Origin of the sequence: Actinomadura rubrobrunea NBRC 15275, assembly GCF_001552235.1 — a bacterium.
In the GTDB taxonomy this organism is placed as follows: domain Bacteria; phylum Actinomycetota; class Actinomycetes; order Streptosporangiales; family Streptosporangiaceae; genus Spirillospora; species Spirillospora viridilutea.
Genome location: NZ_BCQU01000030.1, coordinates 1 through 57135, shown reverse-complemented (window position 1 = coordinate 57135; position 57135 = coordinate 1). Strand labels below are relative to the sequence as shown.

Sequence of the window (57135 nt, the reverse complement as noted above, 5' to 3'; positions counted from 1 at the left end):
ACGTCAGCCGCACCATGGTGAAGCTCGGCGCGCGCGACCGCGCCCAGCTCGTCGTGCTCGCCTACGAATCGGGACTTGTCAAACCCGGCTGGCTGCCCTAGAAATTCTCAATCTGTGCCGATTTCATGTCCGACGCGAGCTGTCCGAACGGCGTACGGACATGACAGGGTTGGACGCGATCGTCCCGCCGGGTTGAGGGAGTCAGGTGACGCACGCCACGAAAATCCTGGCCGTCGACGACCGCGAGGAGAACCTGGTCGCCCTCGCGGCGGTGCTCGACGCGCTGCCGGTCGAGGTGGTGCCGGTCTCGTCCGGTCAGGCCGCCCTCAAGGAGCTGCTGAACGACGATTTCGCGTTGATCCTGCTCGATGTCGTCATGCCGGACATGGACGGGTTCGAGACGGCCGCGCACATCAAGTCCCGGCCCCGCACCCGCGACATCCCGATCATCTTCCTGACCGCGGCGGGCTCGGCCGAGGAGCAGGTGTACCGCGGCTACCAGCTCGGCGCCGTCGACTACGTGACCAAGCCGTTCGACCCGTGGCTGCTGCGCGCCAAGGTGCAGGTCTTCGTCGAGCTGCACCGCCGCCACATGGGGCTGCGCCGGCAGGCCGAGCTGCTGCGCCGGGCCGTGGCCGGCGGCGATCCCGCGACCGGTGAGGGCGACCGGCTGCTGCGGTCGCTGGGCGAGCGGCTGGCCCGCGTGGAGGAGGACGTGGCGCGGCTGCGCTCCCGCCGCGGCGGCGCCGCGGTCGAGGACGAGGACCTCGACCGCCTGGACGGCCACGTCGCCGATCTGCGCGAGGCCCTCGACGCCCTCTTCCCCTCCGACCAGCCGCCGCCTTGACTTCCGGCAGCGACGCGCCGTCCCGACGCCCTGTCCCGTGGTCGGGCCCGACGCCGGGTCCCGGCGCGGTTCTAGCCGCCGGTGAGCTCGCCCTGCAGGAGGTACGCCCCGACCAGCACGGCGGCGACCACCACGAGCACCACTGTGACGAACACCGCCGTGCGCAGCCGTTCGCGTCCGCCGTCACGTCCCGGACCGGAGGACGGCTGCCAGCGCGGGTAGCTGTCGCCGGGCCGCTCCCACGGCTCCGGCGTCACGGGCGGCCGCCGCGGCCGGACCCAGTCGCCGTCCAGCACCGTGCGCACACCCGGGTCCCCGCCGCCGGACGGCCGGGAGGCGCCGGACGGGCGCCCCGCGTCCGCCGGGCGCGCCGCGCCCGGGCCGTACGGCGCCGAGTCGGTGTCGGGACGGGTCGGCACCTCGATCCCGGCCGAGTCGAGCACCGTCTCCTCGGCGCCGTGCCGCGCCGGAGCCGGAACCGACGCGGCGCCGAACCGTTTCACCGGCTCGTCGACGATCGTCTCGTCGACCACCGTCTCGTCGGCGCGCCGCGCCGCGGACGCGCGGGGGGACGCATGCGGAGACGCGGGCGGAGGCACGGGCGGGGACGCGGGCCGGGGGGCGGGCACCCGCGGCGCCGGCCGGGTCGAGGCGACCCTGGTGAGCAGCGGTATCGCCTGCTCCGCGGTCATCCGCTGCGCCGGTTCGCGGGCCAGCAGCCCGTCCAGCACCGGCGCGAGCGGCCCCGCGTTGCGCGGCGGCGGCACCGGCTCGCTCAACGCGGCGGCCAGCGACGACATCGCGCCCGACCGCTCGAAGGGAGAGTGCCCCTCCACCGCCGCGTACAGCGTGGCGCCCAGCGACCACAGGTCCGAGGCGGGCACGGCGCGCTCGCCGCGCGCCCGCTCCGGCGGGATGTACGCGGGCGAGCCCATGACCAGCCCGGTCTGGGTGAGGGCGGAGTCGCCCTCGGCCTGCGCGATGCCGAAGTCGGTCAGCACGACCCGGCCGGAGTCGGTGATCAGCACGTTGCTGGGCTTGACGTCGCGGTGCAGGATGCCCTTCTCGTGCGCGGCGCGCAGCGCCGACAGCGTCTGCAGGCCGATCTCGGCGACCCGGTACGGCGGCAGCGGCCCCTGTTCGATGAGGTCCTGCAGGGAGCGGGCGCGCACCAGCTCCATCACGATCCACGGCCGCCCGGACTCCTGCACCACGTCGTGCACGGTGACCACGCACGGATGGTTGAGCCGGGCCGACGCCCGCGCCTCCCGGAACGTCCGCTCGTACAGCACGTCGCGCTCGGCCGCGGTCAACCCGGGCGGCAGCACCACTTCCTTGATCGCGACGTCGCGGTCCAGCATGACGTCATGGGCCCGCCATACCGTGCCCATGCCGCCCCGGCCCACCACCTCCTCGAGCCGGTAGCGGTCGGCCAGCAGTTGACCCTCTCCCATGACCTCATGGTCCCCCGTCGCGCCGCACGCCGCATCGGGCCCGCACCCGACGCGCACGTCGCGGACATGTGTGGTTCCGGGACGCCTCAGGTCGTCCCGACGTTCATCGCACCCCCGTCGGGCGGAACGTGTCGAGGACATTGTTCACGGTTCCCCGGTATTCGTTCCACCGCGAAGCCGGAACCGCGACGAACACCGCGTACGCCCGCCCGCCGGCGTTCACGCCGCGGTCCACCCCGCGCATGCGGCCGCCCGCGTCGAAGACGAACTCCAGATCGGCCGCCGGGTGCCCGGCCACGGCGGTGCGGCGCAGGGCGATGCGGCGGTATCCGGGCGGGCTGTTCTTGGCGATGACCTCCTTCTCCCACTGCTCCCAGTGGGCAACCGGGTCGCCCGGCCACGGGGTGCGGTCCACCTGGACGTACGCGCCGGTCGCCGGGTCGTTCCAGTACGTGCTCGCGCCGCGCTCTGTGCGCGTCCACCCGACCGGGACGGCGAGCGTGTAGCCGGGGCCGCTCACCGTGCGGAACCCCGGCGGAGGCTCGGGCGGCGTCGAATCCGGCGCGGACCCGGTCGCGTCGGTCGCGGACGGGGTCGCGGAGGGCGTCTGCGGGCCGGGCGAGTTCACCATCGGGTTCGCGGAGGGCCGGGCGAGCGGGCCGCTCGCGGCGCCGGTCGGGCGGTCCGGAGGCGTGTCGGCGCTTCCGCCGTCGGGCCACAGGACGACCGCGACGGCGACCGCGGCGGCCGCCACCGCGACCACGGCCCCGGCGACCAGCGGCACCAGCCGCCGACCGCGCTTCGGCGCCCCGGCGCCCGGGGACGCGGCGTCCTGCGGCGACCACGCCTGGCCGCCGTCGGCGAACCGCGCGGTGGCGTCCGCGGCCGGGACCGTCGCGGACACGGCGGTGCCCGCCGGCGCGGTCGCGACGGGGTCGACGACCGTCGCGCCGGCCGCCACCTGCGCCAGCAGCGGCTCGGCCTGTTCGGCGGTCATCCGCGCGGCCGGGTCGCGTTCCAGCAGGCCCCGCAGCACCGGCGCCAGCGGCCCGGCGTTGCGCGGCGGGGGCGGCTCCTCGGTCATGATGGCCGCCAGGACGGCCATGGCGTCGGGACGCTGGTGCGGCGGCCGGCCCTCGCACGCCGCGTACAGGGTGGCGCCCAGCGACCACAGGTCCGACGCGGGCGTGGCGCGCTCGCCGCGCACCCGCTCGGGCGCCATGTACGCGGGCGAGCCCACCAGCAGGCCGGTCTTGGTGAGCGTGGCGTCGCCCACCACCTGCGCGATGCCGAAGTCGGTCAGCACCGCCCGGCCGTCGTCGGCGACCAGCACGTTGGCGGGCTTGATGTCGCGGTGCAGGATGCCCGCGCCGTGCGCGGCCCGCAGCGCGGACACGATCTGCCGTCCGACCTCCGCCGCCCGCTCCGGCGGCAGCGGGCCGTCCTCGTCGACCAGGTCCTGCAGGGACCGCGCGCGCAGCAGCTCCATGACGATCCACGGGCGGTCGTCCTCGTCCACGACGTCGTGGACGGTCACCACGCCGGGGTGGTTGAGCCGGGCCGACGCGCGCGCCTCGCGCAGCGTCCGGACGTGCCGCTCGCGCCGCTCCTCCTCGCTCACCGCGGCGTGCAGCACGACCTCCTTCACCGCGACGTCGCGGTCGAGCGTCTCGTCACGGGCCCGCCAGACGGTGCCCATGCCGCCGTGCCCGACCGCCGACAGCAACCGGTAGCGTCCGGCCAGCAGTCGGGCTCCGCCCGATCCCGTGTTGTCCCCCTGCGACATGTGTGGCGACACTACCGATCTTTGTTGACGAATCCGCTCGAATCGCTGGAATCTCGAATCGCTGGAATCGAATCGCTGGAGTACGGCCGTAAGCGGGCGCGCAGCCCGTTGGAGCGATCCGAGCGGTCCGGGCGGTCAGTCGTCGGACTCGAACTTCTCGTAGACGGGGGCGAGCTCGGCGAACGTGCGGGCCCACGCGTCGTCCGGCGCCACGAGCAGGATCGCGAAGCCCATGCCGTCCATGACGAACCCGCGGTTCAGCGCGTGCATGCGCCCCGACTTGCCGTCGTAGGTCCACTCCCAGTCGGCGGCGTCGGCGCCCGACGGGTCGCTGACCGGCTCCCCGTCCGCCACCGGCGCGATCTTGATCTCCCGGTAGCCGGGGAACCGGCCGCGCGCCTGCGGCGCGAACCGCCGCCAGTCCTCCAGCGCGCTCTCGTTCGGGTCGGAGGTCTGGTCGATCTGGATGTAGCCCTCGCCGCTCGGCGGGGTGAAGAACACGCTGCTGGGCGACGAGCTGCGCCGTTCGGGCCCCTTCCAGTCCGCGGGGATCGCGGTGGAGAAGTTCTTGCCGCGGTACAGCCGGAACCCGGCCGGAACGCCGGACTCGGCCGTCGGCGCGGCCGGCGACGAGGAGGTCGGGGCGGACGTCGCGGCGGACGTCCCCGGCGCCGACTTGACCTGCACGGAGGCGGACGGCGCCGGCGGCTGCGTGGTCCCGCTCTTCGTGGCGCGCCGGTTGTCGTCGCCGGCCTTGGCCAGGGCGTATCCGGCGATGCCGACCAGCACGATGACCACCAGGATGAGCGCGATCAGCACGCCGCGGCCGACCGTCGGCGGACGGCGCGCGGCCGCGGTCGGCGGGGCGCCGTCCGCGGTCAGCGTCCCGGACGCCGGACCCGCCGACGCGGGGTGCGCGCCCGCCTCGTCGAGGGCGGGGCCCAGCCGGGTCGGCGCCGCGCCCTCCGCCGACCTCGGGTCGGTCGCCGGGGCGCCCTGGTTCCACGCGTGCGGCCGGGTCTCCAGCGCCGACGGCTCGCCGGGGTCGCCCTCGCCGGACGGCTCGGCGCCGCGCGGCGGTTCGTCGTACAGGTCGCCGTAGGGGTCCGAAGAAGAGTCGGCGTACGGCCGTCCCGTGCCGTACGCCTCGTCCACCGCGGTGCCGGCCGGGTCGTCCGCGGCCGGTCCGGCCCCGTCTCCGGGCGGCCGGTTCCGCCCGAGCGTCTCGCCCAGCGGAACCTCGACCGCGACGGTGCGCTGGGCGTCGACGGTCTCCTGGCGGACGATGTCGTCCAGCAGCGCGCCCGCCTCGATGGCGTCCATGCGCTGCTCGGGGTTCTTGCGCAGCAGCCCCTCGATCACCGGGGCCAGCGGGCCGGCGTTCGCGGGCGGCTCGGGGTCCTCGGAGATGACGGCCACCAGCGCGGCCATCGGCTCTTGGCGTTCGAACGGCGACTTGCCGTCCAGCATCGCGTAGAGCGTGACGCCGAGCGACCACAGGTCGGAGGCGGGCCCGGCGCGGCGGCCACGCGCCCGCTCCGGGGCGATGTAGGCGGGCGAGCCCATGACGAGCCCGGTCTGGGTGAGGGTGGCGTCGCCGGCCGCGGTGGCGATGCCGAAGTCGGTGAGCACGGCGCGGTCGCCGCGGCTGACCAGCACGTTGGACGGCTTGACGTCGCGGTGCAGCACCCCGGCCTCGTGCGCGGTGTGCAGCGCGGCCAGCATCTGGCGGCCCAGCTCGGCGGCGCGGCGGGGCTCCAGCGGCCCCTCGGTCTTGATGATCTGGTCGAGCGACGGCGCCCGGAGCAGCTCCATGATGATCCAGGGCCGGTCGTCCTCTTCGACCACGTCGTAGACGGTGATGACCCCGGGATGCCCCAGTCGGGCCGCGGTGCGCGCCTCACGGAACGTGCGCTTGTGCTGGAGGGCGCGTTCCTCGTCGGTGAGACCATGCGGGAGGATGACCTCCTTCACCGCCACGTCACGCCCGAGGACCTCATCGTGCGCATGCCAGACCGTGCCCATGCCGCCGCGGCCAACCGGGGTCACCAGTCGGTAACGGCGGGCGAGCAACCGCTCCCCGGTGGTCTCATTCGGCATATCGGCGACCATATCGACTTTTGCGGACAACCTTGGACCCGACGCGGCGGCCGGACCCCCACGAGGTAGGACGTCCGCCGCGCCCGCGAAGTTCGCAGCGATCACGGGTGGATCTGCTGACATGCGGCCGCGGGCGTGTCGCGGCGCGCGACACAGACACACGGACGCAGACGCACGGACGCAGACGCAGGGACGCAGGCGCACGGACGCAGACGCACGGACGCAGCCACACGGACAGAGACGCACGAACACACTCGCAGAGGACAGAGTCCCAACCCACAGAGGCGCAACGCGCGGCGGACAGGCGTGAAGGCGTCGCAGCCGGTACAAAAGAAGGCGCTGCATGGTCGGCAGCATGGTCGCGATGGGAGCAGCATGACGGACAAGGGCCTGCCCGGTGCGTGGCGGAGCCTGATCGAGTCGGTGCCCACGGTGTTCTTCTGGTACACCCGGCTGTCGGGCATCTTGTCGATCGTCTCGTGGCTCTCGTCCGACCTCATCCTGCGGATCGCCGACATCTGGGCGCTGCGCTGGATCTACTACCTCGGGCTGTCGCCCAGCCTGCCGCTCGGCCTGCTCTACATCCTGCTGTCGATGGGGATCCGGCGGCGCAAGAAGGCCGCCTGGCGGATCCTCATGGTGCTGTTCGGGCTGTACGCGGCGTACACGGTGCTGATCCTCATCGCCGTGGTGCTCGACCCGGCCGAGCCGACCGCCGGCGGCGAGATCGTCACCGCGGCGGCGTACTGCGCCGTGCTCGGCCTGCTCGTCGCGGCGCGCGGGCAGTTCACCACGCTGCCCGACCGGGCCAACCGGCGCCTGGCCGCGATCGTGTTCTCCGGGTGGCTGGCGGTCAGCGGCGGCATCGGCGCGCTGCTGGTCACCGTCACCGACCGGGACGCGGCCGGCGGCTGGTGGACCCACCCGGTCTACGTGGTGCTGCAGACGGTGCTCGGCGCGGGCCTGACCGGCGGCGACCTGGACGTGGACGTGCCCGGCTGGGTCGACACCATCATCGGCGTGCTCGGCACCGGCCTGCTCATCATCACGTTCTGGGCGATGTTCCGGCCGGGACGGCGCGATCCGGTGCTCAGCGCCGAGGAGGAGCTGGCCGCGCGCAGGCTGCTGGCCGAGTACGGCGACCAGGACTCGCTCGGCTACTTCGCGCTCCGCCGGGACAAGGACGTCATCGTGGCGCCCAACGGCAAGGCCGCCATCGCCTACCGGGTGGAGGGCGCGGTGTCGCTGGCCAGCGGCGACCCGCTGGGCGATCCCGAGTCCTGGGACCAGGCGATCGAGGCGTGGCTGCGCGAGTGCCGGGCGCACGCGTGGATCCCCGGCGCGGTCAGCGTGGGCGAGCGCGCCGCGCACGCCTACCGGCGGCACGGCTTCACCGCGCTGGAGCTCGGCGACGAGGCCATCATCGACCTGACCGAGTTCAACCTCGACGGCCGCGAGATGCGGCAGGTCCGGCAGGCCGTGCGGCGGGTGGAGCGGGCCGGGTACACGGTGCGGATCCGCCGGCACTCGCAGATCCCCGACGCGGAGATGGCCGACCTGATCCGCAGCGCCGACGCCTGGCGCGGCGAGGAGACCGAGCGCGGGTTCTCCATGGCGCTGGGGCGCCTCGGCGACCCGACCGACGGCCGCTGCGTGATGGTGGAGGCGTTCGACGCCGAGGGGAGGCTGCGCGGCCTGCTCAGCTTCGTCCCGTGGGGCCGCACCGGCCTGTCGCTGGACCTGATGCGCCGCGACCGCACCGCCGAGAACGGGCTGAACGAGTACATGGTCGCCAAGCTGGCCGAGAAGGTGGCCTCGCTCGGCGCCCAGCACCTGTCGCTGAACTTCGCGATGCTGCGGTCGGCGTTCGAACGCGGGTCGCAGATCGGCGCCGGACCCGTGGCGCGGCTGTACTACCGGTTCCTGTCGTTCGCGTCGAAGTTCTGGCAGCTGGAATCGCTGTACCTGGCCAACGCCAAGTACATGCCGGAGTGGCGGCCGCGGTTCATCTGCTACGAGCAGAACCGCGACCTGGTGCGGCTCGGGCTGGCGTACGCGCGCGCCGAGGGGTTCCTGCCGAACCTCAACCGGCCCAAGCTGGAGCGCGCCGCCCGCACCGTGCCGCCGCCGGACGTCGTCGCCAAGATCCAGGAGATCGAGGAGGCGGCGCAGACGCCCCGCCCGCCGCAGCGCCGGCTGTCGGAGCAGGAGCGGGTGCGGCACGCCAAGCTCGACCTCATCCGCGCCGAGGGCATGGACCCCTACCCGCTCGGGTTCGCGCGCACCGACCACGCGGCCGAGATCCGCGCCCGCTTCCCGGACCTGCCGCCGGACGCGCGCACCGGCGAGCGGGTCGCCGTCGCCGGACGGGTGGTGCTGGCCCGCGAGCACGGCCGCCTGGTGTTCGTGACGCTGCGCGACGAGACCGGCGACCTGCAGGTCATGCTGGCCGAGGACGCGGTCGGCGCCGAGGCGCTGCGGCGCTGGAAGTCCCTGGTGGACCTCGGCGACCTGGTCGGGGTGACCGGCGAGGTCGTCACCTCCCGCACCGGGGAGCTGTCGGTGCTGGCCGCGTCGTGGACCATGACCGCCAAGTGCCTGCGGCCGCTGCCCAACAAGCGCACCGGCCTGGCCGACCCCGAGGCGCGGGTCCGGCAGCGGTACGTCGACTTCATCGTCAACGACGAGGCCCGCCGGATGCTGCGGATGCGCGGCGACGCGGTGGCCGCCGTCCGCGACGCGCTGCGCGAGCGCGGCTTCCTGGAAGTCGAGACGCCGATGCTGCAGCCCATCCACGGCGGCGCGGCGGCCCGCCCGTTCACCACCCGCATCAACGCCTACAACATGCAGCTGTACCTGCGGATCGCGCCGGAGCTGTACCTCAAGCGGCTGCTGGTCGGCGGGGTCGGCAAGGTCTTCGAGCTGAACCGCAACTTCCGCAACGAGGGCGTGTCCAACAAGCACAACCCCGAGTTCACGATGCTGGAGGCGTACGAGCCGTACGGCGACTACGACTCCATGGCGGTGCTGACGCGGGAGCTGGTGCTGGCGGCGGCCAAGGCCGCGCTCGGCACGACGACGGTGGTGCGCGACGGCGTCGAGTGCGACCTGGCCGAGCCGTGGCGGGAGATCACCGTGTACGGGTCGGTGTCGCGGGCGCTCGGCGAGGAGATCACCCCGGACACCCCGCGGCGGGCCGTGCGCGACCTCGCCGAGAAGGCGGGCGTCAGCGTCGACCCCGGCTGGGGCCAGGGCAAGATCGTGCAGGAGCTGTTCGAGGCGCTGGTGGAGGAGACGCTGGACGCGCCCACGTTCGTCCGCGACTACCCGGCCGAGACCTCGCCGCTGACCCGGCCGCACCGCGACGACCCGCGGCTGGCCGAGAAGTGGGACCTCATCGTGTTCGGCCTGGAGCTGGGCACGGCGTACTCGGAGCTCATCGACCCGATCCTGCAGCGGCGGCGGCTCACCGAGCAGTCGCTGCAGGCCGCGGGCGGCGACCCGGAGGCCATGGAGCTGGACGAGGACTTCCTGCGCGCCCTGGAGTACGCGATGCCGCCCGCCGGGGGCATGGGCATGGGCATCGACCGGCTGCTCATCACGTTGACCGGCAAGAGCATCCGGGAGACGATCCCGTTCCCGCTCGTCCGGCCGGGGTCGTAGCGGCCGTCGCGGGCCCCTCGGGCCGGGGTCACAGGGTTCGCGGACCGGGACGGTAGCCGCGTTCGGCCAGCCACCGGCGGGCCCGTCCGCGCCGGGCCTCCTCGCCGCGGTCGCCGCCGGGCTCCCCCCACAACGCCAGCCACCGTTCGGGCTCGTACTCCAGGCTCTCGGTGAACGACGGGCCGGCCTCCTCGGCGGGAAGGACGTCGCCGGTGCGCAGGTCCACCGCGTACGGCGCGTCGTCGTCCAGGGCCGCGGCCAGCGCGCCGAGGTCGACCGGCGCCTCGGCGAGCTCCGGGCCGCGCGGCGCGCCGAGCGCGGCCGACAGCCGGTCGGCCAGTTCGGCGTCGCCGGGCAGGCCGCGCCCGTCCAGCTCCTCCAGGCACTTGCGGGACAGCGCCTCGGCGCCGGGGACGCCCTGCTCGAGGGCGGCGATCAGGACGTCGCCGGCGTACTGGAGCACCCGGCCGAGCGGCCGGGAGCGCAGCGCCTCCACGCCCGCCTCGCCGTCCCACCGGTACGCCGCCGCGCGCAGCCGCGCCAGCGACGTCTCGTCCCATCCCGTCACACGTCCGTTTCTACAGAAACGGCGGCGCCCTGTACCCGAAACGCGATTTCTGCGCGTCTAGCATGACGATCATGACTTTGAAGATCGCCGGTCCGGACCGGTTTGGCACGATCGAGCTTCCCGACGGACGCGCGCTCGGCTGGGCCGAGCGGGGCCCGTCCGACGGCGTGCCCGTGCTGCTGTGCGGCGGCGCCGGGTGGAGCAGGTGGCTGGGGTTCGACGCGCCGGGCGTGCGGCTGGTGACGGTGGACCGGCCGGGGCTGGGCGCGTCCAGTCCGCAGCCCGGCCGCACGCTGCTGGACTGGGCGGACGACGTCGCGCACCTGGTGGCCGAGCTCGGGCTGGACGCCCCGCGCGTGGTCGGCTTCTCCCAGGGCGCGCCGTTCGCGCTGGCGTGCGCCGCCCGCGGGATCGCGTCGGCGGCGGCGGTGGTGTCGGGCGGCGACGAGCTGGCGCATCCGGCGTTCGCCGAGTGCCTGCCGCCGGACATCCGCGGGCTGGTCGACCTGGTGGCGTCCGACCCGGCCGCCGCGGAGGCGGAGTTCGCCGCCTTCGGCGACCCGGACACCATGTGGCGGCTGAGCGTCGAGGGCAGTCCCGCCGTCGACCGCGCCGTCTACCTGCGACCGGACTTCGAGGCGGCGTTCCGGCGGGCGCTGAGCGAGGGGTTCGCGCAGGGCGCGGGCGGCTACGCGCGCGACACGGTGCTGCACCTGTCGCGCTGGCCGTTCGCCGTCGAGGACATCGCCGTCCCCGTCGACCTGTGGTACGGCGGCCAGGACACCAACCCCACGCACTCACCGGACTTCGGCGCGACGCTGGCCGGTCGCATCCCCGGGGCGCGCCGCCACTTCCTCCCCGAGGCGGGCGGCGCGCTGCTGTGGACGCACGCCGAGCAGATCGTGCAAGTCGACGCGTAGGCGAGACGTCCCGGCGGGCCCGGCGCGGGAACCGCCGGGACGTCGCAGCTCTCCGAGATCGCGGTGAGCACAGTGCAACGAGCAGTGCAAAGGGCAGAGCAAAGGACAGAGCAAAGGGCAGAGCAAAGGGCACGGACCCCCGCCTGGATTTCGGACTGATCGTCGGCGACGGACAACCGTCCCAATCGTCAATCATTGGTTGACGCCCCCTGCGCGTCAACCTATGGTTGACGCATGGAACACCTCCCCGTACGACTCGACGACCTGATCGAGGTCGTCGTCGCGGCCTCCCCCGAGGACGCCGGGCCGCTGGAGCACCTGGCCACGGCCATGCTGCTCTCCGAGCGGCTCGGCGAGCTCGCCGACCATCTCATCGGACACTTCGTCGACCAGGCCCGTCGGTCCGGCGCGTCCTGGACGGAGATCGGCCGCAGCATGGGCGTCAGCAAGCAGGCCGCCCAGAAGCGCTTCGTGCCGCGGGCCGACGGGCCCGACCCGCTGGAATCCGGCATGAGCTCGCGGCTCACCCAGCGGACCCGCCGCGTGCTGGAGCAGGCGCAGGAGGAAGCGCGCGGCGCCGGGCACGGACAGGTGGAGGGCGTGCACCTCGTGCTCGGCCTGCTGCACGAGCCGGAGGCGCTGGCCGCCAAGGCGATCGAGGCGCAGGGCGTGTCGCTGGACGCGGTGCGGACGGCCGCCCGCGAGGCGCTGCCGCCGTCCGCCGGCGCCACGGTGACCGGCCACGTGCCGTTCGGCGTCGAGGCCAAGCGGTTGGGCAACCTGACCGTCCGGGAGGCGCTGCGGCTCGGCCACAACTACCTCGGCACCGAACACCTCCTGCTGGCCCTGCTCAGCGACGAGGGGTCCGGCGGGCGCGTCCTCGCCGACCTGGGCGTCACCAAGGCCGCCGCCGAGCAGTGGATCACCGAGGCGCTCGCCGAGATCGTGCGCCGGCGCGACGAGAGCGCCTGAGCCCGCGCACCGCCCCCAGGTGGCCGCCCGTCATCCGTGTGAACTCCAGACGCGGCGAGACCGCACCGTGCGGTCTCGCCGCGTTTCGCCCCCAGCGGCGGATGCCGGACGACGGCCCTCCGGCGGAGCGCAGGCGGGCTTTTCGCGATATCCCGATCACCGGGGCGGACGGGCGCGCCGGACGCCGGCGGCGAAAATGACCTCGAGATCAGCTCAAATGATCAGGAGAAAATAACGGGAAATCGAGATCGCGGCGGTCTCGGCCCTGCTAGAAACTCGTACCGATCCCGGTCGCGGCACGTTTCACGGGGGATCGTCACGGGGGATCGGAAACCGGGGGAACGCGACGCGGGGTCTCGGGCCGGGCGGCGGCCATGGCTGGGGGGAACTCGGTGTCCGGCCGCGCGGGCTCTGGGCGGCACCGACGGGGGCGTCGCCGGGGCGCGCCGCGGGCCGGGGGTTCAGGCTCCATGGCCGCCGCCGCGCGCCCGCCGTGGCTCAGCGGGTGCGGGCGGCGTACTTGTCCTCGCTGGGCAGCATCACCCACAGGATGAGATAGACGACGAACTGCGGTCCGGGCAGCAGGCAGGACAGCACCGCCAACAGCCGGACCGTCCCCGCGCTCACGCCGAAGCGGCGCGCCAAGCCGGCGCACACCCCGGCGATCATTCGCCCGTCGCGAGGGCGGTAAAGGCCTTCCATTTGCTTTCGTCTCCCCGAGGGAACCGGGCCTGTCGGCCGGGCGCCCCGCCGTTTGCGGGTCGCGTACACCACGCTACGAACGGGGCGTGCCGGCCGAATCACCCGAACGGCCTGTTCTGGCCCCCTACCCACGGACTAGGGGATGACCCTTACGGGACGACGCCGCCCGTCGGGGAGACCGCCCGGCCGTCATTGTGCGCGGCGACGAGTTCGGGGAGCGCGGTGAGGTCGTCCAGGACGAACTGGCAGCGCCGCAGCGCCTCGTCGTCGTTGTGGATGTGACCCCACGGGCCGCGCCGCAGGAACGCGACCCGCATGCCGTAGGCGAGGGCGGGCCGCACGTCGTTGTCGATCCGGTCCCCCACGTACAGCACGTGGGCGGGCGGCACGCCGGCGTGCTCCGCGCACCGGGCGAAGAACTCCCGGGCGGGCTTCTCCACCCCCCACAGCGCGGAGATGCCGACCACGTCCGCCTCCAGCCCCAAGGTGGCGAAGTGCTCCGCGGCCTCGGCGGGCTGGTTGCCCGCGACGCCCACGTACAGCCCCTGCGCGCGCAGCGCGGACAGGCACGGGCGCGCGTCCGGGTAGAGGTCCTCGGGACCGAACCCGTTCGGCACGCCCGCCTCGGCGCGCTTCTTCTCTTCCGCGGCCAGGTCGAACCCGGGACGGAAGTAGGCGAACAGGTCGTTGTGGTCGCCGCCCGCGGCCAGCACCGCGCCGAGTTTGGCCAGGAACGTGTGCCGGGGCACGCCCAGCCAGTCGGCCCAGCGGCCGTAAATCTCGCCCTCGTTGACGAGGGTCTCCCCGATGTCGAAGAAGACCGCCTGGATGGGCTTCACGACGAGCCGAGTTCCACCGACTCGCCCGGCTCGAGGCGCCGGAAGTCCTTGCCGGCCTCCTTGCCCGCGTTGGTGACGTGGTTGACCATCACCTTCAGGCCGTTCTCGTTGAGCAGCCCGTCGTGCACCACGAACGCCCGTTCGGGCCGCACCTCGCGGACGTAGGCGTACATCTCCGGGACCTTCATCCAGGGCGCGTTGCCGGGCAGGCACAGGGTCGGCACCGGCTCGCTGGGCACGGTCAGCGCGTCCCCCGGGTGGAAGACCTCGCCGTCGATGAGGAACCCGACGTTGGGGATCGGCGGGACGTCCGGGTGCAGGATCTCGTGCTCCTCCCCGTAGACGTGGACCTCGAAGCCCGCCACCGTCACCGCGTCGCCGTGCCCCACCTGGTGCACGCGGCCGCCGAGATCGGCCAGGCTCTCGGCGACGGCCCGGGACGTCCACACCTCCAGGGACGGGTCGTCGTTCATGGCCTTGCGCAGCCGGTCGGCGTCGAAGTGGTCGAAGTGCTCATGCGTGATGAGGACCGCGTCGGCGCCCGCCAGGGCGTCGGCCTCCGGGGTGAACGCCCCCGGGTCGATGACGATGGTCCGGTCGTCCTTCTGGATCCGCACGCAGGCGTGTCCGAGCTTCGTGAGACGCATTCCACCAGTGTTTCATCTCAGCGCGGCGGCGAACGCGCCGATCGCCAGCGCGAACGCGATCGCCGTGAGCAGGAAGAAGCCCGCGACCACCGCGCAGGCCAGGCCGCGCGGCTGGTCGCGCCACGAGGACCCCACCCGGCCAGTGTCCCAGAAAAGAGCGCGCCGGGACGCCGGTCCGGCCGCGGCCGGATCGGCGTCCCGGCGCGTCCACCGCCGTCCTGATCGAGCGCCGTCCTGATCGAGCGCCGTCCTGATCGAGCGGGGTGACCAGGCGCGCGCCGCCGCGCCCGCGGCGGCCTCGGCGGGTCCTCGGACGGAGCGGTCAGGCGGTGGCCTGGGCGAGCGTGAACGCCACCTCGCCCTGCGCGTCCACCTGCGCGTCCAAGGTCTTGTCGGACAGCAGCTGGGCCACCTGCGGCTCCAGGTACACCCTGGCGCCCTGCTCCTCTACGATCTCGTCGCCTTCTTCGGGGGCGGACGCCACCGACAGGCGCAGAGCGTCCGAGCCGTCGACGCCGGATTCGATGCGGATTCCGGTCTCCGGCGGCAGTTCGGGGTCGGCGGTCACGGTCCGGATGACCTGGACGGCCCCGCTGGTCAGCGTGAGCACGATGGGCTCCTCACGTCTCGGTTGCTTGCCAGGCCGGCGCGAGGGCAGGCCTGCGGTCTGTCCGACCCACCCTCCCCGGTCATCGGCAGCCGTAAACGTCGACCCGCCGAAATCTCCGTTCGGGCCCTCCGGACCTCGGCGGTCAGGCGCCGGGCGCCAGGGCGCGCACCGCCTCGGCGGGCGACAGCCCGCCGCCGGGCATGACCGCGAGGATCGGCGTGGTCAGCCCGCTGTCGACGTACTCGCGGACGCGCTCGCGGCACTTGTCGGGCGGGCCGTGCACGAGCAGGTCGTCGACCACCTCGTCGGGGATCAGCTCCAGCGCCTTCTTGCGGTCGCCCGCGGCCCAGGCCTCGTTCATGGGCGCGAGGGCCTCGCCGCGCCCCAGCCACTCGTGGAACGCCCGGTAGACGGGGACGGTCAGGTACGCGGCGATCATCCAGCGGCCGACCGCGCGGGCCTCCTCGGGGTCGGCGGTCGGGCACACGAACAGCCGGGCGATCAGCTCGGGCTCGTCGCCGAGCACGGCGCGCACCTTCGGCACGTCCGCGGGCGCCAGCCAGTTGGTGATCGCGCCGTCGGCCTCGCGGGCGGCCAGCCGCAGCATGCCGGGGCGCAGCGCCGCCAGCACGATCGGCGGCGGGACGTCCGGGGCCTTGTCCAGCTTGAAGCCCTTCACCGAGAAGGTGTCGTACTCCTCGGTGACCTTCTCGCCCGCCAGCGCGCGGCGCAGGAAGCGCAGCGTGTCCCGCGCGCGCTTGTACGGCTCGTCGAACGCGATGCCGTTCCAGCCTCGGACGATCGTCTCCGACGAGGTGCCGATGCCCAGCACGAAGCGTCCGGGCGCCAGGTCGGCGAGGGTGGCGGCGTGCTGGGCCAGCAGCGCGGGGCCGCGCGTGTAGACCGGCACGATCGCCGGGCCGAGGCGCAGGTCCGGCGCCCACTGCGAGGCGAGCGCCAGCGGGGTGAACGCGTCGGCCCCGTTGGTCTCGGCGGTCCAGACGTCGGTGTAGCCGAGGTCGGCGAGCCCGGCGACGATCTCGCGGTGCTCGGCCAGCGGCACCCGCGCCATCGGGATGGTCATCCCCCAGCGGGACATGCGCTCTCCTTTCCGGATCCGCGGTCGCCCGGGGTCAGGCGATCGACGGGCGGATGCTGGATCCGCCGTCCACGACGATGGTCTGGCCGGTCATCCAGGACGCGGCGTCGCTCGCGAGGAACACCGCGGCGCCGGCGATGTCCTCCGGCTCGCCGATCCGGCCGAGCGGCATGTACTTGCTGATCTGCTCCTCGTTGTTCTCCCACAGCGCGCGGGCCAGATGCGTCTTGACCAGGCCCGGGGCGATGCAGTTGACCCGCACCTTCGGCGCCAGCTCCATGGCGAACTGGCGGCTGAGGTGGATCACGGCGGCCTTGGTGGCGTTGTAGTAGCCGATGCCGTGCTCGGTGGCCAGTCCGCCGACCGAGGCGATGTTGACGATCGCGCCGCCGCGCTCGCTCATCGACTTCTTCCACGCCAGGCTCGTCCACTGGACGATCGCGAACTGGTTGACCTGCACGGTCTTGTCGGCGCGGGCCCGGTCGATGTCGACCATGGGGCCGAAGTAGGGGTTGGTGCCGGCGTTGTTGACCAGCACGTCCAGGCCGCCGAACTCGGCGACGGCGGCGTCCACGCAGGCGGCGGCCTGGTCGGCGTCGCCCACGTGCGCGGCCTTGGCCAGCACGCCCACGCCGGGATGCGCGGCGCGGATCTCCTCGGCCACGGCGTCCAGCGCGTCCTGCTTGCGCGAGGACAGCACGACGTTGGCGCCCTCGGCGGCCAGGGCCATCGCGATGGCCTTGCCGATGCCCCGGGACGCCCCGGTGACCAGCGCGGTCTTCCCCTCCAGTCCGGTCCGCATGCGCACTCCTCCTGCTCTGGGCGGGCGGCCGCCGTACCGGCCGAATGCGACTCGGTTTCCTGCCACTGTAGCGAAGTGACTGACGAGTCAGTTAGACCCCGGACCGTCCAGGACGAACCGGCGGAAGCGTTCGACGACGGGTGGGCGCGTGCGCCCCGCCGCCCAGATCAGCCCGATCGTCCGCGTCGCCCCCTCGTCGGCCAGCGGGACGTGCCGCGTTCCGGGCGGACCGTCCGCGGGCGGGACGATCGCGACGCCGAGCCCGGCCGCGACCAGGCCCCGCACCGTCCCCAGCTCCTCCGCCTCCACCGCGATCCGCGGGCGGACGCCCGCCGCGGCGAACAGCTCCTCGGAGATCGCCCGCAGGCCCGCGCCGCGCCGCAGGGCGACCAGCGACTCGTCCTCGATGTCGGCGACCCGCGCCCGGCGCCGCCGGGCCAGCCGGTGCGCCGCCGGCACCGCCAGATGCAGGCGCTCGGTCACCAGGGGATGCCATTCGAGGTCCGGGTCGTCGGGACGGGGGCCGGTGATGCCCAGGTCGGCGCGCCCGTCCCGGACGGCCGCCGTGACGATCCCGGCCCGGTCCTGGTGCAGCCGGAACGACACCCCGGGGTGCCGCTCGCGGAACCGGCGGATCAGGTCCGGGACGAACGACGGCCCCTGGGTGTGCAGGAACGCCAGCGCCACCTCGCCCCGATCCGGATCGGCCGCCTGCGCGAGCGCGCGCCGCGCGGCCTCCTCCTCGGCCACCAGCCGCCGCGCGTGCTCGGCGAACACCTCGCCGTACCGGCTCAGCACGAGGGCGCGGCCCACGCGGTCGAACAGCGGGACGCGCAGCTCGCGCTCCAGGCGGGCGATAGCCCGCGACAGCCCCGGCTGGGAGACCCGCAGTTCGGCGGCGGCGTTGGTCATGTGCCCGCGGTCGGCGACGGCGAGGAACCAGCGCACGGTCGTCAGATCCACGACTCATGCATATCGCGCATCGGTTTCCCAACGAAGTCTCATTGGACGCATCACCGTCGGCGGTCCGACCCTGGACACGATGTCCGTCTTCGAGTCGGCCTCCGACGCGTCCGCCTCCGATGCCGCCCCCGCCGCCGAACGACACCGGCTGGGCTCGCCCGGCCTGCGCCGCGTCAACCTCGCGCTGTTCGCCGCGGGGCTGTCGACGTTCATGTCGCTGTACTGCGTGCAGGCGCTGCTCCCGGAGATGTCACGCGACTTCGGCGTCTCCCCGACCCGGGCCAGCCTCCTGGTGTCGCTGGCCACGGGCGCGGTCGCGGTGGCGGTGATCCCGGTCAGCTCCCTGTCGGAGCGTTTCGGCCGCACCCGGGTGATGCTGGTGTCGTCCGCGGTCGCGACCGCGGTGGGCCTGCTGCTGCCGCTGTGCCCCACGTTCGGCGCGCTGGCCGCCGTGCGGACCGTGCAGGGCGTCGCGCTGGCGGGCGTCCCGGCCGTCGCCATGGCCTACCTCGCCGACGAGGTGGACCCGGGGTCGCTGGGCGGCGCGATGGGCCGGTACATCGCCGGGACGTCGCTCGGCGGGCTGCTCGGCCGCGTCCTGCCCGGCACGCTCACCGACGCGGTGGGCTGGCGGTGGGCGGTGGCGTCCTCGGCGCTGGCCGTCCTCGCGTCCACCGTGCTGTTCTGGGCGCTGCTGCCGCCGTCGCGGTTCTTCCGGCCGTCCCGCATCGAGCACCGCGCCCTGCTCCGCCACCTGGCCGACCCGAATCTGCGCCGCCTCTACCTGATCGCGCTCGTGCTGATGGCCGGCATGGTGACGGTCTACAACTTCCTGCCCTACCGCCTGCTGGCCGCCCCGTTCCACCTGCCGCAGGCGGTCGTCGGGATGATCGCGGTCATGTACCTCGGCGGGTCGGTCGGGTCGGCCCGGGCGGGCGGGCTCGCCGACCGGGCGGGCCGCCGTCCCGTGCTGCTCGGCGCGCTGGCGCTGACGGCGGCCGGGCTGGCGCTGACGCTGCCGCCGTCCGTGCCGCTGATCGGCCTCGGGCTGCTGGTGTTCACCGTCGGGTTCTTCGCCGCGCACTCGGTGGCCAGCGGAGGCGTCGGCGCGCACGCCGCGACGGCCAAGTCCCAGGCGTCCGCCCTGTACCTGTCCGCGTACTACCTGGGCAGCAGCGTCGGCGGGACGGCGGGCGGGCTGGCCTACGAGCACGCCGGGTGGACGGGCACCGGGCTGTACGTCCTGGCGCTGCTGGCCGTGGCCACGGCCGCCGCCCTTGATTTGAGCGGTCGCTTGCTTGTTAAGCTGCGTCGGTGAGCACCACCAAGCAACGGCGTCCCGCCGTCGAGGGCTGGTTCGCGGTGCGGGACGGCGCCGTCCGCCTGCTCGGCACCCGGTGCACCGTCTGCGGCACCCCCTACTTCCCCCGCAACGACCTGGCCTGCCGCAACCCCCGCTGCGCCGCCCCCAAGGACGGCTCGGAGCTGGAGGAGCACGCGCTGTCGCCCCGCGGGCGCATCTGGTCCTACACCGACGCCCGCTACCGACCCCCGCCCCCGTACGTCGCGGCCGACCCGTTCCGCCCGTTCGCCATCGCCGCCGTGGAGTTGGAGGCCGAGCGGATGGTCGTGCTCGGCCAGGTCGTTCCGGACGTGACGGCGGACGACCTGGCGGTCGGCATGGAGGTCGAGCTGACCGAGGGCGTCCTGTACGAGGACGAGGAGGCGCAGTACACGGTCTGGATGTGGCGGCCGGGCGCGCGGGCGGAGGAGGACGCATGACCGACGCCGTCGCCGTCCTCGGGGCGGGCATGCACCCCTGGGGCAAGTGGGGCCGCCCCTTCGTCGAGTACGGCCTGGCCGCGGCGCGCGCGGCGCTGGCCGACGCCGGGGTGGCCTGGCCGGAGATCCAGTTCGTGGCCGGCGCCGCGACGATCCGCAACGGCTACCCCGGCTTCGTCGCGGGCGCCGCGTTCGCCCAGGCGCTCGGCTGGTCGGGCGCCCGCGTGTGCAGCGCCTACGCGGCGTGCGCGTCCGGCGCCCAGGCGATCGACGCCGCCCGCGCCCAGATCCTCGCCGGGCGGTGCGACGTGGCGCTCGTCGTCGGGGCCGACGCCGCCCCCAAGGGCTTCTTCCGGCCGGTCGGCGGCGACCGGCCGGACGACCCGGACTGGCTGCGCTTCCGGCTGCTCGGCGCGTCCAACCCCGTGTACTTCGCGCTGTACGCGCGGCGGCGGATGGCCGTGCACGGCGCCACGCTCGACGACTTCGCCGCCGTCAAGGTCAAGAACGCCCGGCACGGACGCGCCAACCCCAACGCCCGCTACCGCAAGGAGGTGACCGCCGAGGAGGTGGCCGACTCCCCGGTCGTCGCCGACCCGCTGCGCCTGCTGGACATCTGCGCCACCAGCGACGGCGGCGCCGCCCTGGTGCTGTCGTCGATGGAGTTCGCGCGCTCGCGCGGCGTCCGGTCCCCCGTCCGGATCACCGGGCTGTCGACGGTCACGCCCGCGTTCCCCAAGACGGTGCTCGACCTGCCCGACTTCGCCACCGACTCGGCGCTGGCCGCGGCGCCGCCGGAGCGGCCCTTCCGGTCGTCCATCGCCCACGCCGCCTACGCGGAGGCGGGCATCGGCCCCGAGGACCTGTCGCTCGCCGAGGTGTACGACCTGTCCACGGCCTTGGAGCTGGACTGGTACGAGGACATCGGGCTGTGCGAGCCGGGCGGCGCCGAGGACTTGCTGCGCTCGGGCGCCACGGCGCTGGGCGGCCGCGTGCCCGTCAACCCGTCCGGCGGGCTGGCGTGCTTCGGCGAGGCCGTCCCGGCGCAGGCCATCGCGCAGGTGTGCGAGCTGACCTGGCAGCTGCGCGGCCGGGCCGAGGGCCGCCAGGTGCCGGACGCCCGCGTGGGACTGGCCGTCAACCAGGGCCTGTTCGGGCACGGCTCGGCCGTCGTCGCCGTCCGCTGAGTCCGCGGTGGAGAAGGCGGCGTCCTGTGCCCGACCCCTGCGACCGCGCCCGGCGCTCGGGGACGATGAAGTTCGTCCTCTTCCGGCATGCCCCGTCCCGCGCCGGGCGTGAGAAGATCCCCGGGAAGGACACAGCCGCGGGTCGGGGCGTCCAGGGAAGTGATGAGCGAGGCAGACGCAGGCGCCGCAGGGGCGCGGAACGTGGCCAAGCTGCCCTCCGGGCGGCACAGCCTGTCTCGCGACTTCGTCGCCAGACACCAGATCTCGCGCATCATCGCGGCCGTCATCGAGGTCACCGGAACGGCCGGATACGCGCACCTGACCGTCGATTCCATCATCGCCCGCGCCGGCGTTTCCCGGGCCACTTTCTACGTCCATTTCAAGAACAAGGAGGACGCTTTTCTCCGGGCGTACGACGTGACCATCCAGCGATTGATGGAACACGTCACCCGCGCCTATCAGGGGGAGGCGGACGCGCCCGGCAGGCTGCGCGCCGGGCTCGCCGCGTTCCTGGAGTTCCTGGCCGCCGAGCCGCTGACGGCGCGCACCTTCATCGTGGAATGCCTGGCCGCCGGCCCCGCCGCGGCGGCCCGCCGGGACGCCGCCAAGCAGGAGTTCGCCCAGGTCGTGGTGGACAACATGCGGGAGCTGTTCCCCCACTATCCCGAGCCGGAGCTGATGGCCGAGACGATCGTCGGCGGCATCTACGAGGTGGCCTACACCCGCATCCGCCGCGGCGAGACCGCCGAACTGCCGAACCTGCTCACCGGTCTGCTCGCCGCGTTCGCCGTCCCCGACCCCGACCGCTGGGGCCCCGACGCGACCCCGGACGAGTAAAACGGGCCACGCGTCGATTTAGGACGCCCGCCCAAATTCCTCACCTGCCCTGACGTTCCGGGCGGTTTCGCGTCACCTTCAAGACGTCGATGCCGAGTTCCCCGCGTTCAGCGACGCGTGTGCCGGGTCCAATCCACCACCGCGCAAGTCCGCGCGACTGGCTCCCGTGACGAGCGCGTCGGCGGCCGGTGGCACGTCGTCGGGTTCGCGTCTGCGCGCGTGCAGGTCCGTCATCGTCCGGTCCGGTGAGCGCTCGGTGACGCACAGGAGGCGCGGGCGGCGGTGATGCGGCGGCCACGCAGCCGGCCCCGTGACGAACCGAAGGGCGCAGCGCACGCATACGGGCGGCCCACGCGCCGGGCGTCATACCGCGAGCGGCGCCGCGGAGGAGGCCGGATCAGCGGGTGGCCGTTTGCGGCCACGTTCCCGATCCCCAGGCACGACCGTCGGGCCGCGGACGGGGACGTGACGCGAGCCACAGCAGCCTGCGCACACCTACGCAACGTGGCACGGCTCACACCGCACCGTCACCGATATCGCTCGGCCACGAACCCGGTTTTACGCCCGCACAAATGGCCCCGCCGACCTTACCGGCGGGTAGACGGCGCTTGATAAACACCATCATTCATGATTCTGTCCCCATTGCCCCGATCACCGGGACGGCCGGGGCCCAGACCGTTCCGGCGATCATCTCCCTCTCCCCCCATTCCGTCGGCCGAAGTGAGGCAGGAATGAAGAAGTTCGGCAGACTCGCTCTCCCCACCCTGGGCGCCTCGGCGCTCGTGATCGCGTCCGCCACCGCCGCGCTCGCCTCCGCGACGATCACCACCGTCGACGGCACCCCGTACACCGGCGAGGTCCGCGCCACCAACATCGGCAACGTGACCCTGACCGGTGTCAGCTCGCTGGGGCCGATCATCACCACCTGCACCAACGCCACCCTCGACGCCTACATCGAGTCGGACGGCACCGGCGGCGAGCTGCGCGACGTCGTCCTGAGCGGCTGCACCAACAACCGCGGCGGCACCACCACGATCACCGCGATCGACCTGCCGTACTCCGGCGGGCAGGTGGACTACGCGCCCGTCGCGGGCGGCCGCGACTCGAAGCTGACGATCTTCGCGCCCAACCCCAAGGCCCACGTCCAGGCCGTGCTCACCCTGCCCGCTCTGGGCATCCCGTCGCTGACCTGCCACTACGGCCTGACCACGTCCACCCCGCTGGTGCTGGACCTGTTCGCCTATGACAACGCGAACAAGCCGGTGCCGAGCAACCCGCACGGCCAGGGCCAGCTGCTGGGGCAGTCGCTGCAGCGGCTGCCCGACCCGACGCCCGACAGCCGCTGCCCCACCTCGGTCTCCGCCAACGGCAGCTTCCAGGTCGTCGCGCATCCGAGCGGCCAGGACCTGGTGGTCGGGCCCTGACGCCGCGCACCCCCGGGACGGACGCGGTCCCGTACGCCGCGTTCCCGGGCCGACGGGTCCGCCTCGGTGAGGCGTCCCGTGACGGACGGGTCGCCTCGCCGAAGGCGGCCCGTCCCTCTTCCCTCCCTTCCCTCACCGCCTCCGCCACCCCGAGTCCCGTGGAGGACGCATGAGATCATCCCTGCGGCGCCTGCTGGCCACGGCGTCCGGCCTGGCCCTCGGCGCCGGGCTGCTGGGCGGTGTCCTCGCCCCGCCCGCCTCGGCCGAGGACCTGCCCGACTTCAGCTTCGCCGACTGCCCCGAGCTGCCCGAGGGCGCCGACCCGAACTTCTGGCTGTGCAACGTGGCCGTCACCTACGGCGGCACGTTCAAGCTCGGCAACCTCGACCAGAAGATCACCGAGCCGATCACGCTGACGTACGCCAACGGCTTCGACCCGGTCACCCTGGAGGAGAAGGTCGTCTTCGGCGGGTTCAAGGCCGACCGGATGCTGGTGCAGCCGGGCCTCTTCGGCGACCCCATCTTCACCGCCGTCTACGCCCGGCCCCGCTACGCCGGATCGGTCGGGCTCAAGGACGGCAACCTGCAGCTCGCCCTCAAGCTCAGCGTGATCAACCCGCTGCTCGGCAGCAACTGCTCGATCGGCACGGACGCCGACCCGATCAAGCTGGACCTCACCGTGGGCACGACGAACCCGCCGCCGCCGAACAAGCCGATCTCCGGCTCCCCGCCCGAGGTCGTCCAGAACGACCCGCCCGTGCTGAAGACCACCGTGGTGGACAACGCCTTCCGGGTGCCGGGGGCCAGCCGGTGCGGGGCGGGCGGCTCGCTGAACTGGGCGGTCAACCTGTACGCGGGGCTGCCCTCGGCGGCCGGTCGCAACACGGCGGTCTTCAACCAGTACGTCAGCTTCAAGACGTACACCGAGCTGCAGCGCTGACGCCCGAGCTTCCCCGCTGATCCCCGCTGCAACGCACAGGAACGGGCGCGGTCCGCCCGCGCCTTGCGGCCCGCGGCCCCGGCCCGCCGGGGCCGCGGGCCACGACCCCTTTTGGAGCACCTATGAGAAGACCGTTCAACCGGCGGTGGGCGGCGGCCGCCGCGGCGGCCGCGCTCACCGCGTCGGCGCTGGTGGCGACGGCTCCCCCCGCGAGCGCGCGGGACGCCGCGCCGATCCCGCCGGAGGTGAACCTGAACGACTGCCCCACGCTGAGCGAGCTGCCGAAGGGCGCCGACCCGAACTTCTGGCTGTGCACCGTCGTGGTGATCACCGGCGGCCGGCTCCAGTTCGGCACCATCGACCAGAAGATCGACAAGCCGATCGCGCTCACCTACGCCAACGGCTTCGACCCGGTGACGCTGGAGCAGTCGTTCGTCTTCCGGCCGCTCAAGGGCGAGCCGCTGAAGGTGGCGGGCGGGGTGCTGGGCATCCCCGGCACCGACGTGCTGCCGTTCCTGGAGCTGTACGCGCAGGCGCAGCTGGCCAGGGACCCCGAGGTCAGCCCGGTGGACGACCCGAACGTCGCCTACCGGATGCACATGAAGATCAAGAACATCAATCCGCTGCTCGGCGACACCTGCTACGTCGGCTCGGACAGCGACCCGATCACGCTGAACCTGACGTTCGGGACGACCAACCCGCCCCCGCCCAACAAGCCCATCACCGGCCGGGGCATCGAACCGCACCCGGACGACCCGACCGTGTTCACCTCCACGGTCGTCGACAACGCCTTCAGCGTGCCGAAGTCGACGGGCTGCGGCCCGTGGGGGCTGCTCAACGGCATCGCCGACTTCCGCGCGGGCCTGCCCGCCAAGGCGGGGACGAACACCGCCGTGTTCGAGACGATGGCCAAGTTCCGCGGCTACAGCGAGCCGACGGCCATCAACAGCCTGACCAAGCTCCGCGCGGCCCAGGCCAAGATCGAGGCCAAGGTCGAGCAGGCCCGCTGACGCGCTCGTCTCCTCCCCCCGGTGCTCCCGCCGCCTCCCCCCGGCGGCGGGAGCACCGCCGCGTGCGATGAATCCGGCGGCGCTCGGCGGTCGGCATTCACATGACCGACACTCACAAGACCGGCGCGCCCGCGGCCGGCGCGAACGCACTCGCACGCCTCGAACCGCTCGTCGGCAGCTGGACGATCCGCCTGCACGTCGAGGGCCTCGGCGCCGGGTGCGCCGCGCGGACCGAGTTCACCTGGCAGGACGGCGGCGCCTACCTGCGCCAGTACTCCGACATCCCCGAGATCCCGGCCGCCGCGCCCCAAGGGTGGCGCGACAACTCCCCCTTCCCCACCACGGCGCTCATCGGGCTCGACGACGCCACCGGCGAGTTCGCCATGCTGTACGCCGACGCCCGCGGCGTGCACCGCGTCTACCGGATGACGTTCGCCGACGGCGTCTGGCGGATCTGGCGCGACGCCCCCGGCTTCCACCAGCGCTTCACCGGGACGCTCAGCCCCGACGGCGCCGCCATCGACGCCCGCTGGGAGGTCTCCGCGGACGGAACGGCCTGGGACCTCGACTTCGCCCTCACCTACACCCGCGCCGACCAGGGCTGACGCTCCTCGAACCCGCACATCGCGCGCCGACGCGTCGCGGAGCGGCCGGCGGCTCCGCGGCGCGTCCGCCCGTCGCGGTCAGTCCTCTTTCTCCAGCGCCTCGGGCTTGTGCACGGCGGTGCGCCCGGACGCGTCGCTGCGGACCTCGTACTGCGGCTCCTCCGGGGACGCCGCGACCGTCCGCCCGGCCGCCTCGGTCCGTTCGGTGATCTCGCGCTCGACCTCGCCGTGGGCCTCGCCGCCGTGGCTGCGCCAGGAGACCCGGTCGCCCTCGCGCGGCTTGTCCTGCGCCATGTCCATCCCTCCTCTGCCTGTCCGCGTCCCATACCCGCAGGTCGGAGACCACGCGTCGGGCGGTGTGGCCGGTCTCACCGGGCGGACGGGACGGAGCGGGCGGCATCCGACGCTAAATTTGCACTGACTGGTCAGTTCAAATTGCGGAGGACGCCGCCATGACATCGGAGCCGACCGCCACCCCCTCGGGCGGGGGGCTCGCCGTCGAGGCCCGCGGCCTGTCGGTGCGCGGACCGCGCGGCTGGGTGTTCCGCGACGTGGACCTGACGGTCCCGGCGGGCGGGCTGGCCGCCGTCGCGGGGGCCGCGGGCTCGGGGCGCACGTCCCTGCTGCTCACCCTCGGCGGACGGATGAAGCCCACGTCGGGCACGGTCCTGTTCGGCGGTCGGCCGCGCCGCCCGCGCGACGTGCGGCGGCGGGCGGCGCTGGGCGTGATGGCGGGCGTCAACGAGCTCGATCCCGCGCTGACCGTCCGGGAGCACGTCAGCGAGGCGCTCGACCTGCGCGAAGGGCTGTGGGGCCGGCGGCGCGGGCGGGACGCCCGGATCAGGCGGGCGGTGGAGCGCGTCGGCCTGGACGTCGACCCGCGCACGCTCGCCGGCGACCTGACCCCCGAGGAGACCTGCCTGCTCGGCGCCGCGCTCGCGCTCGTCGGCGAGCCGGAGCTGCTGCTGCTGGACGACGTCGACGAGGGGCTGCCGTCCGAACGGCGGAGCGCGCTGTGGCGGCGGCTGCGCGCGATCGCCGACACGGGCGTCACGGTGATCGCGACCTGCCATGACGCGGCCCCCGCCGACGGGACGGCCCAGCGCGTCCCGCTCTCGGACGACGACGGGGAGGCCCGGCGATGAGGCTGCCCTCCGTGTCGACGGCCGGCTTGGAGCTGCGCCGCTTCCGACGCAACCGGCCGACCCGGGTGGCGCTCGCCGCGCTCGTGCTGCTGCCGCTGCTCTACTCAGGGCTTTACCTTTGGTCCTTCTGGGATCCGTACGCGCGGCTCAGCCACGTTCCGGTCGCGCTGGTGGTCGAGGACAAGCCCGCCCAGGCCGGTGACGGGACGAACGGCGCCGGCGACCAGACCGTGCACGCGGGCGCCGACCTCGCCGCCGAGTTGAAGAGGCGGAAGGTGTTCGACTGGCGCACCGTGGACGCTCGCGAGGCGCGCGAGGGCGTCCGGTCGGGCCGCTACTACATGGCCCTCACGATCCCGTCCGACTTCAGCGCGCGGATCGCCTCGCCGTCCCGGGACGGCGCCCCCGCGGCCGCGCAGCTGCGGCTCCGGCTCAACGACGCCAACAACTACGTGATCGGCTCCCTCGCCGAGGCGGCGTTCAAGGAGATCAGCGCGGCGGCGGGCGCGAAGGCCACCCGCGGCTACCTCGACCAGATCTTCATCTCGTTCGGGAGGCTGCACGGCGAGCTGGGCAAGGCCGCCGACGGCGCGGGACGGCTCGCCGACGGCGCGGGCCGCGCCGGGCAGGGCGCGGACCGGCTCGCCGCCGGAGCACGCGAGGCCCGGCGGGGCGCCGGGCGGCTCGAGAACGGCATCGGCCGGGCGCACTCCGGCAGCCGCCGGCTGACGTCCGGCCTGGACACGCTGCACGACGGCACCCGGCGGCTCGCCGAGGGGAACCGGCGCCTCAACGCGGGCGTGCAGCAGCTCGTCGCGCGCGTCGACGAGGCCGCGGACGCGGCCGTCCCGCTGCTGCGCGAGAACGCCCCGCGGATCCGGCGGGACGCCCTGGCGGTGGCGGAGGCCGCCGACGCCCTCGCCGACGCCGCCGACGCGCTTCCCGCCCGGACGGGCCAGGCCGTCCGCCGGGCCGAGCGGGCGCAGGCGGAGGTGGAGCGGATGCTCGCCCGGCACACCGAGATCCCCGCGCAGACCCGGCGGGAGCTGCGGCGGGCGGCCCGCGACGTCGTGGCCGTGGCCCGGCAGGTCGACGCCTACGTCCGCGCGCACACCGGCGACCTGCGCAGGGTCGCGGCGCAGGCCCGTTCCGCGGAGCGGGCGGCACGCAAGATCGCAGCCGACGCGCCGCGCCTCGCCGACCGGGTCGAGAAGGCGCGGCGGGACGTGGACCGCCTCGGCCGGGGCGCCGCACAGGCCGCGGCGGGCGCGGCGCGGGTGAACGCCGGCACGGGCCGGCTGCTGTCGGGCGCGTCCGAGCTGACCGGCGGGCTGGGCGCGCTGTCGGACGGCGCGGGCGAGCTGCGGTCGGGCCTCGGCCGGCTCTCCGGCGGCGCCGTGGACCTCGCCACGGCCCTGGCGCAGATCTCCGACGGCGGCCGCCGGCTGGCGGACGGGCTGGAGGAGGGCGCCGGGCGCGTCCCGGCGTACGGGAAGGACGAGCGGCAGGCACGCGCCGAGATGATGAGCAGCCCGGTGCGCCTGGCCAGCGCCCACGACAACAAGGTCGCCAACTACGGCACCGGTTTCGCGCCGTTCTTCGTGCCGCTGTCGCTGTGGGTGGGCGGCATGGTCGTCTACATGCTGCTGCGTCCGCTGAACCCGCGCGCGCTGGCGGGCACGGCGCCCGGCTGGCGAGTGGCGCTCGCCGGATGGCTGCCCGCCGTGGCGATCGGCGTGGCGCAGGTCGGCGTCGTCCTGGCGGTGCTGCGCTTCGGCCTGGGCCTGCACGCCGAGCACTGGCCGGGTCTGGTGGCGTTCCTGGCGCTGACGTCGGCGGCGTTCCTCGCCGTGATCCAGGGGGTGAACGCCCGCTTCGGCCCGGCCGGCAGGATCGTCGCGCTGGCGCTGCTGATGCTCCAGCTCACCTCGGCCGCGGGCACGTACCCGATCGAGACCAGCCCGGCGTTCTTCCAGGCGGTCCAGCCGTGCCTGCCGATGTCGTGGGCGGTGCGCGCCGTCCGGCACCTGATCGCGGGCGGCGACCCGGCCGCGGTGTGGCAGGGTGGTGCCGTGCTCGCGGTGTTCCTGGCCGGGGGTCTGGCGCTGACCGCCCTGGCCGCGCGGCACAACCGGGTGTGGACGGTCGCGCGGCTGCACCCGGCGCTGAAGCTGTGACGCGGTGGACGACAGGCGGGAGCGTGAGCGATGGGCCGGACGGCGACCCGGGAGCGGCTGTTCACCGCGGCGGTCGAGCTGATCGCCGAGCACGGGTTCACCGCGACCACCGTCGACCAGATCGCCGAGCGCGCCGGGGTCGCCAAGGGCACCGTCTACTACAACTTCGGCAGCAAGGCCGCGCTGTTCTCGGCGCTGCTCGACTACGGCGTGGACCGGCTGGGCGCCTGCCTGCGCGAGGCCGCCGCGGGCCGGCCGCCGCTGGCGGCGCTGGAGGCGGTGGTCGGCGCGGAGCTGGCGTTCATCGGCGAGCACGAGTCGTTCGCCCGGCTGCTGATCGCCGAGGCGTGGCGGTCGGGCGGCGGCGCCTGGCACCAGGCCGCCCTGCTGATCCGCGAACGCGCCATCGAGGTCGTCGCGGACGTGCTGCGCGCGGCCGTGGCCGCCGGGGAGCTGCGCGCCGACCTGGACGTCGAGACGGCCGCGGCCGCCGTGTTCGGCATGGTGCTCACGGTCGCGCTGCACTGGCGCACGCTGGAGCCGGGCCGCCCGCTCCAGGACGTGCACGCCACGCTGATGGACCTGCTGCGCGGCCGCATCGCCGGCCCGGCCGCGCCCTAGTCCCCAAGGGGTCCCCGGGGTCCTAGTCCTCCAGACGGCGGATCTCGTCGACGACGGCGGGCACGACCGCGTTCATGCCGCGGGCCCAGTCGAGCAGGAAGCGCAGCTGCTCGTCGGACAGGGAGGCGACGCGTTCGCCGAACACGCGGGCGATGGGCTCGAAGTAGCGGGCGAGCCGCGCCACGTTCTGCGGCACCGGCTCGACGATGACGCGGCGGCGGTCGTCGGGGTCGCGGGTCCGCTTGACGAAGCCGGCCTTCTCCAGCCGGTCGATGACGGCGGTGATCGCGCCCCCGGTGGTGATGCCCATGAGCTGGGCGAGCTGCCCGGGGGTCTGCGGGCCGTCCAGCAGGAGCGCGTTGATGGCCTGCGCGTCGGTGACGTTCAGCCCCGCCCTGGAGGCGGTGGCGTGGTGCAGCAGCACCGTCCACATCGTGCTGCGCCGGGTGGCCTCCGCCAGTTCGCGCTCCAGCCGCTCCCGCTCCGGGCTCGACACGCCTTCACCCCATCCAACGGAAATCTCGCACAGCGAGAGACTCTTGCTCGGAGCCGCGTCCGCGACGCCATCCTAGTGGCTCCGCGGATCACCGTCGCAGGGGGCGGCGCGTCGGCCGCGTCACGTCCGCCGCCCGGCCTCCTCGGCGATCCGCCTGGCCCAGCGGTAGTCGGCCTTGCCCGCGGGCGACCGCTTCACCTCGGCGACGAACGCGTACGTGCGCGGCACCTTGTAGCCGGACAGGTTCGCGCGGCAGTGCGCGTCGAGCTCTTCGGGGGTCGGGGCCGCGTCCCCGTAGGGCTGGACGACGGCGGCGACGCGGCTGCCCCAGCGTTCGTCCGGGACCCCGGTGACGACCGCGTCGAACACCTTGGGATGGCCCTTGAGGACGGCCTCGACCTCCTCCGGGAACACCTTCTCCCCGCCGGTGTTGATGACCTGCGAGCCGCGCCCGAACACCGTGATGCTGCCGTCCTCCTCCACGGTGGCGATGTCGCCGGTCAGCAGCCACCGCCTGCCGTTCACGACCGGGAACGTGCGGGCGGTCTTCTCCGGGTCCTTGTAGTAGCCGCGCGCGATGTGCCCGGTGCGCGCGACCTGGCCGATGACGCCGGAGCCGGGCTTGACGGGTTCGAGCCGCTCGTCCAGCACCGCCACGTCGTCCACGTCCGCCGCGAACCGCAGCCCCTTCTCCGGCGCGGACCCCGCGACCGCCTCCGCGGTCGACCCCGACTCGGTGGAGCCGAACCGGTCCATGATGGCGACGCCGGGCAGCAGCTCGCCGAGGCGGTCGCGCACCGCGCCGGTCAGGATCGCCCCGGTCGACACGAACACCAGCAGCGACGAGGTGTCGTACGACCCGCGCGCCAGCGCGTCGGCCATGGGCCGGGCCATCGCGTCGCCGGTGACGGTCAGCGAGTTCACCCTCTGCCGCTCGATCGTCCGCCACACCGCGTCCGGGTCGAACCGCCGCAGGTAGACGATGGTGGCCCCCATGAACCAGCCGATGAACGTGGCCATCTGCGCGGCGCCGTGCATCAGCGGCGCCACCGGCATCATCACCAGCGGGCCGCCGGACCGGGCCTGCTCCACCACGTCCTCGGGGCGCTCCGGACGCGGCAGCGTGGGGTTGTAGAAAGCCAGCAGCAGGTCCTTCATGCCCCACATGACGCCCTTGGGCATGCCGGTCGTGCCGCCGGTGTAGATGATGTAGGTGTCGTCGGCCGACCGCGGCGGGAACCCGCGGGTCGCGGGCCGGCCGCGCAGCGCCTCGTCGTAGGCCACGGCGCCCGGGATGCCGGGCGGGCCGCCGACGGCGATGAGATGGCGCAGCCGCGGCGCCGCCGGGGCGGCCGCCGCCACCCGCTCCTCGAACTCCACGTCGTACAGCAGCGCCGCCGCGTCGGAGTCCCGGTAGAGGTAGCGCAGCTCGCTCTCCACGTACCGGTAGTTGACGTTGATCGGCACGGCGCGGATCTTCAGCGCGGCCAGGATCGCGGCCGCGTACTCCAGGCAGTTGTAGAGCTGGACGGCCACGTGCTGCCCGGCCCGCACCCCGGCCGCCTCCAGGTGGTGGGCGAGCCGGTTGGCGTGCGCGTCCAGCTCGGCGTACGTCAGGCGGGGCCCGTCCCCGTCGGGCCCGGCGCACACCAGCGCGACGCGCTCCCCGATCGCGTCGGCGATGCCCTCGAACAGATCGGCGTGGTTGAACTCCATCGGGGCGCCTCCCGCGGGGCGGTTCGGTCGTCGGGGGCCTGGGGTCGTAGGAGGTCAGGGCTTGTCGGAGCCGACGATCCACATCGAGAAGAACTGGGCGCCGCCGCCGTAGGCGTGCCCGAGGGCCCGCCGCGCGCCGTCCACCTGGTGCTCCCCGGCCATGCCGCGCACCTGCAGCGCCGCCTCGGCGAACCGGATCATCCCGGACGCGCCGATCGGGTTGGACGACAGCACGCCGCCCGAGGCGTTCCAGGGGATGTCGCCGTCCAGCGCGGTCGCGCCGGACTCGGTGAGCTTCCAGCCCTCGCCCTCCCCGCAGAAGCCGAGGTTCTCCAGCCACATCGGCTCGTACCAGGAGAACGGCACGTAGACCTCGGCCACGTCGATCTCGCGGCGCGGATCGGTGATCCCGGCCTGCCGGTAGACGTCGGCGGCGCAGTCCCGGCCGGCCCGCGGGTTCACCGCGTCGCGCCCGGCGAAGAAGATCGGCTCGGAGCGCATCGCGGTGCCGTGCACCCAGGCGGGCGGGTGCGGCGCCCGCCGCGCCGCCCGCTCCCCGGCCAGCACCATCGCGCACGCCCCGTCGGACGACGGGCAGGTCTCCAGGTAGCGGATCGGCTCCCACAGCATCGGCGTGGACTCGACCATCTCCCGCGAGATGCCCGGGATCTTCAGGTGCGCGTACGGGTTCTTCAGCGCGTTGAGCCGGTCCTTGACGGCGACGAGCGTGCCGATGTGGGCGGGGGCTCCAGACCGCCGCATGTACGCCCGGATGTGCGGGGCGAAGTAGCCGCCCGCGCCCACCACCAGAGACGTGGAGAACGGACCGCTCACCGTCAGCGCCCACGTGGCGTTGGACTCCGACTGCTTCTCCCACGCCACCGTGAGGACCCGGTCGTGCACCCCGGCCTGGATCAGGCTCGCCGCGACGATCGCGGTGCTGCCGCCCACCGATCCCGCCGTGTGCACCCGCATGACGGGCTTGCCGCGGGCGCCCAGCGCGTCCGCCAGGTACGCCTCGGGCATCACCACGCCCTCGAACAGGTCGGGCGCCTTGCCGATGACGACCGCGTCGATGTCCTTCCAGGTCAGCCCGGCGTCCTCCAACGCGCGCGCCGCGGCCTCACGGACGAGCCCGGCGATCGACACGTCCCGCCGCCTGGTCCGGTACGCGGTCTGCCCCACCCCGATGACGGCGCACGGCTCACCCATCGCTCTCTCCCGACAGGACGCACACGAGGTTCTGCTGCAGGCACGGGCCGGACGCGGCGTGGGCGAGCGCGCGCGTGGCCGTCCCGTCGTGGATCCGCGCGGCCGCCTCGCCGATGCGGATGAGCCCCGTCGCCATCACCGGATCGGCGGACAGGGGCCCGCCGGACGGGTTCACCGACACCGACTCGTCCAGTCCGAGCGCCTCGCGCAGGATCAGCTCCTCGTGGCTGTACCGCGCGTGCAGCTCGGCGACCTCGACGCGGTCCGCCCCCGCTTTGCGGGCGGCGATCCGCGTCGACTCCGACCGGGTCAGGTCGCGCGCCCCCGGCGCGTGCGCCTCGGCGCGATGGTCGACGCCGCTGATCCATGCGGGGCGTTCGCACAGCTCGCGGGCGGTGTCGCCGGCGGCCAGCACGATCGCCGCGGCGCCGTCGGCGACGGGCGCGATGTCGGACGGGCGCAGCGGCGCGACCTCGTAGCCTTCGTCGTCCGGGTCGGGCAGGTGCAGCGCGTACGGGTTGGCGCGGCCCGCCGCGCGCGACCGGGCGGCCACCGCCCGCAGGTCGTCCTCCTTGACGCCCGCCCGGTCCAGGTACGCGCGGGCCTGCAGCGCCGCCAGCGACACCGGGTCGACGCCGAGCGGCGCCAGGTAGTACGGGTCGAGCTGCTGGGTGAAGATCTCCCGCAGCGCGCCCTGGCTGCCCTTGCCGAACCCGTACACCAGCGCGGTGTCGACGTCGCCGTGCCGCAGCCGCACCCACGCCTCGTACAGCGCCCACGCCGCGTCCATCTCCACGTGGCTCTCGGAGATGGGCGGCCACGCGCCCACCGCGTCCAGCGCCGACACGAACGAGAACGGCGTGCCCGCCAGGTAGTCGCACGACCCCGAGCAGGTGAAGCCGAACCGCGTCAGCCCGGTCCGCTCCTTGATCTCGCCGATGACGGGCGCCAGCATCTCCACCTCGGTCAGCCCGTCGTCCTGCGCGGAGTGCCGCGTCTGCGCGAACGCGACGACGGCGATGTCCCGGTTCATGGCCTCGCCTCCGCCCGGCGGCTCATACGTAGTCCTTGATGCGTTCGAAGAGGACGTCGGGCTCGTCGAGGGGCTCGAACCACTTGATGTTGTCCAGGGTCGGGCCCCACTCCTCCCGCGGCCGCCACACGGCCTTGACGCGCATGCCGATGCGCACCTGGTCGGCGGGGATCCCGGCGACGAGCGCGAGCATCGTGAGGTCGGCGCCGTCCAGCAGGACGTAGGCCGACACGAACGGCACGTCCGGGGCGCGCGGGTCGGGCAGGTTGTTGACGGCGAACGTGGTGACCGTGCCGGTGTCGGCGACCTCCACCTCCTCGGAGGTCGGCACGCCGTCGCGCGGGCACAGCCCCTTCATCGGGACGATGACCTGGCCGCACACCGGGCACCGGTGGCCGAGGATGCGGCCCTCGGCGATGCCGGCGAGGAAGCGGTCGAGGGCGCGGCCGCCGCGCAGCCGGTACTCCAGCCGCGTCGGCGCGTTGATCATCGTGACCTCGGGCCGGAAGCATGCGATGTCGCCGATCCCGCCGGTGCGCTCCGCCCGCCACTTGGGCCGCACGCGCAGGCCCGCCTTGAGGTAGCGGGGCGGGTCGGCGCCCTCCTCGAACTCCCCCAGGTCCAGCGCGTGCAGCAAAGCGGTGTCGGCGCCGTCCGGCCGGATCAGCGCCCACGCGAACGGGCGGTCGAGCGGGTGCGCGGGGCGCGGCCGCGGCACCCACGACCAGCTCGTGACCGTGCCCGCCGGGCCCACCTCGACGAACTCGCCGGTCACGGCCTCGCCGGTCTCCGGGTCGTACTCGGTCGGCGGGACCAGCACCCGGCCGTCCGCGGTCCGCACCCCCACCAGGCGGCCGTCGCGCAGCTCGGTCAGGAACCGTCCGATGACCGGCCCCACCGACCGGGTGTACCCGCCGGGGAACTCGACGACGTGGTTGGGTTCAGATGACACCGCCGCGTCCCTCCCAATACGGGTCGCGCAGCTTGCGCTTGAGCAGCTTGCCGTTGGGGTCGCGCGGCATCGCGTCGATGAAGTCGATCGACTTGGGCCACTTCATCTTCGCCAGCCGCCCTTCCAGGGACGCCAGGATCTCCGCGGCCAGCTCCGGCCCGGGCCGCACGCCCGCGGCCGGCTCGACGACCGCCTTGATCTGCTCGCCCCACTCCTCGTCCGGGACGCCGAAGACGGCCACGTCGGCGACCTTCGGATGCAGGATGATCTCGTTCTCGATCTCGGCCGGGTAGATGTTGGCGCCGCCCGAGATGATCAGGTCGGTCTTGCGGTCGGACAGGAACAGGAAGCCGTCCTCGGTCAGATACCCGATGTCGCCGACGGTGAAGAAGCCGCGCAGGCGGTTCCTCTCGGTCTTCTCCCGGTCGCCCTTGTACTCGAAGTCGACCCCGGTCATCTTCATGTAGATCGTGCCGGGGGTGCCGGGCGGGACCTCGGTGCCGTCGTCGTCCACGATCAGCAGCTCGGTGATCGGCCACGCCTTGCCGACGGTTCCCGGGTGCTTGCGCCAGTCCTCCGGGCTGGCGATCGTCCCGCCGCCCTCGGTGGCCGCGTAGTACTCCCAGATGCAGTCGCCCCACCAGTCGAGCATCTGCTGTTTGAGCGGCACCGGGCACGGCGCGGCCGCGTGGATCGCCCATTTCATGGAGGACACGTCGTACCGCTCGCGCACCTCCTCGGGCAGCGACAGCAGCCGCTTGAAGTGCGTCGGCACCATGTGCGTGCTCGTGATCGCGTATTTCTCGATGAGACGCAGGCACTCCTCGGCGTCCCACCGGTCCATGTAGACCAGCGTGTGCCCCATGTGCAGGGACGTGCCGCCGAACTGGGTGACGGCGGTGTGGTAGTTGGGCGACGTCACCAGGTGCGCCTGCGGCGACCCCCCGGCGGGACGCCCCGGTGTCATGCCGAACAGCGTGAGCAGGAAAGTCTGCAGTTCGCAGCTGTCATCGGGATCGATCCCCGCCAGTGGACGCCGCACCCCTTTGGGGCGACCGGTCGTCCCGGACGTGTAGTGCATGGTGGCGCCGTTGCTGCGCCCCTCCGGCAAGGTGTCCGGCTGCCCGTCCACCAGTTCCTCGTACGGCCGGAACCCCGGCACGTCGCCGAAGGCGAACCTGCGGTGCGGATCGAGCCCGGCCTCCTCGGCGGCCCGCGCGCCCTCCCGGGCGTACCTGGGGTGGACGAAGAACGCCTTGGCCTCGCTGTCGGCCACGATGTACCCGATCTCCGGGCCGGTCAGATGCCAGTTGATGGGCGTGTAGTACCAGCCCGCCTGCAGCGCCGCCAGGTAGAGGACCAGGCCGTCCACGCCGTTGGGCATCAGCCCGCACACGCCGTCGCCCTTCTCCAGCCCCAGCCCGCGCAGCCCGTGGACGAGCCGGTTCGCGCGGGCCAGCAGCTCGCCGGCGGTGTGCTCGGCGCCGTCCGGGTCGACGGCCGCGATCCACCCGGGATCGGCCTGCGCCAGCCGCCAGAAGCCCAACGATCCCATCGGCTCTCCCTCGGCGATCGCTTCGGTCCGCTCCGGACGCGAAGGCCCGGCGAAAAAAGTAGATCACGTTCTCATTTGTCCCGACAAGCCCTGTCAGTAGACCGATCTTGTTACTAGAATCCGTTCTCGTTTAGGAGGAACCATGCTGCCCATCTCCACCGAGCACTGCACGGTCGAGCAGGACGGCCACGTCGTGACCGTCACGATGAACCGCCCCGAGGCGCGCAACGCGCTCAGCTCGGCCATGCTCGTCGGCCTGGCCGAGGCCTGGGCCTACATCTCCGCGACCCCCGAGGTCCGCGTCGGCATCCTCACCGGCGCGGACGGCCACTTCTGCTCGGGCGCCGACCTGAAGGCGATGGGCGCGCCGCCGTCCGACCCGCGCGTCGCCGAGCGCATGCGGCGGATCCCCGACTTCCACTGGAAGGGCCTGCTGCGCGACGGCCGGCCCACCAAACCCCTGATCGCCGCCGTCGAGGGCTACGCCGTCGCCGGCGGCACCGAACTGCTCGTCGGCACCGACCTGCGCGTGGCCGCCGAGGACGCCGTCCTCGGCCTGTACGAGGCCCGCCGCGCCCTGTTCCCCATGGGCGGCTCGGTGGTGCGCCTGCCCCGCCAGATCGGCTACGCCAACGCCATGGACCTCCTGCTGACGGGCCGCTCCGTCACCGCGCAGGAGGCGCTCGCCATGGGCCTGGTCAACAAGGTCGTCCCGTCCGGCGGCGCCCTGGCCGCCGCCCGCGAGCTCGCCGACCAGGTCGCCGCCTGCGGCCCGCTCGCCGTGCAGGCGATCCTGCGCGTCTACCGCGAGACCGAGCACCTGCCCGAGCCTGCGGCCCTGAAGGTCTCCGACGAGCTCGGCTGGCCCGTCATCGGCTCCGAGGACGCCAAGGAGGGCGCCCGGGCCTTCCGCGAGAAGCGCCCCCCGGTCTACCACGGCAGATGATCACAGCGGCCCGTCGCGCGCGGGGCGCCGCCGCGCATGGAAAGGGCATCCGAGACCGTGCGGCCTCGGATGCCCGGGCGGCTGGGCGCCGGCGGCTACCGGCCGTCGCGCAGCCGCAGTCGGTCGAGCGCGATCGCGGCGACGATGACCGCGCCCTGGATGATCAGCTGGTAGTACGACGACACGTTGAGCAGCGTCATGCCGTTGACGAGCACGGCGATGAGCATCGCGCCGAGGAGCGTCCCGCCGATGCCGCCGCGGCCGCCGCTGAGGCTGGTCCCGCCGAGCACGACCGCGGCGATCGCCTGCAGCTCGTAGCCGCCGCCCAGGTCCGGGACGGCGGACTGCAGGCGGGCGCCGACGATCACTCCCGCGATGCCCGCGCACACCCCGCTGATCACATAGACCCGGGTGAGCACCCTGGGCACGGACACGCCGGTCAGCCGGGCGGCCTCGGCGTTCGCGCCGACGGCGACCACGTGCCGCCCGAACACCGAGCGGCGCAGCAGCAGGCCGCAGCCCGCGAAGACGGCGAGCGTGATCAGCGCGGGCATCGGGACCCCGGCGACCGCGCCCTGGCCGAAGAAGGCGAACCAGGCGTCCTTGGTGAACACCGCGCCGCCGCTGGTGCCGACGTACACGACGCCGCGCAGCCAGGTGAGGGCGGCGAGGGTGACGACGAACGCCGACAGCCCGGCCCGCGCGATCAGGGCGCCGTTGACCAGTCCGACGAACGCCCCGGCGGCGACCGCGAGCAGCAGCGCGACCACGGGCGGCAGCCCGTGCGCGGAGGCCGCGACGGACACCAGCGCGGTCAGGCCGACCAGCGAGCCGACGGACAGGTCGATGCCGCCGGTGAGGATCACCAGGGTGGCGCCGGCCGCCAGGATCGCCGTGACGGCCACCTGCCGGGTCACGTCGAAGAAGTTGCCGAGGGTCCGGAACTCCGGCGAGACCGCGGCGAACACGGCGACGAGCAGCAGGAACGCGATCGCGAGGCCGAACCGCTGCGAGCCCAGCGGCGGGCGGCGGCGCCGCGTTCCGGGCCGCGGCGCGTCCGCGCCCTCGGCCGTCGCCGCCCCCGTCTCCCCGGGCGTCTCCATGGGCGTGTCCGTGGGCGTCTTCATGCGCGTCTCCATGGCGTTGTCCCCCCTGGACGCGTTCATGCCGCGGGCCGCCCGGGAGCGGTGTCGGCACCGGTCGCGTACTGCATGACGATGTCCTCCTTGAGCAGGTCGCCGCTCAGTTCGGCGACGATGTGTCCCTCGCGCATCACCAGGACGCGGTCGCTGAGCCCGAGCACCTCGGGGAGCTCGGACGAGACGAGGACGATCGCGACCCCCTGGGCGGCGATGTCGTCGATGAGCGCGTAGATGTCGGCCTTCGCGCCGATGTCGACGCCGCGGGTGGGCTCGTCGAGGATGAGCACCTTCGGGTCGAGCGACAGCCACTTGGCGAGGACGGTCTTCTGCTGGTTCCCGCCGGACAGGCGGCCCACCGGCTGGTCGACGCTCCGGCAGCGGATGCCGAGCCTGGCGACGAGCGGCCCGGCCGCCGCGCGCAGCCGCCCCGGCCGCAGCATCCTCGGGGGACGGCGGGTGAGGCCCGCCAGGGCGATGTTCTCCGCGATCGACAGGTCGAGGAAGAGCCCCTGGTCCTTGCGGCTCTCCGGCACGAGCGCGATGCCGTGCGCGATGGCGTCGGCGGGTCGGCGGACGGCGACCCGCCGGCCGTCGACGGCGACGCTCCCGGAGGCGGCCGCGTCGGCGCCGAAGATCAGGCGGACCAGTTCGCTGCGGCCCGCGCCCACGATCCCGGCGATCCCGAGCACCTCGCCGGCGCGGACCTCGAACGAGGCGGGCCGGACGTACCCGCCGTCGGTCAGGCCGGTCACCCGCAGCCTGACCTGGTCGCGCGGCCGGGGACGGGCCCGGCGGTACAGGGCGCCGATCGGCCGTCCCACCATGCGGGTGACGATCGCCTCCGGCGTCGCCTCCTCGCGCCGCAGCGAGGCGACCACCCGGCCGTCCCGCATCACGGTGACGCGGTCGGCCAGCCGCTGGATCTCCTCCATGCGGTGGGTGATGTAGAGGACGGCGATGCCGGACGCGCGCAGCGACTCCACGAGGTCGAGCAGGGCGGCCGCCTCGCGGGCCGACAGCGCCGCGGTCGGCTCGTCGAAGATGAGGACGCGGGCGCCCTCCGCGACCGCCCGGCCGATCTCGACCAGCTGCTGCTCGCCGGTGGACAGCTCCCCGACCTCGGCGTCGACGGAGAACCGCGCGCCGAGCGTCGCCAGCACCCGCGCGGCCTCGTCGCGCGCCCGCGCCCGGGCGAACAGCCCCGTCCGGGTCCGGTGCTCGCGGCCGAGCACGATGTTCTCGGCGACCGAGAGGGTCGGGGCCAGGGTGAGCTCCTGGTGGACCATCGCGATGCCGTGCCGGCGCGCGGTCGCCGTGTCGGGGATCGACACCGCCGCGCCGTCGAGGAGGATGCGGCCGGAGTCGAGCGCGTGGACGCCGGCGAGCGTCTTCATCAGCGTGGACTTGCCGGCCCCGTTCTCGCCGGCGACGACGTGCACCTCGCCGGCGTGCACGTCCAGGTCGGCGTGGTCGACGGCGGTGAATCCGCCGAAGCGCTTGGTGACGCCCCGCATCCGGACGAGCGGCTCATCGGTGCGGAGCGGCTCAGGTGTGCGGACCGGCATCGCTCATCCCCAGGGCGTGTACGACGCGGCGTTGTCCTTGGTGACGAGCGTCGCCGGGACCAGGACGGTCGTCTGGCTCGGCGGCTTGCCGGCGGCCAGCTGCATGCCGATCGCGGCGCCCTTGGCGCCCATGCCGCGCGGGTCCTGCGCGGACGTGCAGCCGATGAGCCCGCCGCGCGTGATCGACTCCACGGCCGCCCGCGCGCCGTCGACGCTCGCGATGACCACGTCGGTGCGGCCCTTCTGCTTGGCCGCGAGCTCGACGCCGGCGGCGGTGGGGTCGTTGATGGCGAAGAACCCCTTGATGCCGGGGTTGGCGGTCAGCATGTTGGTCGCGATGGGCAGCGCGGAGTCGCGGCTGTTGAGACCGCGCTGCCGGGCGACCACCTTGATGTCGGGGTACGCCTTGAGCGCCGCGAGGCACCCCTCGATCCGGTCGTTGACCGCGGTGATGTTGGTGCCGTCGAGGATGGCGATCGGGCCGCTGCGCACCCGCTCGCCGAGGTGCTCGCAGGCGATCCGGCCGGCCTGCACGTTGTCGGTGGTGACGGTGGCGTCGGCGCCGTCGGCGCCGACGTCGATGGCGACCACCGTGATGCCCGCCGCCTTGGCCCGCGCGACCGCCGGGCCGATGCCGTTGGAGTCCACGGCGTCGACGACGATCACGTCGACGCGGCGGCGGATGAACGCGTCGATCTGGTCGGACTGCTTCTGGACGTTCTGGTCGGCCTGCTCGACGAAGGCCTGGCCGTTCAGCCTCTCCACTTCGGCCTTGGCCCCGTCGGCCTCGGCGACGAAGAACGGATTGGTGAAGGTCTGGACGGTGATGCCCACCTTGAGCTTCTTCGACGACGAGCCCGCTGCGGAGCCGTTGTCGGAGGCGGTGGTGGTCGCCGTGCACCCGGCGACGGCGAGGGCGGCCGCCACGGCGGACAGGGCGGCGGAACGGTGACGGATCACGGGTACTCCATGGGGGTGGGTGTTAGAAGTAATTTCGATCATGAATTCATGACTTCGAAATTATTTCTGCGATCGTTCCATCGGCCCCATGCGGTGTCAAGACCCGCGGGGAGGCTCTTCGCCCCGTTGCGGAGCGGTCATCCGTCAGGCGCGTCTCCGCCTCCGGACAGGCGAGGACGGAGGGGCATCGAGCAAAGCGCCGGCGCCCCTGTCGCCGCGCCTGAGAAGGCGATCAGGGCGGGAAGTGAAGCCCGGTATGCGCGGGCACGCTCGGCACAGCCTTCGGCGGTGCGCAGGGCGAACGGCGCCTGCGTGTGCCGCGTGTGAAGCCCGCACACAGCAGCGGGAACTGGACGAGGCCTGCCGCCAGTGGGCACGGGGCGGACGCAAGAAGGGACGGCACAAGACGTAGATCAGGCGCCGCTCCCGGCGTCGATCGCGGCAGCGCGGTCTGTGCGGCCTGCCCGCCGCGAACGCGTACTTCACGGGCTCGGGCCGAGGGTGACGGCCCGGCCCCGTGCGCGTCAGGACCGCGTGTGCTGGATCGCCGCGGTATAGGTCTCTTCCAGATGCGCCAATGCCGCGTCGGCGTTGCGGGCGGCGAACGCCGCATAGAGCATGTCGACGATGAGGATCTGCCCCCACTTGGACGTGACCGACTCGCCGTAGAGGCCGCCTCCGATGGCCGAGCTGGAGGTGTAGAGGACCACGTCCGCGTGCGCGCAGACCGGGGAGTTCTCGTTCGACGTCAGGGCGATGGTCGCGGCGCCGTGCTCGGAGGCGAGCCGGAGCACCTGGGCGACCACGGTGGTATGGCCGGAGTCGCTGATGCCGATGACGACGTCGCGCTCCGTGGCGTTGGTCGCCGCCATGATCTGGCCGCTCTGGTCGCGGAAGAAGATGCACTTCTTCCCGGCGCGCATGAAGCGCATGACGCCGTTCTCGGCCGCGATCGCGGACGAGCCCATGCAGCAGAAGATCACGCTGTCGGCGCGGTCGATCAGGTCCACCGCCCGGGTCAGGGCGTCCACGTCCACCCGCGCGGCGGTCTGCCGGACCGCGTGCTGGCTGCTCCGCTCGATCTTGGCGATGATCGTGGCGATGTCGTCGTCCCGGGTGATGCCCTCGTACACCACCTGCTGGTCGCCCGCCTCGCCGCCCTTCGAGCGGCTCTGGAACACGGCCTCGGCGACGCGCAGCCGCAGGTCCTGGTAGCCGACCAGCCCGAATTCCCGGACGAACCTCGACACGGACGACTCGGCGACCCCGGCGGCGGCCGCGAGCTGGGTGATCGTCATCGTCTGACACTCTTCGGGGTCGCCGAGGATGAGGTCGGCGATCTGGCGGAGCGCCGGAGCCAGGTATCGATACTTGCTCGATATGCGCTGAAGAATATTGCCGTCTTCGATGCCCTGGGCTGTCATCTTCGACTCCGGTCCCTAGTGGACGACTGTCGTCGACACGTTCACGTGCCGCTTCCGCCTGCGCACCCCGCGCCCTCCACGGCGAGCCGCCGCCCGTCCCGGAGCGACGGCGCCCGCGCCCCCGAAGGCGCCGGCGGCATGGTGGAGAAGGGCGTGCCGAGGCGATACGCACGGTACTTCATCGCGGCCCGGCACGCCCCATGCCTCCTCCCGCCGGGCCGCCGGTCCGGCGGTCCGGCGGCGGTGCCGGCGGTCAGGCGGTTCCCGCCCGCGCCGCGGACCGCGCGATCTCGGACAGCCGGTCGAACTCGGGTCCGGACGTCGGGATGTCGATTCGGAACACCTCCGCGATGACGCGCGTCCAGCCGTGGATGAAGTAGGTCCAGCCGTTCTCCACCCGCACGCCGCGGTCCGAGTCCCGCGCCTGCCGGAGGAACCGCAGGTCGCCGCGGTAGTTGAAGTCCCACGCGATGCCCTCGTCCGGGAACGTCGCGGCGTCGGTCAGCGGGGAGCCCGGCCGGTCCTTCCCGAGACCGGTCGCGTTGACCACGAGGGACCCGGGCTTGAGCGCGCCCGCCTGGGCGTCGTTGTGCTCGGGGGTGGGCGCGACGTGGTAGTCCGCCGGGATGGCAAAGCCGATCTTCTGGTGCACGGCCCGCATCTCCTCCAGGCGGTGCGGGCGCCGGTTGGTGACGATCACTCGGGAGGGCACGTCCCGGCCCTCCGCGGCCCGCCGGTGCAGGTACAGCGTGAGCGCGAGCGCGGAGCCGCCCGCGCCGAGGAGCAGCAGCTCGGCGCCGGTGCGCGCCCAGTAGCCGTCCGGCACGATCGCCTCCAGGGACAGCCCGCTGCTGATCGGGTCCATCGCGTTCCCCCACAGCAGACCGTCGCGCTTGGCGATGCCGCTGACCTCGTCGAGCAGCGCGGCGTCCGCCCCGACCCGGTCGAACAGGTCGCGGGCCGCCTTGAACAGGTTGAGCTTGTGGGTGGTGACGAGCGCGCCGAGCGACAGCGGATCGTCCTTGATGAACGCCACGACCTCGCGGTAGCCGTCGGGCGTGTGGTCGATCGGCAGGTCGATGCCGCTGATCTCGGCGTCCAGGCCGAGGGCCTGCGCCCAGGCGGGGAACACCTTCATGATGGACGACCGGCGTGTGGTGACCCCGATGAAGTACATCGTCGGTCGTGTCGCGGGACGGTAGGCGGCCACGGGCGAAGGCTCCTTCCTGGACGGGGCGGCGGGCCGTTGCGGCGGGCGGGCGGACGCGTCCATCAGTGCTCCGCCCAGTCGCCGACGCGGGACACGGCCTTCTTCCAGCCGGCGTAGAGGCGGTCGCTGGTCTCCTGGTCCATCGACGGCTCGAAGCGGCGCTCCAGCTCGAACGAGTCGCTGAGCTCCCGCTGGTCCTTCCAGAAACCGGTGGCGAGGCCGGCCAGGAACGCGGCGCCGCGGGCGGAGGACTCGGTGACGGTGGGACGAAGCGCGGGAACGCCGAGGATGTCCGCCTGGAACTGCATGAGGAAGTTGTTGCAGGCGGCGCCCCCGTCGACCCTCAGCTCGCGGGGGGAGATCCCGCTGTCGTTCTCCATGCAGCCGATGACGTCGCGGATCTGGTAGGCGATGGCCTCGAGCGTGGCGCGGATGATGTGGTTGCGGGTGACGCCCTGCGTCAGCCCGAGGATGGCGCCCCGCGCGTAGGCGTCCCAGTAGGGCGCGGCGAGCCCGACGAACGCGGGGACGAAGTAGACGCCCATGGTGTCGGGGACGCGCCGGGCCGCGTACTCGGTGTCCTCCGAGTCCCAGACCAGCCTGAGCTCGTCGCGCAGCCACTTGACCGACGCGGCGGAGACGAAGATGAGGCCTTCGAGGGCGTACTCGACGCGGCCGTCCAGGCCCCAGGCGATGGTGGTGAGCAGACCGCTGTCGGACAGCACGGGCCGGTCGCCCGTGTTCATCAGCAGCGACGCGCCCGTGCCGTACGTCGCCTTGACCTGGCCTTTCGAGAAGCAGGCCTGCCCGAACAGCGAGCCCTGCTGGTCGCCGACGACGGCGGCGACCGGGATGCGGGTGCCGAAGAACAGCGACTCGGCGGTGTGGCCGTACACCTGGCTGGTGGGCCGCACCTCGGGCAGCATCCGGCGGGGGATGTCGAACTCCGCGAGCAGCCGGTCGTCCCAGTCCAGCCGGTTGATGTCGAACATCATGGTCCGGGACGCGTTGGAGTAGTCGGTGACGTGGCTGCGGCCCTCGGTGAGGTTCCAGACCAGCCAGCTGTCGATCGTGCCGAACAGCAGCTCCCCGCGCTTGGCCCGCTCCCGCGCGCCGGGGATCCGGTCGAGCATCCACGTGAGCTTCGTCGCGGAGAAGTAGGAGTCGATCACCAGGCCGGTGGTCGTCCGGACGTGGTCCGCCAGATCCCCGGAGGCCTTCAGCTCGTCGCAGTAGCCGGCGGTGCGCCGGTCCTGCCAGACGATGGCGTTCATGATCGGGGCGCCGTTGTCGCGGTCCCACACCACCGCGGTCTCGCGCTGGTTGGTCACGCCGATGGCCGCGACCTCCTCGGCGCTCGCCCCGGCGTCGGCGAGGGCCTGCTTGGCGACGGTGATCTGGGTGTTCCAGATGTCGAGCGGGTTGTGCTCCACCCATCCCGGCTGCGGGTACAGCTGCGGGAACTCCTGCTGGGCGATGGCGACCACCCGCCCGGCGCGGTCGAACAGGATCGCCCGGATGCCGGTCGTCCCGGAGTCGAACGCCATGACGTACTTCTTCATCACTTGGCTCCCGTCGGAGTGCGCCCGTCCCCGAGCCCGGCCCCGTCGGGGACGATCATCGTCTTCATCCCCGATCCCGAGGCCGCGTGCGCCAGGGCGTCCCCGATCTTCCCCACCGGGAACGTGGCGCTGACCAGCGAGGACAAAGAAAGGTTCCGGTCGCGGACCAGCCGGAGCGACCGACCGTAGTCGACATTGCTGGCCCCCGTGGTCCCGGTGAGGAGGAGGCCCTTGTAGTGCACGCGGTCGGTGTCGATCCGGGGCGGCTCCGCGCCGCCGAGGCCGGAGAAGAAGTTGATCCGGCCGTGCGCGGCGAGCAGGTCGACGGTCTCGGCCTGCACCTGGGCGCTCGACACGGCGGTGATGGCGACGTCGACGCCGCGGCCGTCGGTCTCGGCCATGACGACGTCGGCGAGCCGCTCGGCGGTGACGTCGACCACGACGTCGGCGCCGAGCCCGCGGACCGCCTCCAGCCGGGCCCGGGACCGCCCCGCCACGATGATCTTCCGGGCGCCGGCCAGCCGCGCGAGCATCGTGTGGAAGGCGCCGATCGGGCCCGGCCCGACGATCAGGACGACGTCCTCGCATCCCACGCCGAGCTTGCGCTGACCGCTGTAGCAGCAGGAGAAGGGTTCGATGAGCGCCGCGTCGGCGTAGCCGACCTCGTCGGGCAGGCGGAAGACGTTCCCCCGCCGCAGCGCGAAGGCCGGGACGCGCATGTACTCCTGGAAGCCGCCGTCGATGCTGACGCCGAACGCCTCGTACCGCGGGCACATCTGGTTGTGGCCGGCGCGGCACATCTCGCACCGGCCGCAGCCGACGTTGGGCGCCACGGCGACCCGGTCGCCGACCGCGACCCCCTCGACCGAGCCGCGCACCTCGACGATGTCGCCGCTGACCTCGTGGCCGAGGACCCGCGGCCGCCCCTCGGGGATCTTGAAGTGCCCGTGCTCGAGGATGCGCAGATCGGTGCCGCAGATCGACGCGGCGCGGACGCGGACGAGCACGTCGCCGTCCTGCAGCGCGGGCGTCTCCACCTCGTCCAGGCGGACGTCGCCGGGGCCGTGGAACCGCGCCGCCTTCATGGCCGGGCTCCCAGGGGCTCGCCCGAGCGGCGGGCCCCGTTCCCCGGCCAGGTCGCGGCGCGGTCGGCGGCGGGCGCGACGCCGGGGAGGTCCAGCTCGGCGCGGGCCTCGTCGGCCACGGCGAAGACGACCTTGTTGTACCAGACCCGCCGGTTGACCAGGTCGTCGAAGACCGCGTCGGCGTCCGCGAGCGACGGGGTGTGGCTGATGAGCGGCGCGACCTCCAGCCCGCGGCCGAGGCAGGTGACCACCATCTCCCACTCGCTGCGCCCGGCGGGGGTGATCTTGGAGTTCCAGGTGCCCAGGATGCGGACCTCGCGGCGCAGCAGAGACGACACCAGCGGCTGCGGGAGGGTGACGTCGCCGCTGAGGTCGCCGAGCATGATGACGGTGCCGAGCGGCGCGACGGCCTCCAGCGCCTGCACCAGGGTCAGCGGCAGCCCGCTCGCCTCCACGGCGCAGTCGACGCCGTGCCCGCCGGTCAGGTCGCGCACCGCCGCCACCGTGTCGCCGGAGGCGTCGACGACCTCGAACCCGAGCGCGGCCATCACCTCGCGCTTGCGCGGGTCGACCTCGGCGACCAGGACGCGCGTCCACCCCAGCAGCCGCAGCCACTGGGCGGCCAGCGCGCCGATCGGCCCGGCGCCGATGACCAGGGCGGTGCCGGACGCGGGGACGTCGCACTTCAGCACGGCGTGCAGCGCGACGGCCGCGGGCTCCACCATCGCGGCGTGCACGAGCGGCATGTCCGGCGGCACCGGGATGAGGTTCGCCTCGGGCACGTGGAGGCGCTCGCTCATGGCGCCGTCCCTGCGGGAGCCGTAGTAGTCGTAGCCCCGGCCGAGGGCGAGCTCCCCGATCCGGGTGAACGGGTCGTCCGGGTCGGCGAGCAGGGGGAAGACCGCGACGCGGTCGCCCGGGGAGAACCTGCCGCCGTCCGGGGCCTCCTCGACGATCCCGGAGAACTCGTGGCCGAGGACGAGCGGGTAGCGGTAGGCCTTGCCCCGGCCGTAGCGCAGCACGTCGGACCCGCACACGCCGACGGCGCCGATCCGCAGGAGCACCGACCGGTCGCCGACCGGGCTCGGCTCCGGCACCTCGGTGAAGGCGATGACGCCCTGCTCGCGCAGCACTGCCGCCTTCATCGCGTCACACCTCCATCCCGTAGCGGTGGATCTTGTGGGTCGGGTACAGCGAGATCGTCGGGATGGTCACGTCGGGCGTCCGCGTCGCCACGTAGAGCGCCACCTCGGCGACGTTGGAGACCTCGATGCAGCTGGCGTGGACCCCTTCGGCGATCTCCTTCTCGTCCAGCCACCCCTCGAGGTAGGCGGGGATGTCGCCGTCGTACAGGCCCCGGTCGATGATCTCGGTCATCGGCGTCTTGACGTGCGAGGGGTTGATGACGGTGACGCCGATGTTCTTCTCCTTGCCCTCCAGCAGGAGGTTCTTGCTCAGGCCCATCATCCCGTGCTTGGAGGCCCGGTACGGGCTGTGGCCCGGTCCGGAGGCGACGCGCGCCGACGACGAGCCCATGTTGATGATGCGCCCGCCGGTCGGCTGCTCCTGCATGATCCGGAACGCCTCGCGGCAGCACAGGAACACCGCGGTGAGGTTCGGGCCGATCGTCTTGTTCCACTCCTCGAGCGTCACCTCGGTGACCGGCGGGGACAGGGAGTCGCGGCCGGCGCTGTTGACGAGCAGGTCGAGCCGCCCCCACCGCTCCACGGTGGCGCGGAACACCTCCTCGACCTGCTCCTCGTCGGTGACGTCGGCGCGAAAGCCCGCGCAGTCGCCGCCCGCGGCGGCGATCTCCTTGACGACCTCGTCCAGGCGGTCGCCGTTGACGTCGACGAGCGCGACCCGGCACCGGTTGGCGGCGAAGATGCGGCTCACCGCGTCGCCGATTCCCGACGCGGCGCCGGTGACCAGCGCGACCTTGCCCTCCAGAGCGGTGCCGGGGGCGGGCTCGTACACGGAGTTCATCGGTGTTTACCTCAATCGCTCGTTCTGAGGAATCGCTCGTTCTGGGAAATCGCTCGTTCTGGGGAAGCGCCACGGTCGGCGCCGGGAGGGGACGGGCGTGGACGTGCCGGCGGGTGGCGGGGACGACGCCAGTATCGCAACAACTTCCACGTCTGTGAAGTAGCATCGAAGAAATTTCTACTTGCGCGGGGCGCGCCGTCTGGGCAGGATGGCCGCCGTCCCGACCTCTCCCACGCCCGGAGGCTCACGTGCCAGAGTTCGCCACAGCTCCGATCAGCCCGATGCGGATCACCCTCGACGTCGCCGCCGCGACCGTCGATCCGGCCGGTCCGGTGCTCACCCGCCGGATGTCCGACCTCGAAGGGCTGTTCGCCGACCGGACCGAGTGGAAGCGGGCCGTGGAGGACGACGCCGACCCGGTCGTCTACACGGTCTCCTCGTCCCCGGTGCCGGAGATCGACCGCGAGCTGCCCCAGTCGATCACGACGATCCGGCCGGGCACCTGCGGCGGGGAGTTCTTCATGACCAAGGGGCACCAGCACCCGAACCCGCAGGGCGAGATCTACCTCGGTCTCAGCGGCGTCGGCGGCCTGCTGCTGTTCGACGGGCAGCGGACCGAGTGGATCGACATGGCCCCCGGTGTCATCGGCTACATCCCGCCGCACTGGGCGCACCGCAGCGTGAACGTCGGCGACGAGCCGTACAGCTTCCTCGCCGTCTACCCCGGCTGCGCCGGCCACGACTACCAGTGGGTGCTGGAGCACGGCATGGGCGCGCGGGTGATGCGCGCCCCGTCCGGCTACGAACTCGTCCCCTTCCAGCGCTGAGCCGCGGCCGCCGCCCCGCGCCCCGCCTTCCTGCCCGGGGCTGCGGCCGCAGACACAGGACCGCCGCCGGGACGTCCGGCGGCGGTCACGACGGGCGGCGGGGCGGCGGGTCCCGCCCCGCCGCCCGCTCAGTCGGCGGCGGTGATGGCGTTGAGGCGTTCGATGGCCTCGACGTATTCGGACATGAGCTCGTAGACGACCTGGGCGGCGGGCTTCACCTGGTTCATCGACCCGACGATCTGCCCGACGGGGAAGGTGGCCAGCTCGCCGTCGCCGGACCGGTTGATGCGGCGCAGGGCGTCGGAGATCAGCATGAACTGCAGCGGCATCGGCAGGGGGCCGGGCGACTTCTCGCTCTCCCACGCCTCGGTCCACGCGGTCCTGAGCATGCGGGCGGGCTTGCCCGTCCAGGAGCGGGAGCGGACGGTGTCCCGGGAGGTGGCCCGCAGGAGCTTGTCACGCTGCCTCTCCGGGGTGTCGGCCTCGTCGACGGTCAGCCAGATGGAGCCGGTCCACACGCCGTCGGCGCCCAGCGCCATGCCCGCGGCGACCTGGCGGCCGCGGCCGATGCCGCCGGCGGCCAGGACGATGGTGTCCTCGCCCACCGCGTCGACCACCTCGGGGACCAGCACCATGGTGGACACGTCGCCGGTGTGGCCGCCCGCCTCGGTGCCCTGGGCGACGATGATGTCGACGCCGGCCTCGACCTGCTTGCGGGCGTGCCGGGCGTTGGAGGCCAGGCCCGCGACCTGCACGCCGTGCGCGTGGGCCTGCTCGACGACGTCGACGGGCGGCGGGCCGAGGGCGTTGGCGAGCAGCGCGATCGGATGCCGGAGGGCCACCTCGACCTGCGGACGCCCGGTCGCGTCGGTCCAGCCGAGCAGCGCCTTGCCCGCGCCCTCGTCGCCGAGCGGCTCCACGCCGTGCTCGGCCAGCAGGTCCTCCACGAACCTCTTGTGCCGCTCCGGGATCATGCTCTGCAGCCGGGCGAGCAGCTCGGACGCGTCCCCCAGGTCGGCGCCCTCGTACTTGGCGGGCATCACGACGTCGACGCCGTAGGGCCGGCCGCCGACGTGCTCGTCGATCCACGACAGCTCGATCTCGAGCTCCTCGGGGGTGAAGTACAGGGCGCCGAGGACGCCCATGCCGCCGGCGCGGCTCACCGCCGCGACGACGTCGCGGCAGTGACTGAACGCGAAGATCGGGTACTCGATGCCGAACAGCTCGGTGACTCGGGTCCGCACAGCCTCGACAGTAGGTGCCGCACCCGGAAACTGCAACGGGTTCTATTTGAAGTCGTCGACCACGCGAATCCCTCGCCGGCGTTGTCTAGAACAGGTATCAGCGAGGACGCGCGTCGGTGGCGGGCGGAACCCGGGGGCCGGGCGGGTTCTTCTTCGCGGACGCGCCGGGAGCGCGCGGTGACGGGGACCCGGCCGCCCGCCCCGCGGCGGACCGGGCGGCGGCGCCGGCGGACGCCTTGGGGGCGGAGGGCTTCGTCGTGAAGCGGCCGTCGGGGCGTCGGGGCGGCGGAGGCGGGGCCGGACGGCGCGAGGCGGCGGTCAGGGCGAGCCACCCGCCCGTCGCCAGCAGGCCCAGGCCGACGGCCAGGGAGCCGACGGGCAGGTAGCGGCGCACCGCGGCGGCCTTGAGCGCGGTGGTGTTGGCCAGGTCGACCAGGGCCTTCTGGTCGCGGTCGATTGTCATCAGGTCGGCCTGCGCGGCGACCATGCGGCCGCGGCCGTCGGGCGTCTGGACGGTGCTGTAGACGTTCTGCCGGTGCCGCACCGGGATGCCGGTGCGCGGGTCCACCCAGACGGTGTTGGTGGACTGGGTGTAGCGGTCCACCTTCTGCGGCGGGCTGTCCTCGCCGAGGCCGAGCAGGCGGCCGGGCAGCTCGGTGTCCAGCGACGCGGTCTTGGTGGTGGGGATGTGCTGGACGAACCGGTAGACGTTCAGGCCGTGCACCGTGTCCTCGCCGTCGTATCGCATCGGCGCCAGCCGCCGGGTGGTCATGTCGAAGAACGGATAGTCGACCTTCTCGACCCCGGTCAGCGGGAACAGCAGCCCGTACCCGGACATGCGGACGCCGCCGTCGCCGTCGACGTTGGCGCCGCAGCAGTTGACCAGCTCGGCGGTGCGGCGGTCGAAGGCCATGCGGTAGCTCTGGAGCTGGAGGGGCCGGTCGGGGTCTGCGGTGTCGACGATGTTGGTCGTGGAGTCCCAGACGGCGATCCGGTCGTTGCCGTTGTTGGCGCGCACGTCCCCGCGCAGGGTGGTGGTGGCCAGCAGGGTGGCGCCCGTGCGGGTCTTGAGGGTGGAGGTGTCGAAGTACGTCGCGTTGCGCGCCTCCAGCCGCGTCACGGAGTACCGGTTGAGGGGCGCGAGGACGACCTTGTCGGCCACGTAGAGCCGGATCAGCGGGCCGAGGGCCAGGAAGAACGCGCCCAAGCCGATGAGCAGCATGCCGACCGGTCGTCGCACGTACACCTCCCGGAGGACCGCCGCGTCCGGCGTGGTGCGCGTCACCCTACCGGACCTGTCGGACCGTCCGTCCAAGAGACCGCGACCAGGAACGCCATTTGGGGCGAACCGAATCGCGGGCTTCGGTCGCTGAACTGAGGAGACGCCGCGACCGGAGGCTACCGACAGGTAAGCTCCGGCCATGGTCGCCGCGCAGCGCCCCCCTGCCTCGACCTCGCAGGACCGCCCCGACACGCGCACGCCGCCCCGTCCGCACCGCGCCACGCTGGCCCGTTCGGTACGGCTGCTGCGCGCCTTCCGCCGCGAACAGCACGCCCCCGCCGACTTCTACCGCCTCCTTGCCCGCGACACGGTCGAGCAGGTGCGCGGCTACGCGCGACTCGACGGGGCGACGGTCCTGGACGTGGGGACGGGCACGGGTTTTCTCGCGCGCGAGTTCCACGCGGCGGGGGCCCGATGCGCCGGCGTGGATCTCGACGTGGAGCAGCTGACCGCGCTCGGGTCCGCCGCGGGCTGCATGCTGGCGGGGAGCGCCATGGCGTTGCCGTTCCAAGACGGCGCCTTCGATGTGTGCGTGTCGTCCAACGTGCTGGAACACGTGCGTGAGCCGTGGCGGATGGGCGCGGAGATGATCCGGGTGACGCGCCCCGGAGGTGTCGTGTATCTGGCGTTCACCCCCTGGCTGTCGCCCTGGGGCGGGCATGAGACCTCGCCCTGGCACTACCTGGGGGGCGAGCGGGCGGCGCGACGGTATGAACGCAAGTACGGGCGACCTCCCAAGAACCGTTTCGGCGAGACCCTCCATCGGGTGACGGTCGCAGAGGCGCTCACCTGGGCGCGTGCACAACGGGACGTGGACGTGCTGGACGTGATTCCGCGCTATCACCCGAGCTGGGCCAAGGGCGTCGTCCGCGTCCCAGGGCTGCGTGAGTTCGCGTCGTGGAATGTGGTGCTGGTGCTGCGTCGGCGCCACGGGGCGAACTGATGGCCAGTCCCCCGGGGGGCGACGACGGCCTGCCGCAGATCTCGGGGCGGCAGGGCACGCTCGACGGTGTGCGCGCCGTCGCGGCGTTGGTCGTGGTGTTCTACCACGTGGCCAGCACGTCCGGCGTCATCGGCGACTACTGGCTGTTCAACGGCGGCCAGGTGGGCGTGCCGCTGTTCTTCACGCTGTCCGGGCTGCTGCTCTACCGCCCGTGGGCGGCGGCGGTGCTGCTCGGGCACCCCGCCCCACGCGTACGCACCTATTTCCGCAAACGCGTGCTGCGGATCCTGCCCGCCTACTGGCTGGTGGTCGTCTGCTTCATGGTGCTCGTCGCCGACGACCACATCCGCGACACCGGCACATGGGTGTACCTGCTCACCCTGACGCACACCTACCTGCCGGACCCGTGGTGGGGGCTGAGCCTGGGGCCGCCGCATCTCGGCCAGATCTGGAGCCTGTCGGTCGAGGTCGCCTGGTACGCGCTTCTGCCGGTGACGGCGGCGGCGGTGGGGTGGTACGCGCGGCGCGTCCCGTCCCAGGACGTCGACGCGCGCGCCCGCAGGTTGCTGGTCGGCCTCGCCGCCTACGCGCTGGTGTCGGTGGCCTACACGGTGGCGATGTTCGTCCCGGAGCCGCGTCCGTTGCTGGGCCTGTGGGTGCCGCGGTTCTTCGTCTGGTTCGCGATCGGCATGGCCCTCGCCGTGGTGACGGTCTGGGCGCGCTCCCCCGGGGCCGCGCCGGTGGCGGGCGTGTGCCGCGCAGTGGCCGACGCGTGGGGCGCGTGCTGGCTCGGCGCCGCCCTGCTGTACGTCATCGCCGCGACGCCGGTGACGGGGCCGATCGACCTGGGGACGCCGGACACGCTGTGGACCTCGCTGTTCGACCTCGTGCTGTACGGCCTGTGCGCGGTCGCGTTCGTGGCGCCGGTGGCGCTGGCTCCGCCGGGGCACGCCGCGATCGGCGCGGCGCTCGGCAATCCGGTGATGCGCTTCCTCGGCCGCGTCTCCTACGGGCTGTTCCTGTGGCAGATGCTGATCATCGTCGGTTGGTACGAGTGGCGCGACCGGGTGTTCCACGGTGGTCTTCTGCCCGATCTGCCGCTTCTGCTGGCGGCGACCATCGCAGCGGCGACGGCGACCCATTACCTGGTGGAGCGTCCGGTCCAGTGGGCGGCGCGGACGTGGGAGCGGCGGGCGGCCCGTCGCCGGGCGGACGACCGGGCGACGGCGTCCCGGCGCGCGGAGGACGGCCGCTTCGCGGCGGCCGCCGATCCGGATCCGCGGGATCGGCCGCCGGGTCGGGCGGCGCCGCCCAGCTGATCCGCACGGCGCCGCCCGTGCGGCGGCGCGCCCCGGGCCGCCACAGGTCGACGGCCAGGCGTCCGACGATCGCAAGGCCGAGCAGCTGCGGCACCAGCCCGCCCAAGACGCCGGACGGCGAGGCCGGGTTGGCGAGGGCGTCCAGCTGGAGCGCGGCCACCAGGCAGCCCGTGCCCGCGAGCATCAGCGCGGCGGCCACCCAGGGCGAGGCGATGAACCGGGCGTATGCGGCGTCCCGGGTGCGCGCCCAGCCGCACACCAGCGCGACGGCCGCCGCCGTGGCGAGCCCCGGCAGGCCGGACATCAGGCCGCCCAGCGCCGCCGCGAGCGCGATCGCCGTCCAGGCGGGCCAGCCCGCGCCGGGGGGCGGCGGGACGGGCGCCGCCCTGCGGCGGGCGGGCCACAGCGCGAGCAGGAGCAGCGGCGCCAGGAGGGCCAGCCCGCCCGCCACCGAGGCGCGATGGGCGCGGTCGGGCTCGTAGGTGAGCCGGACGACGCCGTGCGTCCCGGCGGGCACGACCCACCCCTGCTTCCAGCCGTCCAGCCGGACGGGTCTCAGCTCGGCGCCTGCGATCTCGGCCCGCCAGCCGTCGTTGAAGTTCTCGTTGACGGTGAGGAACGACCTGCGGTCGGCGTCGACCTGGACGCGTCGCGTCCCGGCCGACCAGTCGAGCACCCGCACGGGCCGGTTCGCCTCGCCGCCGTTCGAGGGGACGGGGTCGCCGACGACGACCGTCTCGACCCGGTACGCGTCGGACGGCGCCGAGGCGAGGCGGTTGAGTCCGGCCTGGAGCGTCACCTCCTCGCAGGCGGTGAACCGCATCGGACGTCCTTCGAGAACGTCGCCGAGCGTGCCCTCCACCCGCGTGCGCACCGTCGCGCCGCCGAGCCGCAGCTTCGGGCCCGAGCCGCAGTCCGCGGCGAACGGCACGGCCCGGATGTCGGGCAGCGGGCGCAGGCCCGGGATCTGCACCTCGCTGATCTGGACGGGCTGGAGGCGGCCGTCCCGGGGGAAGGTCAGGGTGAGCCGGTCCGTCGTCATCGGCGCGAACGTCAGCCGGCCCCGCGCGTCGGTCACCGCCTCGCGGGTCTGGCCGCCGCGCCCCTCGACCCGGACGCGCACCGGGCCGCTCGCGCCGGGCGGCCGCCGCAGCGCGACCGTGGAGACGCGGATCGGCCGGCGCCAGCGCAGCAGGTAGGCGGGGGCGGGGTCGTCCGGATCGGCGATCCAGGCGGTGGCGGGGTCGCCGTCGAACGCCGACCGCGGCTGGGCCGCCGGATGGTCGGAGATCACCGAGTCGGCGGTGACCCAGGGGCCGCGGCGCGGGGCCGTGAGCCGCCGGATGAGACGCCGGTCGACGAGCACGGCCGTGCCGGACAGCCCGGCGCGCCGCGCCGCCCCGACGGTGAACGTGCGGTCGAAGCCGCCGCCCTCCTCGTCGCGGACGCCGAGGTCCGGGGAGCACACCCAGCGCTGGGCGCCCTTCATGCACTCGGCCGCGCCCCCGGGGATGCGGCGCAGCACGTACGTCGACGCCGGGACCTCCGGAAGGCGGTAGGTGCGGTCGACGGCCAGGCCGTCGACGGACAGCTCCGCCACGCCCGCCCGGGTCAGCGCCGGGAACGCGGGCGGCGCGGCGAGGCCGGTGATGCGCACCCGCACCCACCGGGTCGCGCCGGGCGGGACGCGCAACTGCTGCGGGGTGTTCTCGGGACGGACGGCCTGCTCGACGGAGCCGCGCTCGGTCTGCACGGCGACGCGCGTCACCGCGGGTCCGAGCCTGTCGTCGCGGACGAACGCGGCGGTCAGCACGCCGATGTCGCGCGGCCGTTCGAACTCGACCTTGAGCCACTGCCCCACCGGGCCGTGCCAGCCGCCGGTCTGCCAGGCGGTGGCGGGGTCGCCGTCGACGGCGGCGTACGGGGCGGCGGACGGGGTGTGCAGCTGCGGCACCGCGTCCTCGTCGGCGGCCGACGACGACGCCGTGACGTTGCGGATGCCGGTGTAGGCCGCCGCCGTCGCGTACCGCGTCCAGTCGTCGTCCAGCACGTCGGACGCCGCGCCGCGTTCGGCGGCGGTGAGGGTCTGCGAGGTCTGGTGCAGCTCGCCGAAGTTGCGGCGCAGCAGCCGCGGCGAGTCGCCGACCACGCCGGGCCCGTACAGGTCGGGCGCGTCGTCGTCGAGCAGGACGGGACGGTCCGGCAGCACTCCGCCGTCCGCCATCGCCAGCAGCGACTCGGGGCCGCCGTACACGCGCGGCGGGGCCTCGGCGTCGGCGAGCGTGACCGCGGCGTCGGCGTCGGACACCTCGTACACCTCCAGCGGCGGGACGCGCTGGTCGCGGGCCGAGACGGCGTCGTCGACGGCGTCGCCGCCGACCGGGGGGCCGAAGGAGGCGACCTTGCGCAGCCCGGGCGAGGAGTCGAGCGCCTGCCGGACCCGCGCGGGCCAGGCGCCGCGCAGCGTCTCGCGGCGCAGGTCGTTGCGCACCAGGACGTACCGCACGCCCATCCGCGCCAGGAAACGCGCCAGCCCCGGCGAGCCCTGCCCCGACCTGACCTGCTGGTCGACCGCGTCCAGTACGCGCGTGTAACCCGGGGAGCCCGCGGGGACGAGCTGGCGGACGCCCCAGCGCGCCGACAGCAGCGGCTGGACGATGTCGTCCATCGGCCGCCCCCACACGTACTCGCCGAACGACGCCCCCGGCAGCGCCAGCACGCCCTGCTGCCCGGCCCGCGCGTTGAGCCAGGCCGCCGCCTCGCGCCAGTACTTGGGCACCTCCGGGAACGCGCCCGGCCCGGACAGCCCGTGCCTGACCGCCGTCGCCCCGATGCCGCCCAGCGCCACGACCGCCGCCGTCTGCGCGGTGAGCAGCGTCCGCGCGCGAGGCCGGAGCCCGGACGGGGCCGCGGCGCCGCGCCGCGGCCGGGCCGCCGCGACCGGCAGGTGCGCCAGCCCCAGCGCCAGCGGCAGCC

The 57135-nt window shown here is 73.6% G+C and carries 50 protein-coding genes and 1 pseudogene (1 of these 51 only partly in view); 20 read left to right on the top strand and 31 right to left on the bottom strand.

Features of this window, described 5'->3' with window-relative positions; translation table 11 throughout:
- Both AR3_RS12160 and AR3_RS12155 read left to right on the top strand, forming a co-directional pair.
- Positions 1–101: the final stretch of a response regulator transcription factor gene (locus AR3_RS12160; RefSeq protein ID WP_067913183.1), read on the top strand. 565 nt of this gene lie to the left of the window's left edge; only the last 101 of its 666 coding nucleotides appear in the window; its start codon lies off the left edge, out of view; it ends in the stop codon at positions 99–101.
- Positions 102–205: 104 nt separating this feature from the next.
- Positions 206–847 carry a response regulator gene (locus tag AR3_RS12155; RefSeq protein ID WP_067913180.1) on the top strand — a complete coding sequence of 214 codons (642 nt, stop codon included), beginning with the start codon at positions 206–208 and terminating at the stop codon, positions 845–847.
- Between the two features lie 71 nt (positions 848–918).
- Here AR3_RS12155 and AR3_RS12150 read toward each other — a convergent pair whose 3' ends face one another.
- The 3 genes from AR3_RS12150 to AR3_RS32150 all read right to left on the bottom strand — a co-directional run bounded on the left by AR3_RS12150 (position 919) and on the right by AR3_RS32150 (position 6187).
- On the bottom strand, positions 919–2301 hold the full coding sequence (locus AR3_RS12150; protein WP_067913177.1) for a serine/threonine-protein kinase: 1383 nt from the start codon (positions 2299–2301) through the stop codon (positions 919–921).
- A gap of 103 nt (positions 2302–2404) precedes the next feature.
- Complete coding sequence (locus AR3_RS12145; protein WP_067913174.1) at positions 2405–4087, bottom strand: serine/threonine-protein kinase; 1683 nt, start codon at positions 4085–4087, stop codon at positions 2405–2407.
- 135 nt (positions 4088–4222) lie between these two features.
- Positions 4223–6187: a serine/threonine-protein kinase gene (locus tag AR3_RS32150; protein ID WP_227022937.1), complete on the bottom strand. Its 1965-nt coding sequence runs from the start codon at positions 6185–6187 to the stop codon at positions 4223–4225.
- A 375-nt stretch (positions 6188–6562) separates the two neighbouring features.
- Here AR3_RS32150 and lysX point away from each other — a divergent pair, with 375 nt between their 5' ends.
- Positions 6563–9850 (top strand): bifunctional lysylphosphatidylglycerol synthetase/lysine--tRNA ligase LysX, encoded by a 3288-nt coding sequence (lysX, locus tag AR3_RS12135; RefSeq protein WP_174545443.1) that lies wholly within the window; start codon positions 6563–6565, stop codon positions 9848–9850.
- 28 nt (positions 9851–9878) lie between these two features.
- On the opposite strand, the gene AR3_RS12130 is transcribed toward lysX, so the two are convergent.
- Positions 9879–10418 carry a hypothetical protein gene (locus AR3_RS12130; protein ID WP_067913168.1) on the bottom strand — a complete coding sequence of 180 codons (540 nt, stop codon included), beginning with the start codon at positions 10416–10418 and terminating at the stop codon, positions 9879–9881.
- 71 nt (positions 10419–10489) lie between these two features.
- On the opposite strand from AR3_RS12130, the gene AR3_RS12125 reads away from it, so the two are divergent.
- Together AR3_RS12125 and AR3_RS12120 are read left to right on the top strand one after the other, a co-directional pair.
- Positions 10490–11338, top strand: coding sequence for an alpha/beta fold hydrolase (locus AR3_RS12125; RefSeq protein WP_067913220.1), 849 nt, complete (start codon positions 10490–10492; stop codon positions 11336–11338).
- A 234-nt stretch (positions 11339–11572) separates the two neighbouring features.
- Positions 11573–12310, top strand: coding sequence for a Clp protease N-terminal domain-containing protein (locus tag AR3_RS12120; RefSeq protein ID WP_067913164.1), 738 nt, complete (start codon positions 11573–11575; stop codon positions 12308–12310).
- 498 nt (positions 12311–12808) lie between these two features.
- Here the strand turns inward: AR3_RS12120 and AR3_RS12115 are convergent, their stop codons facing one another.
- The 8 genes from AR3_RS12115 to AR3_RS12085 form a co-directional block, all read right to left on the bottom strand.
- Positions 12809–13012 carry a PspC domain-containing protein gene (locus tag AR3_RS12115; RefSeq protein ID WP_067913162.1) on the bottom strand — a complete coding sequence of 68 codons (204 nt, stop codon included), beginning with the start codon at positions 13010–13012 and terminating at the stop codon, positions 12809–12811.
- A 149-nt stretch (positions 13013–13161) separates the two neighbouring features.
- The gene (locus tag AR3_RS12110) at positions 13162–13851 is read right to left on the bottom strand and encodes an HAD family hydrolase (protein WP_067913159.1); all 690 of its coding nucleotides are present in this window, start codon (positions 13849–13851) and stop codon (positions 13162–13164) included.
- Positions 13848–14498, bottom strand: coding sequence for an MBL fold metallo-hydrolase (locus tag AR3_RS12105; protein WP_067913158.1), 651 nt, complete (start codon positions 14496–14498; stop codon positions 13848–13850). Before AR3_RS12105 ends, AR3_RS12110 begins: the two co-directional genes overlap by 4 nt.
- Positions 14499–14510: 12 nt before the next feature.
- Positions 14511–14633 carry a hypothetical protein gene (locus tag AR3_RS32595; protein ID WP_281179255.1) on the bottom strand — a complete coding sequence of 41 codons (123 nt, stop codon included), beginning with the start codon at positions 14631–14633 and terminating at the stop codon, positions 14511–14513.
- A 187-nt stretch (positions 14634–14820) separates the two neighbouring features.
- A complete protein-coding gene (locus tag AR3_RS12100) occupies positions 14821–15108 on the bottom strand; it encodes a Fe-S cluster assembly protein HesB (protein ID WP_067913156.1) in 288 nt (95 codons plus the stop codon).
- Between the two features lie 142 nt (positions 15109–15250).
- Complete coding sequence (locus AR3_RS12095; protein ID WP_067913153.1) at positions 15251–16207, bottom strand: LLM class F420-dependent oxidoreductase; 957 nt, start codon at positions 16205–16207, stop codon at positions 15251–15253.
- A 34-nt stretch (positions 16208–16241) separates the two neighbouring features.
- The gene (locus AR3_RS12090; RefSeq protein WP_067913152.1) at positions 16242–17009 is read right to left on the bottom strand and encodes an SDR family oxidoreductase; all 768 of its coding nucleotides are present in this window, start codon (positions 17007–17009) and stop codon (positions 16242–16244) included.
- Between the two features lie 87 nt (positions 17010–17096).
- Positions 17097–17972, bottom strand: a complete 876-nt coding sequence (locus AR3_RS12085) for a LysR family transcriptional regulator (protein WP_067913150.1) — start codon at positions 17970–17972, stop codon at positions 17097–17099.
- A 79-nt stretch (positions 17973–18051) separates the two neighbouring features.
- Here AR3_RS12085 and AR3_RS12080 point away from each other — a divergent pair, with 79 nt between their 5' ends.
- From AR3_RS12080 to AR3_RS12045, 8 genes are all read left to right on the top strand, one after another.
- Entirely contained in the window at positions 18052–19290 is a 1239-nt protein-coding gene (locus tag AR3_RS12080; protein WP_067913147.1) for an MFS transporter, read from the top strand.
- Positions 19287–19754 (top strand): Zn-ribbon domain-containing OB-fold protein, encoded by a 468-nt coding sequence (locus AR3_RS12075; protein WP_067913144.1) that lies wholly within the window; start codon positions 19287–19289, stop codon positions 19752–19754. Before AR3_RS12080 ends, AR3_RS12075 begins: the two co-directional genes overlap by 4 nt.
- Positions 19751–20941 carry a lipid-transfer protein gene (locus tag AR3_RS12070; RefSeq protein ID WP_067913218.1) on the top strand — a complete coding sequence of 397 codons (1191 nt, stop codon included), beginning with the start codon at positions 19751–19753 and terminating at the stop codon, positions 20939–20941. Before AR3_RS12075 ends, AR3_RS12070 begins: the two co-directional genes overlap by 4 nt.
- Before the next feature lie 162 nt (positions 20942–21103).
- A complete protein-coding gene (locus tag AR3_RS12065) occupies positions 21104–21778 on the top strand; it encodes a TetR/AcrR family transcriptional regulator (RefSeq protein ID WP_067913141.1) in 675 nt (224 codons plus the stop codon).
- 731 nt (positions 21779–22509) lie between these two features.
- Positions 22510–23202, top strand: a complete 693-nt coding sequence (locus AR3_RS12060; protein ID WP_067913138.1) for a hypothetical protein — start codon at positions 22510–22512, stop codon at positions 23200–23202.
- 169 nt (positions 23203–23371) lie between these two features.
- Positions 23372–24142 carry a hypothetical protein gene (locus tag AR3_RS12055; RefSeq protein ID WP_067913135.1) on the top strand — a complete coding sequence of 257 codons (771 nt, stop codon included), beginning with the start codon at positions 23372–23374 and terminating at the stop codon, positions 24140–24142.
- 122 nt (positions 24143–24264) lie between these two features.
- Positions 24265–25152 (top strand): hypothetical protein, encoded by an 888-nt coding sequence (locus AR3_RS12050; protein WP_067913131.1) that lies wholly within the window; start codon positions 24265–24267, stop codon positions 25150–25152.
- Positions 25153–25253: 101 nt separating this feature from the next.
- Complete coding sequence (locus AR3_RS12045; RefSeq protein WP_067913126.1) at positions 25254–25757, top strand: hypothetical protein; 504 nt, start codon at positions 25254–25256, stop codon at positions 25755–25757.
- A 78-nt stretch (positions 25758–25835) separates the two neighbouring features.
- Here AR3_RS12045 and AR3_RS12040 read toward each other — a convergent pair whose 3' ends face one another.
- Positions 25836–26051, bottom strand: coding sequence for a hypervirulence associated TUDOR domain-containing protein (locus AR3_RS12040; RefSeq protein ID WP_067913215.1), 216 nt, complete (start codon positions 26049–26051; stop codon positions 25836–25838).
- A 158-nt stretch (positions 26052–26209) separates the two neighbouring features.
- Between AR3_RS12040 and AR3_RS12035 the strand changes: the two genes are divergently transcribed.
- The 3 genes from AR3_RS12035 to AR3_RS12025 are packed head-to-tail and all read left to right on the top strand — an operon-like array spanning position 26210 to position 29700.
- Complete coding sequence (locus tag AR3_RS12035; RefSeq protein WP_227022936.1) at positions 26210–26902, top strand: ATP-binding cassette domain-containing protein; 693 nt, start codon at positions 26210–26212, stop codon at positions 26900–26902.
- On the top strand, positions 26899–29079 hold the full coding sequence (locus AR3_RS12030) for a YhgE/Pip domain-containing protein (RefSeq protein WP_067913123.1): 2181 nt from the start codon (positions 26899–26901) through the stop codon (positions 29077–29079). The genes AR3_RS12035 and AR3_RS12030 overlap by 4 nt, the downstream gene beginning before the upstream one ends.
- A gap of 30 nt (positions 29080–29109) precedes the next feature.
- Positions 29110–29700: a TetR/AcrR family transcriptional regulator gene (locus tag AR3_RS12025; RefSeq protein WP_067913120.1), complete on the top strand. Its 591-nt coding sequence runs from the start codon at positions 29110–29112 to the stop codon at positions 29698–29700.
- A gap of 22 nt (positions 29701–29722) precedes the next feature.
- On the opposite strand, the gene AR3_RS12020 is transcribed toward AR3_RS12025, so the two are convergent.
- From AR3_RS12020 to AR3_RS11995, 6 genes are all read right to left on the bottom strand, one after another.
- Positions 29723–30196: a MarR family winged helix-turn-helix transcriptional regulator gene (locus AR3_RS12020; RefSeq protein ID WP_067913117.1), complete on the bottom strand. Its 474-nt coding sequence runs from the start codon at positions 30194–30196 to the stop codon at positions 29723–29725.
- Between the two features lie 120 nt (positions 30197–30316).
- Positions 30317–31912 carry an acyl-CoA synthetase gene (locus AR3_RS12015; protein WP_067913114.1) on the bottom strand — a complete coding sequence of 532 codons (1596 nt, stop codon included), beginning with the start codon at positions 31910–31912 and terminating at the stop codon, positions 30317–30319.
- Between the two features lie 54 nt (positions 31913–31966).
- Complete coding sequence (locus AR3_RS12010; RefSeq protein ID WP_067913111.1) at positions 31967–33124, bottom strand: thiolase family protein; 1158 nt, start codon at positions 33122–33124, stop codon at positions 31967–31969.
- Entirely contained in the window at positions 33117–34157 is a 1041-nt protein-coding gene (locus AR3_RS12005; protein ID WP_067913107.1) for a thiolase family protein, read from the bottom strand. The genes AR3_RS12010 and AR3_RS12005 overlap by 8 nt, the downstream gene beginning before the upstream one ends.
- A gap of 22 nt (positions 34158–34179) precedes the next feature.
- Complete coding sequence (locus tag AR3_RS12000; protein ID WP_067913103.1) at positions 34180–35109, bottom strand: Zn-ribbon domain-containing OB-fold protein; 930 nt, start codon at positions 35107–35109, stop codon at positions 34180–34182.
- Positions 35099–36664, bottom strand: coding sequence for an acyl-CoA synthetase (locus AR3_RS11995; protein WP_067913101.1), 1566 nt, complete (start codon positions 36662–36664; stop codon positions 35099–35101). Before AR3_RS11995 ends, AR3_RS12000 begins: the two co-directional genes overlap by 11 nt.
- A gap of 142 nt (positions 36665–36806) precedes the next feature.
- On the opposite strand from AR3_RS11995, the gene AR3_RS11990 reads away from it, so the two are divergent.
- The gene (locus tag AR3_RS11990; RefSeq protein ID WP_067913099.1) at positions 36807–37610 is read left to right on the top strand and encodes a crotonase/enoyl-CoA hydratase family protein; all 804 of its coding nucleotides are present in this window, start codon (positions 36807–36809) and stop codon (positions 37608–37610) included.
- A 95-nt stretch (positions 37611–37705) separates the two neighbouring features.
- Here the strand turns inward: AR3_RS11990 and AR3_RS11985 are convergent, their stop codons facing one another.
- From AR3_RS11985 to AR3_RS11945, 9 genes are all read right to left on the bottom strand, one after another.
- A complete protein-coding gene (locus tag AR3_RS11985; protein WP_217998522.1) occupies positions 37706–38737 on the bottom strand; it encodes an ABC transporter permease in 1032 nt (343 codons plus the stop codon).
- 35 nt (positions 38738–38772) lie between these two features.
- Positions 38773–40317 carry a sugar ABC transporter ATP-binding protein gene (locus tag AR3_RS11980; RefSeq protein ID WP_067913093.1) on the bottom strand — a complete coding sequence of 515 codons (1545 nt, stop codon included), beginning with the start codon at positions 40315–40317 and terminating at the stop codon, positions 38773–38775.
- Between the two features lie 3 nt (positions 40318–40320).
- Positions 40321–41277 (bottom strand): substrate-binding domain-containing protein, encoded by a 957-nt coding sequence (locus AR3_RS11975; RefSeq protein ID WP_067913089.1) that lies wholly within the window; start codon positions 41275–41277, stop codon positions 40321–40323.
- Positions 41278–41801: 524 nt separating this feature from the next.
- Positions 41802–42701, bottom strand: a complete 900-nt coding sequence (locus AR3_RS11970) for a MurR/RpiR family transcriptional regulator (protein WP_067913086.1) — start codon at positions 42699–42701, stop codon at positions 41802–41804.
- 253 nt (positions 42702–42954) lie between these two features.
- The gene (locus AR3_RS11965) at positions 42955–43911 is read right to left on the bottom strand and encodes a shikimate dehydrogenase family protein (protein ID WP_106258111.1); all 957 of its coding nucleotides are present in this window, start codon (positions 43909–43911) and stop codon (positions 42955–42957) included.
- A 62-nt stretch (positions 43912–43973) separates the two neighbouring features.
- A complete protein-coding gene (gene glpK, locus AR3_RS11960) occupies positions 43974–45473 on the bottom strand; it encodes a glycerol kinase GlpK (RefSeq protein ID WP_067913083.1) in 1500 nt (499 codons plus the stop codon).
- A complete protein-coding gene (locus tag AR3_RS11955; RefSeq protein WP_067913080.1) occupies positions 45473–46558 on the bottom strand; it encodes a zinc-dependent dehydrogenase in 1086 nt (361 codons plus the stop codon). The genes glpK and AR3_RS11955 overlap by 1 nt, the downstream gene beginning before the upstream one ends.
- On the bottom strand, positions 46555–47703 hold the full coding sequence (locus AR3_RS11950; protein ID WP_083951372.1) for a galactitol-1-phosphate 5-dehydrogenase: 1149 nt from the start codon (positions 47701–47703) through the stop codon (positions 46555–46557). Before AR3_RS11950 ends, AR3_RS11955 begins: the two co-directional genes overlap by 4 nt.
- Positions 47704–47707: 4 nt before the next feature.
- Positions 47708–48544, bottom strand: coding sequence for an SDR family oxidoreductase (locus AR3_RS11945; RefSeq protein ID WP_067913077.1), 837 nt, complete (start codon positions 48542–48544; stop codon positions 47708–47710).
- A gap of 281 nt (positions 48545–48825) precedes the next feature.
- On the opposite strand from AR3_RS11945, the gene AR3_RS11940 reads away from it, so the two are divergent.
- Positions 48826–49371: a glucose-6-phosphate isomerase family protein gene (locus AR3_RS11940; RefSeq protein WP_217998521.1), complete on the top strand. Its 546-nt coding sequence runs from the start codon at positions 48826–48828 to the stop codon at positions 49369–49371.
- 128 nt (positions 49372–49499) lie between these two features.
- Here AR3_RS11940 and AR3_RS11935 read toward each other — a convergent pair whose 3' ends face one another.
- Positions 49500–50615, bottom strand: coding sequence for an NAD(P)H-dependent flavin oxidoreductase (locus AR3_RS11935; protein ID WP_067913071.1), 1116 nt, complete (start codon positions 50613–50615; stop codon positions 49500–49502).
- 97 nt (positions 50616–50712) lie between these two features.
- The gene (locus AR3_RS11930; protein WP_227022935.1) at positions 50713–51900 is read right to left on the bottom strand and encodes a cell envelope lipid trafficking protein PgfA; all 1188 of its coding nucleotides are present in this window, start codon (positions 51898–51900) and stop codon (positions 50713–50715) included.
- 136 nt (positions 51901–52036) lie between these two features.
- Here AR3_RS11930 and AR3_RS11925 point away from each other — a divergent pair, with 136 nt between their 5' ends.
- Complete coding sequence (locus tag AR3_RS11925) at positions 52037–52840, top strand: class I SAM-dependent methyltransferase (RefSeq protein ID WP_083951370.1); 804 nt, start codon at positions 52037–52039, stop codon at positions 52838–52840.
- Positions 52840–54159: an acyltransferase family protein gene (locus tag AR3_RS32145; RefSeq protein ID WP_083951368.1), complete on the top strand. Its 1320-nt coding sequence runs from the start codon at positions 52840–52842 to the stop codon at positions 54157–54159. Before AR3_RS11925 ends, AR3_RS32145 begins: the two co-directional genes overlap by 1 nt.
- Before the next feature lie 1072 nt (positions 54160–55231).
- On the opposite strand, the pseudogene AR3_RS32140 reads toward AR3_RS32145, so the two are convergent.
- Positions 55232–57106, bottom strand: a pseudogene (locus AR3_RS32140) (alpha-(1->3)-arabinofuranosyltransferase domain-containing protein); the annotation flags it as partial.
- Positions 57107–57135: the final 29 nt, after the last annotated feature.

Excerpts from the sequence above, each read along its gene's own strand:
- AR3_RS12115 (WP_067913162.1), bottom strand. The coding sequence starts at position 13,012 with ATGGAAGGCCTTTACCGCCCTCGCGACGGGCGAATGATCGCCGGGGTG.
- glpK (WP_067913083.1), bottom strand. The coding sequence starts at position 45,473 with ATGAAGAAGTACGTCATGGCGTTCGACTCCGGGACGACCGGCATCCGG.
- AR3_RS12145 (WP_067913174.1), bottom strand. The coding sequence starts at position 4,087 with ATGTCGCAGGGGGACAACACGGGATCGGGCGGAGCCCGACTGCTGGCC.
- AR3_RS11985 (WP_217998522.1), bottom strand. The coding sequence starts at position 38,737 with ATGAAGACGCCCACGGACACGCCCATGGAGACGCCCGGGGAGACGGGG.
- AR3_RS12105 (WP_067913158.1), bottom strand. The coding sequence starts at position 14,498 with ATGCGTCTCACGAAGCTCGGACACGCCTGCGTGCGGATCCAGAAGGAC.
- AR3_RS12025 (WP_067913120.1), top strand. The coding sequence starts at position 29,110 with ATGGGCCGGACGGCGACCCGGGAGCGGCTGTTCACCGCGGCGGTCGAG.
- AR3_RS12045 (WP_067913126.1), top strand. The coding sequence starts at position 25,254 with ATGACCGACACTCACAAGACCGGCGCGCCCGCGGCCGGCGCGAACGCA.
- AR3_RS12070 (WP_067913218.1), top strand. The coding sequence starts at position 19,751 with ATGACCGACGCCGTCGCCGTCCTCGGGGCGGGCATGCACCCCTGGGGC.
- AR3_RS12030 (WP_067913123.1), top strand. The coding sequence starts at position 26,899 with ATGAGGCTGCCCTCCGTGTCGACGGCCGGCTTGGAGCTGCGCCGCTTC.
- AR3_RS12050 (WP_067913131.1), top strand. The coding sequence starts at position 24,265 with ATGAGAAGACCGTTCAACCGGCGGTGGGCGGCGGCCGCCGCGGCGGCC.
- AR3_RS12060 (WP_067913138.1), top strand. The coding sequence starts at position 22,510 with ATGAAGAAGTTCGGCAGACTCGCTCTCCCCACCCTGGGCGCCTCGGCG.
- AR3_RS11995 (WP_067913101.1), bottom strand. The coding sequence starts at position 36,664 with ATGGGATCGTTGGGCTTCTGGCGGCTGGCGCAGGCCGATCCCGGGTGG.
- AR3_RS12090 (WP_067913152.1), bottom strand. The coding sequence starts at position 17,009 with ATGCGGACCGGACTGGAGGGGAAGACCGCGCTGGTCACCGGGGCGTCC.
- AR3_RS12150 (WP_067913177.1), bottom strand. The coding sequence starts at position 2,301 with ATGGGAGAGGGTCAACTGCTGGCCGACCGCTACCGGCTCGAGGAGGTG.
- AR3_RS11980 (WP_067913093.1), bottom strand. The coding sequence starts at position 40,317 with ATGCCGGTCCGCACACCTGAGCCGCTCCGCACCGATGAGCCGCTCGTC.
- AR3_RS12005 (WP_067913107.1), bottom strand. The coding sequence starts at position 34,157 with ATGAACCGGGACATCGCCGTCGTCGCGTTCGCGCAGACGCGGCACTCC.
- AR3_RS12035 (WP_227022936.1), top strand. The coding sequence starts at position 26,210 with ATGACATCGGAGCCGACCGCCACCCCCTCGGGCGGGGGGCTCGCCGTC.
- AR3_RS32145 (WP_083951368.1), top strand. The coding sequence starts at position 52,840 with ATGGCCAGTCCCCCGGGGGGCGACGACGGCCTGCCGCAGATCTCGGGG.
- AR3_RS11970 (WP_067913086.1), bottom strand. The coding sequence starts at position 42,701 with ATGACAGCCCAGGGCATCGAAGACGGCAATATTCTTCAGCGCATATCG.
- AR3_RS12095 (WP_067913153.1), bottom strand. The coding sequence starts at position 16,207 with ATGTCCCGCTGGGGGATGACCATCCCGATGGCGCGGGTGCCGCTGGCC.
- AR3_RS11955 (WP_067913080.1), bottom strand. The coding sequence starts at position 46,558 with ATGAAGGCGGCGCGGTTCCACGGCCCCGGCGACGTCCGCCTGGACGAG.
- AR3_RS12080 (WP_067913147.1), top strand. The coding sequence starts at position 18,052 with ATGTCCGTCTTCGAGTCGGCCTCCGACGCGTCCGCCTCCGATGCCGCC.
- AR3_RS32150 (WP_227022937.1), bottom strand. The coding sequence starts at position 6,187 with ATGCCGAATGAGACCACCGGGGAGCGGTTGCTCGCCCGCCGTTACCGA.
- AR3_RS12120 (WP_067913164.1), top strand. The coding sequence starts at position 11,573 with ATGGAACACCTCCCCGTACGACTCGACGACCTGATCGAGGTCGTCGTC.
- AR3_RS12125 (WP_067913220.1), top strand. The coding sequence starts at position 10,490 with ATGACTTTGAAGATCGCCGGTCCGGACCGGTTTGGCACGATCGAGCTT.
- AR3_RS11950 (WP_083951372.1), bottom strand. The coding sequence starts at position 47,703 with ATGAAGGCGGCAGTGCTGCGCGAGCAGGGCGTCATCGCCTTCACCGAG.
- AR3_RS12040 (WP_067913215.1), bottom strand. The coding sequence starts at position 26,051 with ATGGCGCAGGACAAGCCGCGCGAGGGCGACCGGGTCTCCTGGCGCAGC.
- AR3_RS11990 (WP_067913099.1), top strand. The coding sequence starts at position 36,807 with ATGCTGCCCATCTCCACCGAGCACTGCACGGTCGAGCAGGACGGCCAC.
- AR3_RS11925 (WP_083951370.1), top strand. The coding sequence starts at position 52,037 with ATGGTCGCCGCGCAGCGCCCCCCTGCCTCGACCTCGCAGGACCGCCCC.
- AR3_RS12065 (WP_067913141.1), top strand. The coding sequence starts at position 21,104 with ATGAGCGAGGCAGACGCAGGCGCCGCAGGGGCGCGGAACGTGGCCAAG.
- AR3_RS11940 (WP_217998521.1), top strand. The coding sequence starts at position 48,826 with ATGCGGATCACCCTCGACGTCGCCGCCGCGACCGTCGATCCGGCCGGT.
- lysX (WP_174545443.1), top strand. The coding sequence starts at position 6,563 with ATGACGGACAAGGGCCTGCCCGGTGCGTGGCGGAGCCTGATCGAGTCG.
- AR3_RS12010 (WP_067913111.1), bottom strand. The coding sequence starts at position 33,124 with ATGGGTGAGCCGTGCGCCGTCATCGGGGTGGGGCAGACCGCGTACCGG.
- AR3_RS12015 (WP_067913114.1), bottom strand. The coding sequence starts at position 31,912 with ATGGAGTTCAACCACGCCGATCTGTTCGAGGGCATCGCCGACGCGATC.
- AR3_RS12055 (WP_067913135.1), top strand. The coding sequence starts at position 23,372 with ATGAGATCATCCCTGCGGCGCCTGCTGGCCACGGCGTCCGGCCTGGCC.
- AR3_RS11945 (WP_067913077.1), bottom strand. The coding sequence starts at position 48,544 with ATGAACTCCGTGTACGAGCCCGCCCCCGGCACCGCTCTGGAGGGCAAG.